General features: G+C 67.7%; 49 protein-coding genes. 14 read left to right on the top strand and 35 right to left on the bottom strand.

Annotation, left to right across the window (positions count from 1 at the left end; translation table 11 throughout):
• Positions 1-64: 64 nt before the first annotated feature.
• The 3 genes from DBY63_RS23485 to fdnG are packed head-to-tail and all read right to left on the bottom strand — an operon-like array spanning position 65 to position 4,774.
• Entirely contained in the window at positions 65-688 is a 624-nt protein-coding gene (locus tag DBY63_RS23485; RefSeq protein WP_007162369.1) for a formate dehydrogenase subunit gamma, read from the bottom strand.
• Between the two features lie 46 nt (positions 689-734).
• A complete protein-coding gene (gene fdxH, locus DBY63_RS23480; RefSeq protein WP_027601448.1) occupies positions 735-1,694 on the bottom strand; it encodes a formate dehydrogenase subunit beta in 960 nt (319 codons plus the stop codon).
• The gene (gene fdnG / locus DBY63_RS23475; RefSeq protein WP_139346960.1) at positions 1,694-4,774 is read right to left on the bottom strand and encodes a formate dehydrogenase-N subunit alpha; all 3,081 of its coding nucleotides are present in this window, start codon (positions 4,772-4,774) and stop codon (positions 1,694-1,696) included. The genes fdxH and fdnG overlap by 1 nt, the downstream gene beginning before the upstream one ends.
• A 459-nt stretch (positions 4,775-5,233) precedes the next feature.
• Between fdnG and DBY63_RS23465 the strand changes: the two genes are divergently transcribed.
• Both DBY63_RS23465 and DBY63_RS23460 read left to right on the top strand, forming a co-directional pair.
• Positions 5,234-6,694, top strand: coding sequence for a SulP family inorganic anion transporter (locus DBY63_RS23465; RefSeq protein WP_108582958.1), 1,461 nt, complete (start codon positions 5,234-5,236; stop codon positions 6,692-6,694).
• 60 nt (positions 6,695-6,754) lie between these two features.
• The gene (locus tag DBY63_RS23460; RefSeq protein WP_027598385.1) at positions 6,755-7,600 is read left to right on the top strand and encodes a universal stress protein; all 846 of its coding nucleotides are present in this window, start codon (positions 6,755-6,757) and stop codon (positions 7,598-7,600) included.
• 18 nt (positions 7,601-7,618) lie between these two features.
• On the opposite strand, the gene arfB is transcribed toward DBY63_RS23460, so the two are convergent.
• The 5 genes from arfB to DBY63_RS23435 form a co-directional block, all read right to left on the bottom strand.
• Complete coding sequence (gene arfB / locus DBY63_RS23455) at positions 7,619-8,029, bottom strand: alternative ribosome rescue aminoacyl-tRNA hydrolase ArfB (protein ID WP_039976309.1); 411 nt, start codon at positions 8,027-8,029, stop codon at positions 7,619-7,621.
• Between the two features lie 2 nt (positions 8,030-8,031).
• A complete protein-coding gene (locus DBY63_RS23450; RefSeq protein WP_044342612.1) occupies positions 8,032-8,667 on the bottom strand; it encodes a DsbA family protein in 636 nt (211 codons plus the stop codon).
• A 1-nt stretch (position 8,668) separates the two neighbouring features.
• Positions 8,669-9,622: a rhodanese-related sulfurtransferase gene (locus DBY63_RS23445; protein ID WP_108582957.1), complete on the bottom strand. Its 954-nt coding sequence runs from the start codon at positions 9,620-9,622 to the stop codon at positions 8,669-8,671.
• Between the two features lie 123 nt (positions 9,623-9,745).
• Positions 9,746-10,057, bottom strand: a complete 312-nt coding sequence (locus tag DBY63_RS23440; RefSeq protein ID WP_007162358.1) for a BolA family protein — start codon at positions 10,055-10,057, stop codon at positions 9,746-9,748.
• A gap of 122 nt (positions 10,058-10,179) precedes the next feature.
• The gene (locus DBY63_RS23435; RefSeq protein ID WP_037006907.1) at positions 10,180-10,716 is read right to left on the bottom strand and encodes a DUF2059 domain-containing protein; all 537 of its coding nucleotides are present in this window, start codon (positions 10,714-10,716) and stop codon (positions 10,180-10,182) included.
• A gap of 171 nt (positions 10,717-10,887) precedes the next feature.
• Between DBY63_RS23435 and DBY63_RS23430 the strand changes: the two genes are divergently transcribed.
• From DBY63_RS23430 to DBY63_RS23420, 3 genes are all read left to right on the top strand, one after another.
• Positions 10,888-12,282 (top strand): class II fumarate hydratase, encoded by a 1,395-nt coding sequence (locus tag DBY63_RS23430; protein WP_007162356.1) that lies wholly within the window; start codon positions 10,888-10,890, stop codon positions 12,280-12,282.
• Entirely contained in the window at positions 12,269-12,889 is a 621-nt protein-coding gene (locus DBY63_RS23425) for an NAD(P)H-dependent oxidoreductase (RefSeq protein WP_007162355.1), read from the top strand. Before DBY63_RS23430 ends, DBY63_RS23425 begins: the two co-directional genes overlap by 14 nt.
• Positions 12,890-13,108: 219 nt before the next feature.
• Entirely contained in the window at positions 13,109-13,669 is a 561-nt protein-coding gene (locus DBY63_RS23420; RefSeq protein WP_108582956.1) for an alpha/beta hydrolase, read from the top strand.
• Positions 13,670-13,686: 17 nt separating this feature from the next.
• On the opposite strand, the gene DBY63_RS23415 is transcribed toward DBY63_RS23420, so the two are convergent.
• The 12 genes from DBY63_RS23415 to DBY63_RS23360 are packed head-to-tail and all read right to left on the bottom strand — an operon-like array spanning position 13,687 to position 24,944.
• On the bottom strand, positions 13,687-14,379 hold the full coding sequence (locus DBY63_RS23415) for a hypothetical protein (RefSeq protein ID WP_108582955.1): 693 nt from the start codon (positions 14,377-14,379) through the stop codon (positions 13,687-13,689).
• Positions 14,376-14,798 (bottom strand): hypothetical protein, encoded by a 423-nt coding sequence (locus DBY63_RS23410; RefSeq protein ID WP_108582954.1) that lies wholly within the window; start codon positions 14,796-14,798, stop codon positions 14,376-14,378. The genes DBY63_RS23415 and DBY63_RS23410 overlap by 4 nt, the downstream gene beginning before the upstream one ends.
• Positions 14,795-15,961, bottom strand: coding sequence for a type II secretion system protein GspL (locus DBY63_RS23405; RefSeq protein ID WP_108582953.1), 1,167 nt, complete (start codon positions 15,959-15,961; stop codon positions 14,795-14,797). The genes DBY63_RS23410 and DBY63_RS23405 overlap by 4 nt, the downstream gene beginning before the upstream one ends.
• Before the next feature lie 4 nt (positions 15,962-15,965).
• Positions 15,966-16,553 (bottom strand): prepilin-type N-terminal cleavage/methylation domain-containing protein, encoded by a 588-nt coding sequence (locus DBY63_RS23400; RefSeq protein ID WP_108582952.1) that lies wholly within the window; start codon positions 16,551-16,553, stop codon positions 15,966-15,968.
• On the bottom strand, positions 16,550-16,891 hold the full coding sequence (locus DBY63_RS23395) for a prepilin-type N-terminal cleavage/methylation domain-containing protein (protein ID WP_007162349.1): 342 nt from the start codon (positions 16,889-16,891) through the stop codon (positions 16,550-16,552). The genes DBY63_RS23400 and DBY63_RS23395 overlap by 4 nt, the downstream gene beginning before the upstream one ends.
• On the bottom strand, positions 16,888-17,346 hold the full coding sequence (locus DBY63_RS23390; protein ID WP_108582951.1) for a GspH/FimT family pseudopilin: 459 nt from the start codon (positions 17,344-17,346) through the stop codon (positions 16,888-16,890). The genes DBY63_RS23395 and DBY63_RS23390 overlap by 4 nt, the downstream gene beginning before the upstream one ends.
• A gap of 6 nt (positions 17,347-17,352) precedes the next feature.
• A complete protein-coding gene (gspG, locus tag DBY63_RS23385) occupies positions 17,353-17,793 on the bottom strand; it encodes a type II secretion system major pseudopilin GspG (protein ID WP_027601436.1) in 441 nt (146 codons plus the stop codon).
• Positions 17,794-17,816: 23 nt separating this feature from the next.
• Positions 17,817-19,022 carry a type II secretion system inner membrane protein GspF gene (gene gspF, locus DBY63_RS23380; protein WP_108582950.1) on the bottom strand — a complete coding sequence of 402 codons (1,206 nt, stop codon included), beginning with the start codon at positions 19,020-19,022 and terminating at the stop codon, positions 17,817-17,819.
• A gap of 24 nt (positions 19,023-19,046) precedes the next feature.
• Entirely contained in the window at positions 19,047-20,504 is a 1,458-nt protein-coding gene (locus DBY63_RS23375; protein ID WP_108582949.1) for an ATPase, T2SS/T4P/T4SS family, read from the bottom strand.
• A complete protein-coding gene (gene gspD, locus DBY63_RS23370; RefSeq protein WP_108582948.1) occupies positions 20,504-22,510 on the bottom strand; it encodes a type II secretion system secretin GspD in 2,007 nt (668 codons plus the stop codon). The genes DBY63_RS23375 and gspD overlap by 1 nt, the downstream gene beginning before the upstream one ends.
• Positions 22,507-23,274: a hypothetical protein gene (locus DBY63_RS25060; protein WP_177411493.1), complete on the bottom strand. Its 768-nt coding sequence runs from the start codon at positions 23,272-23,274 to the stop codon at positions 22,507-22,509. The genes gspD and DBY63_RS25060 overlap by 4 nt, the downstream gene beginning before the upstream one ends.
• A complete protein-coding gene (locus tag DBY63_RS23360) occupies positions 23,274-24,944 on the bottom strand; it encodes a lipoprotein UxpA (RefSeq protein ID WP_108582947.1) in 1,671 nt (556 codons plus the stop codon). Before DBY63_RS23360 ends, DBY63_RS25060 begins: the two co-directional genes overlap by 1 nt.
• A 199-nt stretch (positions 24,945-25,143) precedes the next feature.
• Here DBY63_RS23360 and DBY63_RS23355 point away from each other — a divergent pair, with 199 nt between their 5' ends.
• Positions 25,144-27,180, top strand: coding sequence for a PhoX family phosphatase (locus DBY63_RS23355; RefSeq protein WP_007162340.1), 2,037 nt, complete (start codon positions 25,144-25,146; stop codon positions 27,178-27,180).
• 780 nt (positions 27,181-27,960) lie between these two features.
• Here DBY63_RS23355 and gspK read toward each other — a convergent pair.
• The 8 genes from gspK to DBY63_RS23315 form a co-directional block, all read right to left on the bottom strand.
• The gene (gene gspK, locus DBY63_RS23350) at positions 27,961-28,980 is read right to left on the bottom strand and encodes a type II secretion system minor pseudopilin GspK (protein ID WP_244950581.1); all 1,020 of its coding nucleotides are present in this window, start codon (positions 28,978-28,980) and stop codon (positions 27,961-27,963) included.
• A 134-nt stretch (positions 28,981-29,114) separates the two neighbouring features.
• Entirely contained in the window at positions 29,115-29,330 is a 216-nt protein-coding gene (locus tag DBY63_RS23345) for a TOBE domain-containing protein (protein ID WP_007163030.1), read from the bottom strand.
• Positions 29,331-29,353: 23 nt separating this feature from the next.
• A complete protein-coding gene (gene ssuB / locus DBY63_RS23340) occupies positions 29,354-30,163 on the bottom strand; it encodes an aliphatic sulfonates ABC transporter ATP-binding protein (RefSeq protein WP_058792177.1) in 810 nt (269 codons plus the stop codon).
• Positions 30,160-30,948 carry an aliphatic sulfonate ABC transporter permease SsuC gene (ssuC, locus tag DBY63_RS23335; RefSeq protein ID WP_017639828.1) on the bottom strand — a complete coding sequence of 263 codons (789 nt, stop codon included), beginning with the start codon at positions 30,946-30,948 and terminating at the stop codon, positions 30,160-30,162. Before ssuC ends, ssuB begins: the two co-directional genes overlap by 4 nt.
• Positions 30,949-30,958: 10 nt before the next feature.
• Positions 30,959-32,107 (bottom strand): FMNH2-dependent alkanesulfonate monooxygenase, encoded by a 1,149-nt coding sequence (ssuD, locus tag DBY63_RS23330; RefSeq protein WP_027598406.1) that lies wholly within the window; start codon positions 32,105-32,107, stop codon positions 30,959-30,961.
• Between the two features lie 24 nt (positions 32,108-32,131).
• On the bottom strand, positions 32,132-33,097 hold the full coding sequence (locus DBY63_RS23325) for a sulfonate ABC transporter substrate-binding protein (protein WP_027598407.1): 966 nt from the start codon (positions 33,095-33,097) through the stop codon (positions 32,132-32,134).
• Positions 33,098-33,112: 15 nt separating this feature from the next.
• Complete coding sequence (ssuE, locus tag DBY63_RS23320) at positions 33,113-33,700, bottom strand: NADPH-dependent FMN reductase (RefSeq protein ID WP_027598408.1); 588 nt, start codon at positions 33,698-33,700, stop codon at positions 33,113-33,115.
• Between the two features lie 163 nt (positions 33,701-33,863).
• Positions 33,864-34,502, bottom strand: coding sequence for a peroxiredoxin (locus DBY63_RS23315; RefSeq protein ID WP_027598409.1), 639 nt, complete (start codon positions 34,500-34,502; stop codon positions 33,864-33,866).
• A gap of 297 nt (positions 34,503-34,799) precedes the next feature.
• Between DBY63_RS23315 and DBY63_RS23310 the strand changes: the two genes are divergently transcribed.
• The gene (locus tag DBY63_RS23310; RefSeq protein ID WP_007163023.1) at positions 34,800-35,015 is read left to right on the top strand and encodes a DUF6316 family protein; all 216 of its coding nucleotides are present in this window, start codon (positions 34,800-34,802) and stop codon (positions 35,013-35,015) included.
• A 55-nt stretch (positions 35,016-35,070) separates the two neighbouring features.
• Complete coding sequence (gene mnmC / locus DBY63_RS23305) at positions 35,071-37,008, top strand: bifunctional tRNA (5-methylaminomethyl-2-thiouridine)(34)-methyltransferase MnmD/FAD-dependent 5-carboxymethylaminomethyl-2-thiouridine(34) oxidoreductase MnmC (RefSeq protein WP_108582945.1); 1,938 nt, start codon at positions 35,071-35,073, stop codon at positions 37,006-37,008.
• Here the strand turns inward: mnmC and DBY63_RS23300 are convergent.
• Complete coding sequence (locus DBY63_RS23300; RefSeq protein WP_007163021.1) at positions 37,005-37,838, bottom strand: aldo/keto reductase; 834 nt, start codon at positions 37,836-37,838, stop codon at positions 37,005-37,007. The genes mnmC and DBY63_RS23300 overlap by 4 nt on opposite strands.
• 166 nt (positions 37,839-38,004) lie before the next feature.
• Here DBY63_RS23300 and DBY63_RS23295 point away from each other — a divergent pair, with 166 nt between their 5' ends.
• Positions 38,005-38,988, top strand: a complete 984-nt coding sequence (locus DBY63_RS23295; protein WP_108582944.1) for a DctP family TRAP transporter solute-binding subunit — start codon at positions 38,005-38,007, stop codon at positions 38,986-38,988.
• On the opposite strand, the gene DBY63_RS23290 is transcribed toward DBY63_RS23295, so the two are convergent.
• Positions 38,985-39,188: a hypothetical protein gene (locus DBY63_RS23290; protein WP_256594513.1), complete on the bottom strand. Its 204-nt coding sequence runs from the start codon at positions 39,186-39,188 to the stop codon at positions 38,985-38,987. The two genes, DBY63_RS23295 and DBY63_RS23290, sit on opposite strands and share 4 nt — an antisense overlap.
• Before the next feature lie 106 nt (positions 39,189-39,294).
• Between DBY63_RS23290 and DBY63_RS23285 the strand changes: the two genes are divergently transcribed.
• Positions 39,295-40,401 carry an alpha/beta hydrolase gene (locus tag DBY63_RS23285; protein WP_108582943.1) on the top strand — a complete coding sequence of 369 codons (1,107 nt, stop codon included), beginning with the start codon at positions 39,295-39,297 and terminating at the stop codon, positions 40,399-40,401.
• Positions 40,402-40,452: 51 nt separating this feature from the next.
• Here DBY63_RS23285 and DBY63_RS23280 read toward each other — a convergent pair whose 3' ends face one another.
• The 5 genes from DBY63_RS23280 to DBY63_RS23260 form a co-directional block, all read right to left on the bottom strand.
• Positions 40,453-40,890, bottom strand: a complete 438-nt coding sequence (locus tag DBY63_RS23280) for a DNA methylase (RefSeq protein WP_007163017.1) — start codon at positions 40,888-40,890, stop codon at positions 40,453-40,455.
• A gap of 78 nt (positions 40,891-40,968) precedes the next feature.
• Positions 40,969-41,394, bottom strand: a complete 426-nt coding sequence (locus DBY63_RS23275) for a group 1 truncated hemoglobin (protein WP_108582942.1) — start codon at positions 41,392-41,394, stop codon at positions 40,969-40,971.
• Positions 41,394-42,245: a DUF3034 family protein gene (locus DBY63_RS23270; protein WP_042138083.1), complete on the bottom strand. Its 852-nt coding sequence runs from the start codon at positions 42,243-42,245 to the stop codon at positions 41,394-41,396. The genes DBY63_RS23275 and DBY63_RS23270 overlap by 1 nt, the downstream gene beginning before the upstream one ends.
• Positions 42,242-44,560: an EAL domain-containing protein gene (locus DBY63_RS23265; RefSeq protein ID WP_074584722.1), complete on the bottom strand. Its 2,319-nt coding sequence runs from the start codon at positions 44,558-44,560 to the stop codon at positions 42,242-42,244. The genes DBY63_RS23270 and DBY63_RS23265 overlap by 4 nt, the downstream gene beginning before the upstream one ends.
• Positions 44,544-45,209, bottom strand: coding sequence for a methylamine utilization protein (locus tag DBY63_RS23260; RefSeq protein WP_042138079.1), 666 nt, complete (start codon positions 45,207-45,209; stop codon positions 44,544-44,546). Before DBY63_RS23260 ends, DBY63_RS23265 begins: the two co-directional genes overlap by 17 nt.
• A 228-nt stretch (positions 45,210-45,437) precedes the next feature.
• Here DBY63_RS23260 and lon point away from each other — a divergent pair, with 228 nt between their 5' ends.
• The 4 genes from lon (at position 45,438) to cmoB (ending at position 50,048) form a co-directional block, all read left to right on the top strand.
• Entirely contained in the window at positions 45,438-47,828 is a 2,391-nt protein-coding gene (lon, locus tag DBY63_RS23255; protein WP_027601420.1) for an endopeptidase La, read from the top strand.
• A gap of 61 nt (positions 47,829-47,889) precedes the next feature.
• Positions 47,890-48,282: a protease inhibitor I42 family protein gene (locus tag DBY63_RS23250; RefSeq protein ID WP_108582941.1), complete on the top strand. Its 393-nt coding sequence runs from the start codon at positions 47,890-47,892 to the stop codon at positions 48,280-48,282.
• Between the two features lie 63 nt (positions 48,283-48,345).
• The gene (cmoA, locus tag DBY63_RS23245) at positions 48,346-49,083 is read left to right on the top strand and encodes a carboxy-S-adenosyl-L-methionine synthase CmoA (protein WP_027598420.1); all 738 of its coding nucleotides are present in this window, start codon (positions 48,346-48,348) and stop codon (positions 49,081-49,083) included.
• Entirely contained in the window at positions 49,080-50,048 is a 969-nt protein-coding gene (cmoB, locus tag DBY63_RS23240) for a tRNA 5-methoxyuridine(34)/uridine 5-oxyacetic acid(34) synthase CmoB (RefSeq protein WP_108582940.1), read from the top strand. Before cmoA ends, cmoB begins: the two co-directional genes overlap by 4 nt.
• Positions 50,049-50,490 lie beyond the last annotated feature (442 nt).

Here is a 50,490-nt window from a genome sequence, read left to right as displayed (position 1 = left end):
CAAAATGCCGCGCACCTCATCCGGTAGGTGGGGTTGAGCGCAGCGAAGCCCAACAGCAAAGGGCTCACTTCTTCTCGCGGGTGACCTTCTCGTACCACAGCGAGTGGTGCTTCTTCGCCCAGGCCCGGCTCACCCAGCCGGTCATCATCGCGGTCACCGAACCCTTGATCCAGATCCCGGCATAGATGTGCACGATGATCGACAGTACCAGCACGAAGGCGGCGACGGCATGGGCCAGGGCGCCCAGGCGGATCACCGGGATGGGGAACAGGTGGGCGAAGTACTGCCGCCAGATGACCACGCCGCTGACCAGCAGCACCAGCATGCAGGCCAGCAGCACCCAGAACAGGATCTTCTGCCCGGGGTTGTACTTGTCGATCGGCGGCAGCTTTTCCTCGCGGTTGTTCAGGACGTCGTTGATCTGCTTGAGCCACTGGGCGTCCTCGCGACCGATCTTGTTGTGCCGCCAGAAGCGGATCACCAGAAAGGCGAAGAACACGAACATCGCCACACCCATGAAGGGGTGCAGGATGCGCGTCCAGGTGCCGCCGCCGAACAGGTTCGAAAGCCAGAACAGCGCGGGATGGAACAGCGCCAGTCCCGACAGCCCGGCCATGAAGAACAGGATCGCCACGATCCAGTGGTTGGTCCGCTCGTTGGCGTTGTAACGCTGGATTTCAGGTTTCATCTCGATCTCCCAGGACGCCCCCGGCCAAGCCGGGGGCGTACCCCTGCTAGGGCTGCTTGTCGTGCGGATCGAAGATCTGCACGGACGGACTCAGCTGCTTGACCTCGCCCCTGGGCGCATCGCCCTCGGGACGGGGCGGCGCCTCGACCACCTCGTCGTCGTCGTCGGTCCGGTTGGGGCCGACACGCACGTAGTGGAAGAAGCCGGCCAGCACCGCCGCGCCCATGGCGAACAGCGCCAGGGGCTTGGTGAAGCCCTTCCACAGGCCCACCGTGGGGCTGATGGTCGGGTCCTTGGGCAGGTGGTTGTACAGCTGCGGCTGGTCGGCATGGTGCAGCACGTACATGACGTGGGTGCCCCCTACCCCAGCCGGGTCGTACAGACCGGCGTTCTCGTAGCCGCGGCTCTTTAGATCGACGATGCGCTCGGCGGCGTGCTCCTTCATGGCGTCCTTGGTGCCGAAGGTGATGGCGCCGGTCGGGCAGGTCTTCACGCAGGCCGGCTCCAAGCCGACCCCGACCCGGTCCGAACACAGCGAGCACTTGTAGGCCTTGTTGTCCTTCTTCGAGATCCGCGGGATATCGAAGGGACAACCGGCGATGCAGTAGCCGCAACCGATGCAGTGGTCCTGGTTGAAGTCGACGATGCCGTTGGCGTACTTGACGATGGCCCCCGGACTCGGACAGGCCTTGAGGCAACCCGGCTCGGCGCAGTGCATGCAGCCGTCCTTGCGGATCAGCCACTCCAGTTTGCCGGCCTCGTCCTCGTGCTCAGTGAAGCGCATCAGCGTCCAGGAGTCCGCGGTGAGGTCCGCCGGGTTGTCGTAGGTGCCATGGGTATGGCCCACCTCGTCGCGCAACTCGTTCCATTCCGAGCAGGCGACCTGGCAGGCCTTGCAACCGATGCACTTGGACACGTCGATCAGCTTGGCCACTTCCGCCTGGGTGCGCACCGAGGTGTAGGCCGTGGTGGTCGCGGAGCGGGCATAGATATCCTGACTGGCCATCACGCTTTCTCCACGTTGACGAGGAACGACTTGAACTCGGGTGTCTGGGTGTTCCCGTCACCCACGAAGGGGGTCAGGGTGTTGGCCAGATAGCCCATCCGCGCCACGCCGGAGAAGCCCCAGTGGATGGGGATGCCGACGTGGTGCACCGTCTCGCCGTTGACCTGCAGCGGGCGAATGCGCTTGGTCACCACCGCCTTGCAGACGATGTGGCCGCGCTTGGAGGTGACGCGCACCAGATCGCCGGCGGCGATGCCCTTCTGCTTGGCCAGCACCTCGCCGATCTCGACGAATTGCTCCGGCTGGATGATGGCGTTGAGGCGGCAGTGCTTGCTCCAGTAGTGGAAGTGCTCGGTCAGGCGGTAGGTGGTGGCCGCATAGGGGAAATCCTTGCGATCACCGAAGTCCGCCCAGTCGTCCTTGAGCACCCGCGCCGCCGGGCTGTTGAGGGCCTTGCGGTTGTTGGGGTGCAGCGGGTTGACGCCGATGGGGGTCTCGAACGGCTCGTAGTGCTCCGGGAAGGGCCCTTCAGCCATCTTGTCCAGGGCGAAGAAGCGCGCCACCCCTTCGGGGTTCATGATGAAGGGACTCATGCCATCGGCCGGCTTGGCGTCGATCTTGTAGTCGGGCACGTCGGTACCGCCCCACTTCTGCGCCTTGTCGTTCCACCACACCAGCTTCTTGCTCGGGTCCCAGGGCTTGCCCTGGAGATCCGAGGAAGCGCGGTTGTAGAGGATGCGTCTGTTGTTCGGCCACGACCAGGCCCAGCCCAGGGTCTGCCCCATGTGGAAGGGATCGCTGTTGTCGCGCCGCGCCATCTGGTTGCCCTGCTCGGTCCAGGACCCGCAGAAGATCCAGCAACCCGAGGCCGTGCTGCCATCGTCCATCAACTGGCCGAAACCGGCGAGTTGCTGGCCGGCCTTGGCCGAGACCGCGCCCTTGGCATCCAGCACATCGGTGACGGCGTAGCCGTTGAACTCCTTGGCGAGTTCTTCCGGTGCCGGCTCCTCGGGCTTGGCGTAGGGCCAGGACAGCCCCAGGATGGGATCGGGGAAGGCCCCGCCCTCCCTGGCATAGGCCTCGCGCAGCTTGAGGAACAGCTCGGACATGATGGCGATGTCGCTGCGCCCTTCGCCGGGTGCCTCGGCGCCCTTGTAGTGCCACTGCAGCCAGCGGCTGGAGTTGACCAGGGAGCCGTCTTCCTCGGCGAAGCAGGTGGTGGGCAGGCGGAACACCTCGGTCTGGATCTCCGCGGTGTTCACATCGTTGTGATCGCCGTGGTTGCGCCAGAACTCGGAGGTTTCGGTGGCCAGGGGGTCCATGATCACCAGCCACTTGAGCTTGGACAGCCCGCGCATCACCTTGGCCTTGTTGGGGAAGGCGGCGATGGGGTTGAAGCCCTGGCAGACATAGCCGTTGACCTGGCCCTTGCCCATCATGTCGAAGTAGCGCAGGACGTCGTAGCCGGCGCCGGTGACATCGACCTTGGGCAACCAGTGGTAGCACCAGTCGTTGTCCTTGGTGGCCTTGTCGCCGTACCAGGCCTTCATCAGGCTGACGTGAAACTTGCCGTAGTTCTGCCAGTAGCTCAGTTGCCCCGGGCGCAGCGGCTTGCTGGCGCGCTTGGTGATGAAGGCGTTGTAGTCCTGCTCGCCGTCACCGCCGATGGTCAGGTAGCCGGGCAGTTGGATCGACAGCAGGCCCAGGTCGGTGAGGCCCTGGATATTGGAGTGACCGCGCAGGGCGTTCATGCCGCCACCGGGCATGCCGATGTTGCCCAGCAGCAGTTGCACCATGGCACCGCAGCGGATGATCTGCGCGCCGATGGAGTGCTGGGTCCAGCCCAGGGCATAGAGGATGGTCATGACGCGACCGGGCGCCGAGGTCTCGGCGATTTCCGCCCAGACCTTCTGGATCGCCTCGGGCGGCGTGCCGCAGGTCTGGCTGGCCACCTCCAGGGTGTAACGGCTGTAGTGCTGCTTCATCAGCTGGAAGACGCAGCGCGGATCCTGCAGGGTCGGATCGATCTTGACGAAGCCGTCGTCGCCGATCTGATAGCCCCAGTTCACCTTGTCGGTGTAGGTGCGCTTCTCCGCATCGTAGCCGTTGTACAGGCCGTCCTCGAAGGTGAAGCCTTCCTTCACCAGGAAGCCGGCGTCGGTGTAGTTGCGGACGTACTCCTGCTGGATCTTGTCGTTCGTGATCAGGTAATTGATCAGCCCGCCCAGGAAGGCGATGTCGCTGCCGGTGCGGATCGGCGCGTAGTAATCCGCCACCGAGGCGGAACGGGTGAAACGCGGATCGACCACGATCAGCCGGGCGTTGTTGTGCGCCTTGGCTTCGGTGACCCATTTGAAGCCGCATGGATGGGCTTCAGCGGCATTGCCGCCCATGATGAGGACGAGATTGGCGTTCTTGATGTCGCTCCAATGATTCGTCATCGCACCACGGCCAAACGTCGGGGCAAGACCTGCCACCGTCGGGCCGTGTCAGACGCGCGCCTGATTGTCGAAGGCCAGCAGGCCCAGACTCCGTGCGATCTTGTGCGTCAGATAACCGGTTTCATTGGAGGACGCCGAGGCGGCCAGAAAGCCCGTGGTCAGCCAGCGATTGACCGTCTGGCCCTTGTCGTTGGTGGCGATGAAGTTGGCATCGCGGTCTTCCTTCATCAGGGTGGCGATGCGCCCGAGCGCCTCGTCCCAGCTGATGCGGGTCCACTCGTTGCTGCCGGGCTTGCGGACTTCGGGGTACTTGAGGCGATTGGGGCTGTGGATGAAATCCAGCAGGCCAGCGCCCTTCGGGCAGAGGGTGCCGCGATTGACCGGGTGGTCGGCGTCGCCCTCGATGTGAATGATGTTCTGGGCCACGTTCTTGGCCCGGTCGCCCATGCTGTACATGATCAGGCCGCAGCCGACCGAACAGTAGGGACAGGTGTTACGGGTTTCCACGGTGTGCGCCAGTTTGAAATGGCGCACCTGGTCGGCAAAGGCGGCTGTGGGAGCCATGCCTAACGCCGCCAGGCTGGATCCCGCAAGGCCGACTCCAGCGACCTTGAAGAATTGCCGACGGTTCATATCCACGGTTCTTATCCTCGTTCAGGCTGGGTCCGGTGCGTAGCCGGACCCTGCACAGAGAGTAACTCAACCGTTTGGCTTATCGAGCGCTTCGCTGTTGTCGCCGATCAATGGAAGTCGGCCTTCCGTCTCCTGATCCGCCGCGGTCTGACGAACGGGGTGGCGAGTGGGCAGCGGATCGCGACTGCTTATCCAGCGGATGTGCAAGGTCAGGGCCTGGCGAAAGGCGTCCGGTAGAGCGGTCCGCTGATCCTGTCGATTCGGCAGCGCCGGAAAGTCATGCTAAGCTCGCTAACTTTCCTCGCGATGCCTCGGACCCCTTCACCATGTCCAAGCGCCTGCCGACGCCGCCATAGCACCACCCCTCCCCCGGTAACCGCCCCTGCGGCGGCTGCCCGTGTCTTGCTGCCCTGTCGTCTCTCCGCGATCGCGCCCCGCCGCGCCATCGCCCGTTCTGGATACGCCATGAAAAGTGTCTCTCCCCGCGCCGACATCCTGGCCGGTCTCACCACGTCCTTTGCCCTGGTGCCCGAGTGCATCGCCTTCGCCCTGGTCGCCCATCTCAACCCGCTGATGGGGCTCTATGGCGCCTTCTTCATCTGTACCCTCACCGCCCTCTTCGGTGGCCGCCCCGGCATGGTCTCCGGCGCCGCCGGCTCCATGGCGGTGGTCATCATCGCCCTGGTGGTGCAGCACGGCGTGCAGTACCTGCTGGCCACGGTGGTGCTCGGCGGCCTGCTGATGATCGGCTTCGGTCTCCTGCGCCTGGGCAAGCTGATCCGTATGGTGCCGCACCCGGTCATGCTGGGGTTCGTCAACGGCCTGGCCATCGTCATCGCCCTGGCCCAGCTGGAGCACTTCAAGCAGGGCCAGACCTGGCTCAGCGGTACCCCGCTGTATCTGATGATCGGCCTGACCGCAGCGACCATGGCCATCATCTGGCTCCTGCCGCGCCTGACCCGCGCCGTGCCGCCGGCCCTGGCAGCCATCCTCGGCGTCGGCCTGGCGGTGCACTTCCTCGACCTGCCGACCCGTACCCTGGGCGACATGGCCCATATCGCCGGCGGCCTGCCGCGGCTGGCGCTGCCCGACATCCCCTGGAGTCTGGAAACCCTGCAGATCATCCTGCCCTATGCGGTGCTGATGGCCCTGGTCGGCCTGCTGGAGACCCTGCTGACGCTGAATCTCACCGACGAGATCACCGAGAGCCGCGGCCGCCCCAATCGCGAGTGCGTGGCGCTCGGCGCGGCCAACCTGGCCTCGGGGCTGTTCGGCGGCATGGGCGGTTGCGCCATGATCGGCCAGACCATGATCAATCTGAGTTCGGGTGGCCGTGGCCGGCTGTCAGGGGTGGTCGCCGGCGTGCTGATGCTGCTCTTCGTGCTGTTTCTCTCGCCGCTGATCGAGCGCATTCCCCTGGCGGCGCTGGTCGGCACCATGTTCGTGGTCGCCCAGCAGACCTTTGCCTGGGCCTCGCTGCGGGTGCTGCACCGGGTACCGCGCAGCGACATGCTGATGATCGTCGCCGTCACCGTGATCACCGTCTTCGCCGATCTCGCCACCGCGGTGCTCTGCGGCATCGTCCTGGCCGCGCTCAACTTCGCCTGGCAGCACGCCCGCCGGCTCTATGCCGACAGCCACCTGGAGGCGGACGGCAGCAAGAGGTACCAGGTGCACGGCACCCTGTTCTTCGCCTCCACCGCCACCTTTCTCAACCAGTTCGATCCGGCCGGCGATCCCGCGAAGGTCGTGGTGGACTGCCGCCACCTGAGTTTCGTCGACTACTCCGCGGTGGCGGCGCTGCATACCCTGCACGAACGCTATGCCAAGGCCGGCAAGCGGGTGCGGGTGCTGCACCTGTCGCAACGCTGCAAGCAGCTGCTGCGTCGCGGCGGGGTGACGGACGACCTCGCCCTCGGCGATTGAACCCCGGACGGCGCCGCCGGGTCTTTCCCAGCAATGTCCTGCTCCCGGAGATCCGCGGCCATGTCCAAGATCCTTGCCTGCCTCGACGGCTCGGCCGTCAGCGCCGCCGTCTGCGACTTCGCCGCCTGGGCGGGCCTCGCCCTGGATGCCCCGCTCACCCTGCTGCATGTACTGGATCAGCGCCGCTTCCCGCGGCCGGGCCAGGCCACGCCGCCGCTGCTGGTCAACCGCGAACACCTGCTCACCGAGCTGGCCGCCCTGGACGCCCAGCGCGGCAATCTCGCCGAAGACCAGGGGCGGCTGCTGCTCGATGCCGCCCAGTTGCGGGTAGAGGAGCAGCAGGCCCGCTGCGCCGGCGCCGTGCTGCAGCACGGTGACCTGATAGGTTCGCTGGAGAGTCTGCAGGAGGATTTCGACCTCATCGTGCTGGGCCGCCAGGGCGAGGACAGCCCGCCCAAGCGGCTGATCGGTCGCCATCTGGAGAGCGCCATCCGCCTCCTGCACCGCCCGCTGCTGGTGGCCGGCCACCTGTTCGTCAAACCCGACGGCGTGCTGCTGGCCTATGACGACAGCAGCAGCGCCCGCAAGGCGGTGACCTGGGTGGCCAACTGCCGACTGTTCGACGGCCTGGCCTGCCACCTGGTGACCGTCGGCCGCGACCGCGAAGAACGCCGCGTCGCCCTCGCTCGCGCCGCCGACGAACTCAGAGCCCGGGGCCGCACGGTCACCACCGCCATCACCGACGGCGACGTGGAGCTGGGCCTGGAGCGTTATCGTAAGCAGCACGGTCTCGAGCTGGTGGTGATGGGCGCCTTCGGCCACTCCCGCCTGCGCCACTTCTTCATGGGCAGCAACACCCGCAACATGCTGGAAGCCGCCGGCAGCGCGCTGATCGTGGTGCGCTAGTTAAGGCTCGCGCGCACCCTAGAAATCCACCCGTCCGCGACTGGCCTTGAGGCCGCTGCGACGCGACTTGCCTTCCAGGCGGCGCTGCTTGGAGCCGTAGGTGGGCTTGGTGGGTCGCCGTGGCTTTTCCTGGACGTTGGCGGCGGCGATCAGCGCGGCCAGGCGCTCCAGGGCATCGGCGCGATTCTGCTCCTGGGTGCGGTATTGCTGCGCCTTGATCACCACCACGCCGTCGCGGCTAATGCGCCCATCGCGCAAGGCCAGCAGGCGCGCCTTGAGCGCTTCCGGCAGCGACGAGGCCTGGATGTCGAATCTCAGGTGGACGGCGCTGGAGACCTTGTTGACGTTCTGGCCACCCGCGCCCTGGGCGCGCACCGCGGTGAGCTGGATTTCCTGCTCCGGCAGCGTCAGACGCTCGTCGATGACCAGGGTCACGCCGGCTGCGCGCCGCGGCTGAGCCAGGCGTCCAGCAGCGGCTCCAGTTCGTCCAGCGGCTGGTAGCCGTTGGTGATCAGCGCCAGCTGGCCGTCCCGCTCGGCCAGCAGCGTGGGGAAACCGGCGATGCCCAGATTGAGTGCCCAGTCGAAGTCGGCCTGGGTGGCCAGGTGCGCCGCCTCACCGTCGAACAGCGGGGCGAATTCGATGCGCGGCAGGCCACAGGCCTCGGCCAGTTCCACCAGCAGCGCCGGCTGGGTGACGTCGCGGGCTTCGACATAGAAGGCCCGCTGGATGCGCTTGGCCAGCGGCCAGACGGCCTCCTCGTCGAGTTGGCGCGCGGCGACCAGGGCGCGGCAGGCCGGCTCGGTGTCGTACACCAGGCCCTCCGGCGGGCCCTGGTCGAGGGCGAAGGGCTGGCCGGTGGTCTCCTGTACCGCCTGCCAGTAGGCCAGGGTGCGCACCCGGCTGGCGGTGTCCTGGGCCACCCGCTCGCGGCGCAGGCCGCCGACCACCAGCTGCAGGGGGATGTTCTGGGCAGCCGCCCGCTCGGCCAGGCGCTCGACCACCGGGGCGAAGCCCCAGCACCAGGAGCACATGGGGTCCATCACATAGAGCAGGCGACCGGTCATCCTAGACCTCCTCGAGGCTGGGCGTGGCGTTGAGCCGCGGATCGCGGCCGATGGGGTGGGGTTCGTTGCGCAGACGCGCCAGTTCGATCTGCTTCTGCCGCTCGCGAGCGCCGGCGCGGGTCTTTTCCGACAGCGAATCCCAGCAGTGCGGGCAGCTGATGCCGGGGCGGTAGTGCGGCGACTGCATGTCTTCCGGCGAGACCGGCGTGCGGCAGGCATGGCACTGGTCGTAGACCCCTTCGGCGAGGTCATGGGTCACGGTCACCCGGTTGTCGAAGACGAAGCACTCGCCCTCCCAGCGCGACTCGGCCGCGGGCACCTCTTCGAGGTACTTGAGGATGCCGCCCTTGAGGTGGAAGACCTCGGGAAAGCCCTCCTGCAGCATGAAGCTCGACGCCTTCTCGCAGCGGATGCCGCCGGTGCAGAACATGGCGACCTTCCGGTGCCGGGCCGGATCGAAGTGCTCGCGGATATAGGCCGGGAAATCGCGGAAGCTCTTGGTCTTGGGATCGATGGCGCCCTTGAAGCTGCCGATGCCCACCTCGTAGTCGTTGCGGGTATCGATCACCAGCACCTCGGGATCGTCGACCAGGGCATTCCAGTCCCGAGGCTCGACATAGGTCCCCACGCGGCGGTTGGGATCGACGCCAGGCACGCCCAGGGTGACGATTTCCTTCTTCAGCTTGACCTTGGTGCGATAGAAGGGCTGCTCGGCGCAGTAGGATTCCTTGTGGTCGATGTCGACCAGGCGCGGATCGGCGCGCAGCCAGGCCAGTACCGCATCGATGCCTTCGCGGCTGCCGGAGACGGTACCGTTGATGCCTTCCTCGGCCAGCAGCAGGGTGCCCTTGACGTCGTTCGCCAAGAGGGTCTGCAACAGGGGTTCACGCAATTGGACGTAGTCGTCCAGGGTGACGAACTTGTACAAGGCCGCCACGACAATCTTGTCGGTCATCTTCGGGTTCCCAGGGGTCGCCCTCGCAAAGGGCGGACCGGTTAGACGAAAACGCCGGCAAGGATGCCGGCGCCGATCAAATTTTAACCAATACAGGCTATCGCTGAACAGGGCTGGCGGGACTCAACCCGCCAGGTCGTGCTTGCTGCCGCCGCGGCAGGTGGGCGAATCCGGTGCCTGCCCCTGGGCCGCCCACTCTTCCGGGGTGTAGGTGTGCAGCGCCAGGGCATGGAACTGGCCCATGAGTTCGCCCAGGGTGCCGTAGACCTTCTGGTGGCGCTTCACCGCGTTGAGACCGGCGAAGTGCGGGCTGACCACCACCGCCTTGTAGTGGGTCTCCTGGCCGCGACTGTGCATGTGGCTTTCGTCCAGCACCTCCAGGTGCTCGGGTTGCAACAGGCCCAGGCTGGACTGGATACGTTCGCGCATGCTCATGGGGATACCTCGACTGTAAGAACCCGCATTCTAACGGGCTGGCGGCCCGCCCGGAATCGCTCCGGTCGGCCCACAAACGACAAAGCCCGGAACGGGTCCGGGCTTCGTGGCAACGGCGGGAATCAGCGCTTGGCGGGCGGCGGCGCGTTCTCGGCACCGGCCGGCGGCTTCACGCCCAGCTCCTTGTCCATCTCGGCGAGGATGCCGTTGACCTTGGGTACCGCCTGCTCCAGCTTGGCCTGGGTCAGCTGGGCGGACTGCGCCGACAGGCGCGGCAGGGTGGCGATCATCTTCTTGCCCAGATCGGACTGGTAGAACTTGATCAGGCCTTCCAGCTCGTCTTCGGTGAAGTTGTCGGTATACAGCTTGACCATCTCGGGCTTGATCTTTTCCCAGCCGATGGTGCTGTCCAGCGCCTGGTTGGCGCGGGCGGTGTAGCTTTCCAGCACGGCCTTCTTGGCCGGCGCCTTGGCCTGCTCGAAGTGCTGGGCGAAGAGTTGCTGGACCTGGGCATAGACCGGCGTGGTCAGCTTGTCGGCGTTGGCCAGCTTGAGAAAGCGCTCCGCGTCGGCCGCGTGGCTCTTGGCATCGGCCAGGGCGAAGCTGCTGGCGCTGGCGAGCACAACGACGGCGCCAAGCGTACGGAGGGTCTTCTTCATGGGCATCCTTCAGGAGGCTGAAAATGGACCGCGAGTGTGCCACAGAGCGGCTGAACCTGGCCTGAACTTGGCGAGGATCCGCAGCCATTTGAGAACACTTCCCATTTGGGAACCCTGGCGCTAACCTGCTGCCCAAGTTAGCTGGACCCTACCTCATCAACGGAGACCGCCATGAGCCGCACCGAAACCGATAGCATCGGCCCCATCGAAGTAGCCGACGACGTCTACTGGGGTGCCCAGACCCAGAGGTCGCTGGAAAACTTCGCCATCGGCAACCAGCAGATGCCGCTGGCGGTGGTGCATGCCCTGGCGACGGTGAAGAAGGCGGCCGCGCGGGTCAATCTGCGCCTCGGCGAGTTGCCGGAAGACGTCGCCACCCTGATCGAGAAGGCCAGCAGCGAGATCCTCGACGGTTTCCATGACGACCAGTTTCCCCTGGTGGTCTGGCAGACCGGCAGCGGCACCCAGAGCAACATGAACGTCAACGAGGTCATCGCCGGGCGCAGCAACGAACTGGCCGGCAACGGCATGGGCGGCAAGAAGCCGGTCCACCCCAATGACCACGTCAATCGCGGCCAGAGCTCCAACGACTGCTTCCCCACCGCCATGCACATCGCCACCGCCCTGGCGGTGCAGAACGACCTGCTGCCGGCCATCGCCGAGCTGTCCGGCGGCCTGGCGCTGCAATCGGCGCGCTACCAGAACCTGGTCAAGACCGGCCGCACCCACATGATGGACGCCACCCCGGTGACCTTCGGCCAGGAGCTGTCGGCCTTCGTCGCCCAGCTGGATCTGGCCGAGCGGGCCATCCGCAACGCCCTGCCGGCGGTCCTGGAACTGGCCCAGGGCGGCACCGCCGTGGGCACCGGCCTCAACGCGCCCAAGGGCTTCGACGAAGCCATCGCCAAGGAGATCGCCGAACTCACCGGTCTGCCCTTCGTCACCGCACCGAACAAGTTCGCCGCCCTCGCCGGCCATGAGCCGCTGGTGGCCCTGCACGGCGGCCTCAAGACCCTGGCCGTGGCCCTGATGAAGATCGCCAACGACCTGCGCCTGCTGGGCTCCGGTCCGCGCGCCGGCTTCGCCGAGGTGAAACTGCCGGCCAACGAACCGGGCAGCTCCATCATGCCGGGCAAGGTCAATCCGACCCAGTGCGAGGCCCTGTCGATGCTGGCCTGCCAGGTGATCGGCAACGACGTCACCGTGGGTTTCGCCGCCAGCCAGGGCCATCTGCAGCTCAACGTCTACAAGCCGGTGATCGCCCACAACGTGCTGGAATCCATTCGCCTGCTGGCCGATGGCTGCCGCAACTTCAACACCCATTGCGTCACCGGCATGGAACCAGACGAGCACAAGATGGCCGAGCACCTGGAGCAGGGGCTGATGCTGGTGACCGCGCTCAATCCGCACATCGGCTACGACAAGGCCGCCGAGATCGCCAAGAAGGCCTATGCCGAGAACAAGACCCTGCGCGCCGCCGCGCTGGAGCTCGGCTACCTGACCGATGCGCAGTTCGACGAATGGGTACGTCCGGAGACCATGCTGGAAGCCGGTGGCCGTGGCTGAGGCACGCGGCGCCACGCCGCTGGAAGGGGATGGCCGGCGCCTGCTGGTCATCCAGGGCAATCCCAAGCGCACCAGCTTCTGCCAGTCGCTGGCCGATGCCTATGTCCAGGGCGCCCAGGCCAGTGGCCAGGTGGTACGTCAGCTCAAGCTGGCCGACGCCCAGTTCGATCCTGTGCTGCGCGAGGGCTATGACCTCTCGCAGACGCTGGAGCCGGATCTGCTGGAAGCCCAGCGGCAGATCCATTGGGCCGAGCACCTGGTGTTCATCTACCCGGTGTGGTGGAACGGCCTGCCGGCGGTGCTGGCGGGTTTTCTCGAGCGCGTGCTGCAACCGGGCTTCGCCTTCGCCCAGCGCGATCAGACCTGGGGCGGCGAGCCGCTGCTGACCGGCCGCAGCGCCGAGCTGCTGGTCACCTCCGACACCCCGCCCTCCCCCTGGCAACGCCTGCGCAACCAGGCGCCCCATCGCCAGGGCATCCAGGAAGGTCTCGAAGCCTGCGGCATCCAGGTGCTGCAGGTGCACGAATACTCGCCGGTGCGGGCGGCGGACGAAGAACAGCGACTGCGCTGGCTGCAGGAAGTGGAGCGGTTGGGGCGGAACGAGTAGTTGGTTTTTTTGATCGCGGCCATGGCGGTCCGCCGACGCGGCCGCTCCTACACGAGACGGATATTTCCGTAGGAGCGGTCGCATCGGCGAACCGCCACGATCGCGATTCCGCCACTGCATACCAAGGCGTAAGGCATAACCAAAGCGCCTTTTATTCTTTCTCATGCGGATCGACCGTCGGCACTATCGATGCTCCCCTTCCCCCCGCGGAGCACCGCCATGACCCGCTATCTCATCCTTCCCGGTTGGCAAGGCTCCGGCCCCGAGCATTGGCAGACCCACTGGCAACGCCGCCTGCCGGATGCCCGTCGGGTCGAACAGGACGACTGGCAGCGTCCCGATCCGCAGCGCTGGGTCGCCGCCCTCGACGCGGCCATCGCCCAGGCCAATGCGCCGGTGGTGCTGATCGCCCATAGCCTGGGGTGCGTGACCGTCGCCCGCTGGGCAGCCAGCGCCCCGGTGGCCCGCCGGCAGCGGGTGCTGGCGGCCTTGCTGGTGGCGCCGGCCGATGTCGAACGTCCGGGTTGCCCCGTGGAGCTGGTGGGTTTCGCCCCCTTGCCACGCCAGCCGTTACCCTTCCCCTCGCGGGTGGTGACCTCGGACAACGACCCTGCCATCAGCCTGCCGCGGGCCGAAGCCCTGGCGCAGGCCTGGGGCAGCGAACTGGATGTCCTGCCCGGTGCCGGCCATATCAACACCCGCTCCGGGCATCGGCAGTGGGAGGAAGGCTTGCTCCACCTGGCGAAGCTGGGGTCGAGCCAGGGCCTGCGCGTCGCCTGATCCCTGCTCTTCCAGATTCAGAAGCGCCCCATCACCTGGCTCTGCCCGGGCCTGAGCCAGCCGATGCTCTGCAGCACCGACGCCATGTCGCTGCCGGGCTGTGCCGTGCCCTGCACCTGCCCGCGCCAGTTGGCCAGGCTCAGGCGCAGTTCCAGGCGATGCTGGCCGGTGCGCTCGAAGACCCCCTGCAGCCAGGGCGCCGTCTGGCAATCCACCTGCAGCCGGGACTCGCCCAGGGCGAGACGCCGGGGCGCCAGGAGCTGCAGGCCATCGCCCTGCCATCCGCCACCCGCCGCCTGGCAACGTCGCCAGCTGCCTGCCAGGCGTACCTCGCCCACCAGCCGACCGGCGAGCAGCGCGCTACCCGGCGCCTGCAGCCAGCGCAGGTCACCTCCGGCGAGATCGGCCTGCCACCGCCAGGGCCAGCCGCTGAGGACCATGCCCCAGGGCGCAGCCTCGGGCTCGCCGATCCTGACCTGCAACCGGCCCGGCCAGCGCAGCTGCCATTGCCAGGGGCCGGCACCGCCGCCCGGCCAGTCGAGGCGCTGCATGCCGCCGCCCAGCAGGGAACCCTGCAGCCCCACCGGGGTGACCTGGGGCGGTAGCAGCCGCGGCAGCCAGTCCGCCGCGGGCCAATAGAGCAGGCAGCCCAGGGCGAAGATCAGCAGGACGAACAGGGTAACGACCAGGCGCGCGAGCCAGCGGATCATGGCGTCCGCCCCACCAGCACCGCCAGGACGTCCAGTTCGAAGGCCACGCCCGCTGACTGGCTGCGAATCCTGAGGGTCTGCGGCAACCAGCCGCGTGCCCGCGCCCAGGCCTGCAGCCGTTCCACCGCAGCGATATCCGCCGCTTCGCCACGCAGGTGCCAGACCGGCTCGGCCAGGGTCAGGGCGCTGAAGGTCACCCCGCCTACCGCAGCGCGCCAGTCCGCCTCCTGCAGCGGCTGGGCGACCGGCAGTGCCCGGGCCTCTGCGGCGAGGCGGACCCAGTCCGTCGAGGCCGGTCGGCTACCGGGTGTGGAGCGCAGCCAGAGGATGGCGGCCAGCAGCAGAATGACCAGGCCGCCGAGGGCCAGTCGCTGGCGTTCGGCAGGCAGCCGCTGCCAGTGCTGCAAGAGGGTGCTCATGGTCGTTTCTCCGTCGGGACTGCCAGGCGCAAGGTCAGACGTCCGGCCTGCCGTTGCCACTGCAGGGTAGCGAATTCCTCGCCGAGTCGGCTGCGCAAGGTCTTGTCCAGACTGGCGGGGCCTTCCAGCACCAGCTGGATGCCCTGCTCATCGAGCGACCACTCCACCAGACGCAGCCCTGGTGCGCTGGTCAGGGCGGCACCAAGGGGCTCCCTGAGGCGCTGCCAGAGGCGCCACTGGCCCTCCAGCTGCCGCCGGGTGCGGCTGGCCAACTGGAGTTCGCGTTCGGCGCGGCCGGCCTCAATGCGGTCGCTGGCCAGCCCCAGCCGTTGGGCGACATAGGCCCGGTCGAGCTGGGCCAGTCGCCACTGCTGGACCTGTTGCAGGCCCAGGTGCAGGATCGCCAGCACCGCGGCAGCGGCCATGCCCAGCACCAGCGGACGCGGCAGGCCCAGCGCGGGCCGACTGCGACGCTGGCCCTGGCGCGGCCAGAGATCCAAGGGCGCGAGACCTGCGGCGGGCTGGGGCCAGAGCGGATCGCCGGAGGCCTCGGGCCCGGCTTCGAGCAGCGCGGCCAGAGCGGGCGGCAGACTGGCTTCGAGGGCGTGCGGCCAGGTCAGCCAGACCTCGTGGCCCTCGATCCGGGTCCTGAATCTCAGGCCTTCGCCCAGGCGCATTCCGATCCCGCTCTCGGCGGTGGGCTCGGGCAGCAGCTGGAAGTCGACCCAGCAGGCCGCCACCGTCCAGCCGCAGGCGGCGCAGTGTTCACGCCAGGCCTCCAGCAGCGCCCGATCCAGCGCCAGCAGGCGCAGCCGACCCGGGGTGCGCCCCAGACAGACCAGGTGCTGGTCGCTGGCGTCCGCCAGCAGCTGGTCTTCCAGCAGCAGGCCCCACTCGTGCGGACGCAGCCCCTTGGGCGCGGCGACATCGAACAGGCTGCAGTCTTCGCCATGCAGCAGCAGGGTCACCGGCTGGGCGGACGCGGGCAGCGCTGCCGCGGCGTGCAGCTGGCCGTCCTGGAGGCGCGCGGCCACCAGCGGATTGTCCGGGCCCGGCGGACCGGGTCGCCGCGTACGCAGGAGCAGCCGCGTGGAGCTGTGGGCGGGGCTGAGGTCGCGGCGCAGCAGGGGCAGCAGGCGCCCGAGCGGGAGGGAGGCGAGCATGGGGTCAACCTGTCTGAGGCAGGGCGAAGGTACAGACATAGCCGGCACCCTGCAGGGTAAAGGTCAGCCGTACCCCGTTGGCGGGTTCGGCCGGGGGCGGATAGGCGAGCCAGCGGCCGCCGCCGTGGAATTCCAGTTGCAGGCGCTCGATGCCGGGCTGATCGAACACCGGTTGCCAGACCGGGGCCTCCACCGCATCCAGCTCGGCACTGCGCCAGAGTCGCAGCCGTTCCTGGGCGGCATCCCATTCCAGGCGCTGGCGGCGCAGGCGACCGGCGCCCTGCCCCGCACTCAGCGGCAGGCCGTCCAGGGCGACCCAGTCCAGGCGGTTCTCGGCGGGACGCCAGTCCAGCAGGGCGTTGTGCAGCGGCAACCGGTGCTCCTGTAGCGGGCGCATGACCAGACCACCCAGGCGCCGCTCCAGCAGGCCGCAGAGGTCCAGCACCCGGGCGTTGGTCGATTCCCGCGCGGCCAGGCGACCGCGGGCGTCGAGCCAGAGATTGACCAGACTGCCGAGCAAGACGGCGAGCAGCGCCGTAAGGGCGATGGCCAGCAGCACCTCGATCAGGGTCATGCCCGCCTGGTTTCTCACGGCTGGACTCCGGCCTGGATCGGCCAATCGCCCAGACTTCGACTGAGCGCGGCATCGGCATAGAGCGTCAGCCGCCCGCCGAGGGGGCCGCTTGCGCCCTCCAGGCGCCAGTAGCAGCGTTCGCCACCCTGGTTCAACTCGCCCTGGCCGGTGGCCAGGCCCTCCACCTGCGCCCGGGCAGTGAGTTCACGTGCGCACAGCTGGGCCAGCTCGCGGGACTGGGCGACCCCGGCGATGTCCAGTCGCTGGCCGATCACCTGGCTGACGCCCACCGCCATGAAGGCGACGATGGCCAGGGCCACCAGCACCTCCAGCAGGGTGAAACCGGTCTGCTTCATGGCCGTTCCACCGAGGCGCGGCCGCGCCCGTCGACCACCAGCAGCCACTGCCGCTCGTCTTCGGCAAAGGCCAGGCGCTGGCCCTGGGTATCGCCATTCGACCACCAGATCAGCCGCGGCTGGGCACTCACCGGCTCGGCCAGTTGCAGACCACTCGGCCAGCGCCCGTCCGGCAGATCGGCACTGGCCAGGGGTTGCCAGCGTGGCCCGCGGGTGTCGGCCACCAGTTGCAGATAGCGAAAGCCGGTGGCGTCGGCCTGCCAGCCGAGGATGCGGCCGCTGCGGCGGGCGGTGTCCCGCGCCAGCTGGAAGTCGCCCGCCAGACTTTCCAGGCGCCACTGCCCGGCCGGACTGCCGCCGCTCAGGCGCGCCACGCCTACCGCGGTGAGCAGGCCGACGATCAGCAGCACCACCATCAGCTCCAGCAGGGTGAAACCGCCCTGGCGCCTTGGCATGGTGACTCAGAGGGTCCAGTTGCCGATATCGGCGTCGCTGCCCTCGCCGCCTTCGCGGCCGTCGGCGCCGAGGCTGTAGAGATCCACCCGGCCATGTTCGCCAGGGATGCGATAGCGATAGGCGGCGCCCCAGGGGTCTTCCGGCAGGCGGCGGATATAGCCGTCGGCGCGGTAGTTGCGCGGCTCGGGGGCCTGGGTTGGCTTGCTTACCAGGGCGGCCAGGCCCTGCTCGGCGGTGGGATAGCGCAGGTTGTCCAGGCGGTACATGTCCAGCGCCTGCTCCAGGCTGGCGAGATCGGCGCGAGCCTTCTGCTGCATGGCCTTGTCCTGGTTGTCCAGCACATTGGGCGCGACGATGGCCACCAGCAGGCCGATGATGAAGATCACCACCATGATCTCGATGAGGGTGAAGCCGGCCTGGCGGGCGGGTACGGCATAAGAGCGCATCGCGAAAGTCTCCTTGGGGTGCATCAGAGGTTGAGCGCCTGGTTGAGCTGCATGATGGGCAGCAGGATGGCGAGGACGATGGCCAGCACCACGCCGCCGAGGATGAGGATCAGCACCGGTTCGAACAGCGCCAGGGCCAGGTCCACCTGCTGGTTGAAATCCCGCTCCTGAGCATCCGCAACCCGCTCCAGCATGGCGTCGAGGGTGCCGCTGGCCTCGCCGCTGGCGACCATGTTCACCAGCAGCGGCGGAAACACCGCGGTGCGATCCAGCGCCCGGCCGAGGCCGGTACCGGCGGTGACCTGCTCGATGGCGGCGTCCAGGGCGTCACCCAGGACCTGGTTGCTCAGGGTGGCACGACTGACCTGCAGGCCTTCGAGCACCGGGATGCCGCTGCCGACCAGGATCGCCAGGCTGCGGGTTAGGCGGGCGCTGTCGAGGGTGCGCAGCAACTCGCCCAGGCGCGGCAGGCGCAACAGCTGGCGATGCCAGCGTCGCCGCCACAGGACCTGGCGCAGCAGGCGCTGCAGACCGACACCGGCCAGCACCAGCAGACCCAGCAACCAGGGCCCGAAGACCAGCAGGCCATCGCTGACGGCCACCAGGGCGCGGGTGATCCAGGGCAATTGCAGGCCACTGTGGATGAATTGCTCGGTGAGCTTGGGCACCACGAAGGTCATCAGGCCGGCCACCACGGCGATGGAGACCAGGGCCAGCGCCAGGGGATAGATGAGCGCGGTACGCGCCTTGTGGCGCTGGCGCTGCACCCGTTCGAGATAGTCGGCCAGGCGTTCCAGCACCGGGCCCAGGCGCCCGGCCCGCTCGCCGGCGGCCACCAGGGTCAGGTACAGCGGATCGAAGGTGCCGGGATGGCGACCCAGGCTGTCGGCCAGGGTGTAGCCCTCGCGCACCTGGCCCAGCAGATCCAGCAGCAAGGCCTTGAGCACCGCCTGGCGACTCTGGCGCTCGAGCATCTGCAGGGCCTCGGCCAGGGGAATGGCGGCGCCCACCAGGGTCGCCAGCTGGCGGGTGAAATCGGTGCGGCTGTTGGCGTCCAGCCGTCCGCCGCGACCGCGCGCGCCGCGCACCGGACCGCTCGCCTGCACCTCGCGGGGAAAGAGGCCGCGCTCGCGCAGCAGCTGGCGGGCGTGGCGCTCGCTTTCGGCCTGGATGACATCGCGCTGGCGACGCCCGTCGCCGTCCAGCGCCAGGTAGCGGTAGGCCGGCATCAGCGCAGCGCTCCGCCGAGGGCGTTACTGGTGCACCGCACGCAGCACCTCCGCCAGGCTGGTCTCGCCCGCCGCCAGGCGCGCCAGGGCGCCCTCGGCCAGGGTCGCGCGGCGGCCTTCCAGCAGTCGCGCCATCTCGCCTTCACCGGCGCCTCGATAGATGAGCTCGGCCAGTTCGGCGTCCAGGGCGACGAATTCATAGAGCCCCAGGCGACCGCGATAGCCACTGCCGTTGCACGCCGCGCAGCCCTGGGGCTCGCGCAGCCGTTCGAGGCCGGCCAGCCCCGGCAGGAGCGCCTGCTCGGCCGAGCGCAGCGGACGCCAGGCAGCGCAGCCACAGAGCCGCCGTACCAGCCGCTGGGCCAGCACCCCCTTGAGGCTGGAGGCCAGCAGGAAGGGCTCCACGCCCATGTCGCGCAGCCGGGTAATGGCGCCCAGGGCGCTGTTGGTGTGCAGGGTGGAGAGCACCAGGTGACCGGTGAGACTGGCCTGCACGGCGATGCCGGCAGTCTCCACGTCGCGGATCTCGCCGATCATGATGACGTCCGGATCCTGGCGCAGGATGGCCCTGAGGCCGCTGGCGAAGGTCAGGCCGGCACGGGGGTTGACCGGGGTCTGGCCGATGCCGGGCAAGGCGTATTCCACCGGGTCTTCCACGGTGAGGATGCTGCGGCTGCCCTCGTTGAGCAGGCCCAGGCTGGCATAGAGGGTGGTGGTCTTGCCCGAGCCGGTCGGCCCGGTCACCAGCAGGATGCCGTTGGGCTGGGCCAGGGCACCACGCAGGCCAGTGTCTATGGCCGGCGGCAGGCCGAGGCGCGGCAGCTCCAGCAGGCTGGCCTGCTTGTCGAGGATGCGCATCACCACCCGCTCGCCGTGGACGCCGGGCAGGGTCGAGACGCGGATGTCCACGTCCCGGCCGCTGGCCCTCAGGGTGATGCGGCCGTCCTGGGGCTGGCGCTTCTCGGCGATGTCCAGCCGCGCCATGACCTTGATCCGCGACACCAGCATGGCCGACAGGGCCCGCGGCGGGCGCAGCAATTCGCGCAGCACCCCATCCACCCGCACCCGTACCACCAGCGCCTGCTCGAAGGTCTCCACGTGCAGGTCGGAGGCGTCCAGGCGCAGTGCCTCGGCGAACAGGGCGTTGATCAGGCGGATCACCGGCGCCTCGCCGGCGCTGTCGAGCAGGTCCTCGACCCGCGGCAACTCCTCCATCAGCCCGGCCAGGTCGACGGTCTCGCCCAGGCCTTCCACCAGGGCTTCGCTGGTGGCCTGGCCGGCTTCGTAGAGCGGCCCCAGGCGCTGCTCGAAGACCTCGCGGGGCAGCCAGTCGCAGCCCAGGGGGGGACCATGGCGGCGCTGCACCTCCTGCAGCAGGGGTAGGTCGGCATCCGTACGGCACAGCAGCCGATAGCCGTCGGGCGCGGCGGCCAGGGCGATACCGGCCTGGCGCGCCAGGCGATAAGGCAGCGTCGGTGTCATCAGAGGCCGTCCAGGCGCGCCCGCGCCGAGGGATAGAGACTCTGCAGGGTGGGCGCGCCGCGACTGCCCGGCGGGGTGGCCGGCAAGGCAGCGGCCGGGGCGGCGGCGCGCATGCCGCGATACTTGTCTTCGCTGATCTGCTGCACCAGCGCCGGATCACGCAGGATGCGCGGACGGATGAACACCACCAGATTCTGCTTGGTGCTGGAGCGGGTACGCGACTTGAACAGATTGCCCAGCACCGGCACGTCGCCCAGCAGCGGCACCCGCTGGTCGCTGTCGTTGCCCTCGTTGCTGATCAGGCCGCCGAGGACGATGAGGCCGTTGTCCTCGACCATCACCGTGGTCTTGATCTCGCGCTTGTTGGTGACCACGTCGCTGGCGCGCACGTTGTCGGCCAGCGACGAGACCTCCTGGACGATCTCCATGCGCACGGTGTCGCCTTCGTTGATCTGCGGCTTGAGGCGCAGCTTGACCCCCACCTCGCGGCGCTCGATGGTCTGGTAGGGGTTTGCGTTGTTGCTGGTGACCGAACCGGTGACGAAGGGCACCTCCTGGCCGACCATGATCGAGGCCTCGGCGTTGTCCAGAGTCAGCAGCGTCGGCGTCGACAGCAGGTTGAAACCACTCTCGCTGCGCATGGCCTGCAGCAGGGTGACGAAATTCAAGCCGCTGCCACCGATGCGCCCGACCCCGGCGGAGATGCCCTGCATGCCCGACAGCAGACTGCCCAGGGCGGTGGTGTCCTGGTTGGCCGCGGCGGCGGCGATGCCGTTGATGGGCGTGCCGTTGGTGAAGTTGACGCTGCCCGCCGGCAGGTTGCCGTTGCGGTCGAGAAACAGCCACTGGACACCCAGCTGGTTGGCCTTGGTGTCGGTGATCTCGGCGATGATGGCTTCCACCACGACCTGGGCGCGGCGGATATCCAGCTGGCTGATGATGCGCTTGTAGCCGGCGAGCTCCCGTGGCGGACCGATCAGCACGATGGAGTTGGTCCCCAGGTCCGCTTCCAGACGAATACCGGGCGCCCCCGGCGCCAGCATCCCGCCGCTCTTGGGCAGCGGGGCTTCCCCTTCCGTTCCACCCTCCATAGGGGTGGTATTACCAGCAGCAGGCGTCACGGGAATCTCCACCCGTGCCTCCCGGGTGACCTCGCCGCTCAGGCCGCGCAGCACCTTGACCACCTCGCCGGCCTTGGCGTGGTGCAGATAGACCACCTCGGTGTCGCTGGCGGCATCGCGGGAGACGTCCAGTTCGGCCACCAGCCGGCGCACCTGGCGGCGCACGGCCTCGTCGCCGCGCACCATGAGGGCATTGCTGCGGGCGTCCGCCAGCACCTGGACACCACCACCGGCCTGGCCGCGACTGGCCAGCAGCCGCTCCACCAGCGGCGCGGTGTCGCGCGCCTGGGCATGGCGCAGGGTGATCATCTCCACCGGCTCGTCGCGGCCGCGGTCCAGCCGCGTCAGTAGCTGACCGATGCGACTGAGGTTGCTGCGCCAGTCGGTCACCACCAGCAGATTGCTGGCCGGATACGGCGTGGCCACCCCGACCCGGGCGTCCATCAGCGGACGGACGATGCCCAGCAGCTGTTCGAGATTGCCACCGCGCACGGCGAACACCCGGGTCGCCACGGTATCGCCGGCCCCGGCCTTGGCCGGGGCGCCGTCATCCAGCTCCACCGGCAGCGGTTCGGTGCGCGCCGCCTGATCGGGCAGGATCTTCACGCTGCCGTCGTCCAGCTCCACCGCGGCGTAGCCGTTGGCGCGCAACTGGGCCAGGGCCAGGGCATAGACATCGTCGGCGGCCAGGGGCTGGGCGCTGCGCACCGTCAGGGTGCCGCGCACCCGGGGGTCGATGACGAAGTTGGTGCCGGTGATGCGCCCGACGCTTTCGATGAACATATCGATCTCGGTGTTCTCGAAGTTGACCTCGAAGCGTTGTTCGGCCTGGGCGCCGAGCAGCCAGAAGGCGAGGAGCAGGCCGCAATAGCTGCGTTTCTTCACAGGGACAGTCTCACGGGTAGGGCCAGGGCACGCCCCTGACGTTCCAGTTCCAGGGTCAGGGCGCCGGTGGCGCGCCAGTGCGGCAGGCGTTGCAGGAGCGCCCGGGTATCGGCCACGGGGACGGCGTCCACCCGGCGCAGGACGTCGCCGGGCTCCAGGCCCAGGCCACTGAAGAAGGCCGGTTCGGCGCCGGGTTGCAGGCGGTAGCCGGTCAGCTCGCCATGCTCGCGCACCGGGGTGGCGCGAATGCGCCTGAGCAGGCTGGCCAGGTCACCCTCCTCCGCGCTCGGCAGGGGCGCGGCCTTGACCGGCGCCGGCTTGGCCGTACCGCTGGCGGCGAGCCCGACGAGTTCGCGCGGCGCCGGCCAGGGCAACCGCTCTTCGCGATCGCCGCGGGTAAAGACCAGGCCCTGGGCGTCGATGGCGGTCAGCACCAGACCGGGCGCCAGGCTGTCGCCCAGCACCAGGGACAGCTGGCGATCGCCGTGGCGCAGCACCACCACCGAGCCGTCGATGGGCACCGCCTTGATCGCCCCGACCCACTGGATCGGCAGGCTGCTGGGTGCGGCCTGGCTGGCGGCGCGCCAATGGCCGGCAAGCAGATCGGCCGCCGGTGCCGCCTCGACCTGGGCGCTGGGCGCGGGCGTCGGCAGCCACAGCAGGCGCAGGTCGCAGACCACCCGGGCCGCCAGCCAGGCGGCGATGCCCAGCCACAGCAGGGTCAGCAGCCGCAGCGCCAGGGGATGGATAAGCAAGCGCGCCATCAGGCCAGAGACTCCAGACGGCGGCGCAAGGCAGCCAGCGGATGCCAGCCCGGATGACCTTCGACGAACTCCAGGCGTGGCGGCACCAGGGGTGCCAGGCCCCAGTCGGCGGGCCGGGCGCGCAGATAGGCTTCGAGGCGCTGCCACAGCGCCTCGCCGGTGCCGAGTTCACGCCCCAGGGCAAAGGTGCGACAGGTAAAGGAGGCGCCCAGGGGTGCCTGCAGCGGTCCGATGCGCTGGCCGCGCGGCGCGCCGTAGCGGCAGGTCCACGGGACGCCCAGCAGCCGCGGCAGATCCTGGCTGTTGTCCAGCAGCAGGGGTTCGCCGAAGCGGTTGTCGGCGGCCTCTTCCAGGAGCGTGCGCAGACCGTCCGCCGAGGTGGGCAGATCCAGCACCGTGGCCTCGTGGCCGCCACAGAGGGCGATCAGGTGCTCGCGGGTGATCCAGTCGCCCCGCCGTAGGGGCAGGTCATATCTGAGCCCTGGCAGCAGCACCGGCTGCGCATCGCCACCGCCCAGGGCCGCGGCGATCAGGGCATCCCAGCTGCCGCCGAGCAGGTCGCGGCGCCAGAGGTCCACCGGCGCCCGTGCCAGGTGCTGGTCGAGCCAGCCGGCATGGGGCGCCCGGGCCTGCGCCAGTTGCCGCTGATAATGTTCCAGCAGGGCTCGATCCGAGACGCGCTCGGCCTGCACCGGATGGAAGACGGCGTCCAGGCGCCAGCCGTCGCGACCGCCCCGGCAGCGGATCTCGAAGATACCGACGCCGCGGCAGCCCGGCAGGCACACCGGCAGCGGACGCCCGCTGCCGCGCATCACCGGGATCAGTTCCGGCCAGAGATCCTGGCCGCGGGCGCAGAGCAGCAGGTCCGCTTCCTCCAGCCGCTCGGCCAGCCACAGGCCCGGCCCGCTGCCGACATCGGCCAGCACCACCAGCAGATCGGCCTTGCCCCGGGCTTCGGCCAGCACCGGACGCAGCCGGGCATACCAGTCGGCCAGCGGCGCCTGCTGGTCGCTGGCATAGGGATCGGTCACGCCGACCAGGGCGATGCGCACCCCGTCGCGCTCGATCAGGGTGAAGGGGGCGACGCCCAGGGTGGTGCGCTGTTCTTCGGTAAGGGTGGCGCCCAGCACCGGGCGACCATAACGGCGATAGAGGGCGGCGCTGCGCTCGGGCCAGAGCAGGCGTTCGTCGCTGCTGACGCGGACCTCGCTGCCCAGCAACTGGCTGCCCTCGACCCCGGCCTCGCCGCGGGTCAGCTGGGTCAGGCCGCTGCCGTTCCAGCACTGGCCGTTTTCCAGGGTCAGGCTACGGATCGCGCCCTGGCGGGTGCGCAACTGGGTCAGCTGGCAGGCCAGGGCGGCATAGCCACCATAGCGCTGGCCGTCGCCACGCCCGGCATCCAGCAGCGGTGCCAGCGCGGGAGCGAGACGAGCCGCGTCGGCGCCGGTACGCCAGGGCGCGGCGCCGATCCGCCCGGCCGGCCCGAGCCGCACCCGCGGCACCACCGGCCAGCCGGGTTCGCGGGCATCCAGGGTGTCGGCGACATAGAGCAGCTGCAGATCGGTGTCCGCCGGACTGGCGGAAAAACCCCGGGCACAGCCACCCAGCAGGGGTGCCGTGGCGCCCGCCGCGAGCCAACCCAAGACCTGGCGTCGTGCCCAGTTGCCCATCCGATGTCTGCCTTGCGCGCTTAAATGAGGGCGGCATCCTAGGCGGCGAAAAGCTACAAATTCATGACAAAACAGCAGGTTACAAACTGTTACAGCGCGACTGGCGGGAAATGACCGGCTGTAACCTTTCAGTCACCAGACCATCACAGAGGCTTCCTAAAGTCGCCGGCTCCCGTGATCAACCAAGGAAGCTTTGCGCATGAGCACTTTCACGAGCGACGACCGTAACCGCAACGAAAGCGGCAACGAACCGCTGGATGCCGTCGTCGACCGTTACCTGTCGCGCCGCAGCGTCATGAAGGGCGGTCTGGGTGCCGCCATCGCCATGATCGCCGGCGGTGGCCTGACCGCCTGCTTCGACGGCGGTGGCGGCTCGCACGACGATCCGGCCCCCAGCCAGCCGGCCCCGGCGCCGCAGCTCAAGCTTGGCTTCGAATCCATCCGCGGCGCCCGACTCGACGCCATCGTCCTGGCCTCTGGCTACAGCGCCCGCACCCTGGCGCCCTGGGGCACCCCGCTGAACAACCTGGCCAACGCCTGGCGCAGCGACGGCAGCAACACCTCCACCGACCAGGCCAATGCGGCCGGCATGCACCACGACGGCATGCACTTCTTCCCGCTGAACAATTCCAGCAGCGACGGCCTGCTGGCCATCAACTACGAATACATCGACCAGAAGGTGCTGCACCCCAACGGCCCGACCACCACCAACGGCAAGCGTCCGGCCGAGGAAGTGCGCAAGGAGATCAATGCCCACGGCGCGGCGGTGATCCGCATCCGCAAGGTCAACGGCATCTGGCAGGTGGTCACCAACGACGCGCTGAATCGCCGCTTCACCAGCGCCACGCCCATGGAAATCGCCGGTCCGCTGCGCGGCAACGCCAATCTGGTCACCCCCTACTCCCCCGACGGCACCCGCACCCGCGGCACCAACAACAACTGCGGCAACGGCTTCACCCCCTGGGGCACCTACCTCACCTGCGAAGAGAACTGGCCGGGCATCTTCGTCAACAAGGGCACCCTGCCGGTCGACCAGAAGCGCATCGGCATCACCAACAAGAGCAACTACGGCTGGGAGACGCCGGCGGGTGACGCCAGCGAGGTGGACAACGAATTCCGCCGCTTCGACCTGACCCCCACCGGCGCCAGCGCGACCCAGGACTTCCGCAACGAAGCCAGCGGCTACGGCTACATTGTCGAGATCGACCCCTACAACAGCGCCGCGCCGGCCACCAAGCGCACCGCCATGGGTCGCTTCCGCCACGAGGGCTCGGCCTACGGCATCCCGGTCGCCGGCCAGCCGCTGGCGTTCTACATGGGCGACGACTCGCGCAACGAATACATCTACAAGTTCGTTTCCGCCGCCGCCTGGGATCCGGCCGACGCCAACTCGGCCAATCGCCTGGCCATCGGCGCCAAGTACTTGGACAACGGCACCCTCTACGTCGCCCGCTTCGATGACGGCGGCAACGGCAAGTGGCTGCCGCTGACGGTCAATGCGCCGACCAAGGACGGCCGTACCCTGGGCGCCCTCTACGGCGACCTGGCCGGCATCATCCTCAACACCCGCGGCGCCGCCGACGCCGTGGGCGCGACCCCGATGGACCGCCCGGAGTGGACCACGGTCAACCCCTTCACCGGCGAGGTCTACGTCACCCTCACCAACAACTCGGCACGCACCTCGGCCAATGCCGCCAACCCGCGGGTACCCAACGTCAACGGCCACATCGTACGCTGGAAGGACAACAGCAACCAGACCGACTTCACCTGGGACATCTTCGTCTTCGGCTCGGACGCCGGTGCGGCCCCCGACATCAATCGCTCGGGCCTGACCGAACTCAACCAGTTCGCCAGCCCCGACGGCCTGGCCTTCGACAGCCGCGGCATCCTCTGGATCGAGACCGACAACAGCGACAACGCCGTGGCCGAGTACACCAACGACCAGTTGCTGGCGGTCATCCCGGCCCAGGTGGTGGATGGCAGCGGCAAGCAGGTCGCCATTTCCGCCACCAACCAGACCGCGCTGCGCCGCTTCCTGGTCGGTCCCAATGGCTGCGAAATCACCGGCATCACCTGGACCCCGGACCTGACGACCATGTTCATCAACGTCCAGCACCCGGATAACTGGCCGTTCAGCGAAGTCGCCACCGACGCCACCCCGGCCGGCACCAAGGTGCGTCCCCGCGCCTCCACCGTGGTGATCCAGAAGCTCGACGGCGGCCCCATCGGCGTCTGATCGCGTCGGCGAGAGCCCGGCTCCCCCGGTTGGCGACGACCGCGGGAGCCTTTTGCCTTCCAGCGGATTCGAAATCCGTCCCGTCACATGGAGAGCCGCGCAGCGTTTTCCACGCTACGGCTCCGGCGTTGATGGAGCGGATCGCCTGCTCCGACAACCCCCTCTCCCCCTGGGAGAGGATTGGGGTGAGGGCATGCCCCGCGCTACGGAGCCACCTGTGGAAAAGGCTGCGCTGTTTACCACGCCAAGGCTCTGACGCTGGTGGCGCGGATCGCCTGCTCCGACAGCCCCCTCTCCCCCTGGGAGAGGACTGGGGTGAGGGCATCCCCGCGCTACGGATTCACCTGTGGAAAAGGCTGCGCCGTTTTCCACGCTACGGCTCTGGCTTTGATGGAGCGGATCACCTGCTCTGACAATCCCCTCTCCCCCTGGGAGAGGGTTGGGGTGAGGGCATGCCCCGCGCATCGGAGCCACCTGTGGAAAAGGCTGCGCCGTTTTCTATCCTACGGCTCCGACGCTGGTGGCGCGGATCACCTGCTCTGACAACCCCCTTTCCCAGGGGGAGAGGGCTGGGGTGAGGGCATGCTCCGCGCAACGAATCACCTGTGGAAAAGGCTGCGCCGTTTTCCACGCTACGGTTCAAGCGTTGATGGAGCGGATCACCTGCTCCGACAACCCCCTCTCCCCCTGGGAGAGGGTTGGGGTGAGGGCATGCTCCGCGCTACGAAGTCACCTGTGGAAGGCTGCGCCGTTTTCCACGCTACGGCCCGGACCGCAAGGCTACTGCAACACCTCCGCGCCACCCGGCCCCGGTACCCACAGCGTGGTGTCCCGTGTCGCCAGCCAGCGCACCCGTTGCGCCGGCACTGCGGCAGCCCAGCGACTCACGCCCTGGGCCGCCAGCTGCCGCACCTGGCGAAAGACCTGGCCGTCGCGACTCACCTCGACCCCGAGCAGGAAGTCGCCGCTGTTGAGGATCAGCCGCTGGGTCAGCAGGCTGAAGGTCTCCTCCCCCACCCCCGGCAGCGCCTCGCGCAGGCTCTCGACCGTGGCATAGCCCTGGGCGGGCCGCGCGGTGATCAGCAGTTGCAGCGTCTCGCGCGGCACCTCATCGAGAAACAGCGCCTCCAGCAGCGGCAGCTGACCCAGCCCCAGGGCATTGGCATTGAGGCGCCAGCCGGAGGTCTCCGGCAGGGCACAGAGTTCGCGCAGGTGCAGATGCCGACCGGGGCGCGCCGGCTCCAGCCGATCCAGCTCGCCGATCTCGGCCAGCGGCAGATTGGGCACCAGCAGCGGCGGCGCCAGCCGCAGGGCCTCGGCGCTTTCCAGACCGAATTCACGGGTCTCGCCGTCGGCATCGATCCAGTCGGCGAGGCGCTCGGCAAAGGCCGCAGCCGTCAGTCCGGGCTCGCCCAGGCCGCCCGGACGCTGCGCCAGTAGCTGCTTCAGCTGCCGCAACGCCAGGTCCCGCTCCGGGCCGGCCAGGGCGTTGACGTTGAAGCAGCCGTGCAGATCGCGCAGCTGGGCTCGGACCTGGGCCCCCTCCACCTCATAGGCCAGCACCTCCCCCCTCAGGCTCTGCCAGAACTCGGGACGCTGGCGGGCCCCGGCCTGTATCAGGCCCTGGGTGACCACCTGCTCGGCGCCCGCCGCCAGTGCCCGCGCCAGCGTCTCGTGCTCCAGCAACCGCGCCCGCTGCAGTTCGGCCCGCCCTTCGGCCAGCAGCACCGGCAACAAGGCTGCCACCAAGGCCAGCGCCCAAAGCGCCATCAGCAGGGCCACGCCCCTTTGTCGCCGCACCCGCATTCCTCCAGGCAAAAGCGGCATTGGAACCGACCCAGGTTGCAGAATCGTGGCAGTGACGCGGATACCCAACACCAGGCCAAAACAAAAAACCCGCCACCAGGGCGGGTTTCCTCACCAGCAGGGCCGCCTCACAGCTTGGCGATGGATACCTCGGTGGATTTGACGAAGGCGATCACCTCGCTGCCCACCTGGAGTTCCAGCTCCTTGACCGAGCGGGTGGTGATGACGGAGGTGACGATGCCGGCGGCGGTCTGGACGTCGATCTCGGAAAGCACCGAGCCCTCGATGATTTCCTTGATGGTGCCCTTGAACTGGTTGCGAACGTTGATGGCCTTGATGGTCATGGCAGAACTCCTCGGATGAACGATCAGTAGGCCCAGCGCAGTTGCGTGGGCAGGGGTTGCACGATTTCGGGTAGATCGGGGTTGAGCGGCTGCTGCAGCACCCGGGCCAGTACCTCGGCTTCCAGGCGGGCCAGCTGGGCATCGCCGGCGGCCCGGGGGCGCGCCAGGTTGACGTCGAGATCCAGGCCGACATGGCCGTCTTCGATGAGCACCACGCGGTCGGCCAGGGCAACCGCCTCGCCCACGTCGTGGGTCACCAGCAGCACGGTGAAGCCGTGGCGCTGCCAGAGGCCTTCGATGAGTTGCTGCATCTCGATGCGGGTCAGGGCATCCAGGGCGCCCAGCGGCTCGTCGAGCAGCAGCAGGCGCGGCTGGTGGATCAGGGCGCGGGCCAGGGCTACGCGCTGCTTCTGGCCGCCGGACAGCGCCGAGGGCCATTCCTGGGCGCGATCGGCCAGGCCGACCGCTGCCAGGGCTTCCAGCGCCTTGGGCTTCCAGTCGCCCTTGAGGCCCAGGCCGACGTTGTCGATGATGCGTTTCCAGGGCAGCAGGCGCGCGTCCTGGAACATCAGCCGGGTGTCTTCGCGGTGCGCCGCCAGGGGTTCGTCCTGCCCCAGCAGGGTGCCGCCACTGGCGCGGTCGAGTCCGGCCACCAGGCGCAACAGAGTGCTCTTGCCGCAGCCACTGCGGCCCACCACGGCGACGAACTGACCGGCCGGGATCTCCAGATCGATCCCATGGAGCACGGTGCGCTCGCCAAAGGTCTTGACCACCTGTTGAAGCTTCAGGGCGATGCCCCGTGCCAGCGGCGGAACGGCTTGCAGACTGGTCATGCGTGGGCTCCCTTCTGATAGGCCGGGTGCCAGCGCAGCCAGGCGCGTTCCAGGCCGCGGGCGGCGAGATCCGCCAGCTTGCCGAGGACGGCATAGAGCAGGATGGCCAGCACCACGATGTCGGTTTGCAGGAATTCCCGGGCGTTCATCGCCAGGTAGCCGATGCCGGAGCTGGCGGAAATGGTCTCGGCGACGATCAGCGTCAGCCACATCAGGCCGAGGGCGAAACGCACCCCCACCAGGATGGCCGGCAAGGCGCCCGGCAGTACCACGTGCCAGAACAGACGCGCCCCGGAGAGGCCGTAGCTGCGGGCCATCTCCACCAGCGCCGGATCGACGTTGCGGATGCCGTGGTAGGTGTTGAGGTAGATGGGGAAGAACACCCCCAGAGCCACCAGGAACAACTTGGCCGACTCGTCGATGCCGAACCAGAGGATCACCAGCGGGATCAGCGCCAGGTGCGGCACGTTGCGCACCATCTGCAGGGTGCTGTCGAGCAGGCGCTCGCCCCATTTCGACAGCCCGGTGATGAAGCCCAGCGCCAGGCCGATGCTGCCACCGATGGCGAAGCCGATACCGGCACGCCAGCCGCTGATGGCCAGGTGTTGCCAGAGCTCACCGCTCTTGACCAGGCTCCAGCCCGCTTCCAGCACCGCCGCCGGTGACGGCAGGATGCGGCTGGACAGCAGGCCGCTGCTCACCGACAGCTGCCAGGCGACGATCAGGGCCACCGGCACCACCCAGGGCGCCAGGCGCTGGAGTTGACGTTCGGTCGTACTGCTCATGCCCGCCCCCTCAGCTCTGCGCCGCTTTCTGCGGCAGGATGTCGTTGGCCACCATCTCGCCGAAGGGACTCACGTAGTTGGCGCCCTCCACCTGGGTCGGCCGCTTGACCGGCAGGTGCGGGAACAGCAGTTCGGCCACCCGGTAGGATTCTTCCAGGTGCGGATAGCCGGAGAAGATGAAGGTATCGATGCCCAGAGCGGCGTATTCCTTGACCCGCGCGGCCACGGTGGGACCGTCGCCGACCAGCGCGGTCCCGGCGCCGCCCCGCACCAGGCCGACACCGGCCCAGAGGTTGGGGGCGATCTCCAGGTTGTCGCGGCGGCCCCCGTGCAGCGCGGCCATGCGCTGCTGGCCGACCGAATCGAAGCGGGCGAAGGCGGCCTGGGCCTTTTCGATGGTGGCATCGTCCAGGTTGGCGATGAGCCGGTCTGCGGCCTTCCAGGCCTCTTCGTTGGTCTCGCGGACGATCACGTGCAGGCGGATGCCGAAGCGCACCGTGCGGCCCTGGGCGGCGGCCTTGGCCCTGACCGCCTCGATCTTCTCGCGCACCGCGTCCAGGGGTTCGCCCCAGGTCAGGTACAGCTCCACCTGCTCGGCGGCCAGGTCCTGGGCGGCATCGGAAGAGCCGCCGAAGTACAGCGGCGGGCGCGGTTGCTGCAGCGGCGGATAGAGCAGCTTGGCGCCCTTCACCTGGATGTGCTTGCCGTCGTAGTCCACCGTCTCGCCCTCCAGCACGCGACGCCAGATGCGGGTGAACTCCACCGAGGCTTCGTATCTTTCGCTGTGGGACAGGTGCAGGCCGTCACCGGCCAGCTCGTCGGGATCGCCGCCGGTGACCAGGTTGAACAGCGCCCGGCCGCCGGAGAGGCGATCCAGGGTGGCCGCCTGCCGCGCTGCCACGGTGGGCGAGATGATCCCCGGGCGCAGGGCTACGAGGAACTTGAGTTTCTGGGTGACCGGGATCAGCGAGGCGGCCACCAGCCAGGAATCCTCGCAACTGCGACCGGTTGGGATCAGCACCCCGCCGAAACCCAGGCGATCGGCGGCCTGGGCGACCTGGGTCAGGTAGCCGTGGTCGACGGCGCGGGCGCCTTCGGCGGTACCCAGGTAGTGGCCATCGCCGTGGGTCGGCAGGAACCAGAAGATATCGAGACTCATGGGGACTTTCTCCAGCAGGCGAATTCAGGGTTTGGCGGCAGCGGTCTGCAGACTGGCGGGCGGGGTCCACACCACGTCGCGGATGACCAGCGGCTTGGGAATCAACTTGAGGGCGGTGAAGGCGTCGGCGATCTTCTGCTGCTGCGCCGCCACCTCGGGACTGATGAAGCGGGCGCCATAGCCCTGGCGCTTGACCACCCGTTCGGCGGTGTCCAGCGGCAGGTTCAGCAGCGGCGCCACCTGGGCGGCGACCTGGTCGGGGTGGGCCTTGGCCCACTCGCCCACCGAGCGCACCTCGTCGACGATGGCGCCGACCTGCTCGGGATGGGCCTTGGCGAAGCTGCGGGTGGCCAGATAGAACTGGTGGTTGTCGGCGAGGCCGGTGGCATCGGTCAGGGTGCGCGCCTGCAACTGGGTCTCGGCGGCGGCCTGATAGGGATCCCAGATCACCCAGGCATCCACCGCGCCGCGCTCGAAGGCGGCGCGGGCATCGGCGGGCGGCAGGTAGACCGGCTGGATGTCCTGGTAGGGGATGCCGGCCTTGGCCAGTGCCTGCACCAGCAGGTAGTGGACGTTGGAACCCTTGTTCAGGGCGATCTTCTTGCCCCTGAGATCGGCCAGCGACTGGATGGCCGAATCCTTGGGCACCAGGATGGCTTCGCTGGTGGGCGCCGGCGGTTCGTGGGCCACATAGACCAGATCGGCCCCGGCGGCCTGGGCGAACACCGGCGGGGTCTCCCCGGTCACGCCGAAATCGATGCTGCCGACGTTGAGGCCTTCCAGCAGCTGCGGGCCGCCGGGGAATTCGGTCCACTGCACCTTGACGCCGTCCTTGGCCAGGCGCTGCTCCAGGGTGCCGCGAGCCTTGAGGGTGATCAGGGTGCCGTACTTCTGATAGCCGATGCGCACCGTCTCTTCCGCCTGGGCCAGGCCGGCGGCCAGGGTCAGCAGGGAAACGGCGAGCAGCGAACGGGTGAAGGAGAACTGCATGACTAACGCTCCTGGTCAGATGCCCCAGCGCGCCTGACCGATGCGATCGGCCAGCAGCTCGGGGGTCAGGGGTTGGGGACGCCGCACCAGGGCCGCGTGGAATTGTTCGAGGGATTCGTGCAGGCGCTGCTCCAGCGCCGGGGTCAGGGCGACGCCGGTCTCGGTGTAGCTGACCTGGCTGTCGTCGGCGAAGACGCCATTGAGGATTTCCTGGGCCTTGAGCGCCGAAAGCACCGGCTTCAGCGCGTAGTCGATGGCCAGCAGGTGGCCGCTGGAACCGGCGGTGGCCAGGGGCAGCACCACCTTATGGGTCAGGGCGCGTTCGGGCAGCAGGTCCAGCAGGGTCTTGAGGGCGCCGGCCAGGGAGGCCTTGTACACCGGGGTGGCGATCACCAGGCCATCGGCGGCCTGCAACTGGGCGATCAGTTCCACCACCGGCGGACTGTCGAAACGGGCACCGATGAGGTCGGCGGCGGGAAAGTCCTGGATACGCCAGCGCGACAGTTCCACGCCGCGCGCCTGCAGCCAGTTCGCTGCCAGATCCAGCACGCCGGTGGAGCGCGACCGCGCTCCCGGACTGCCCGCCAAAGTCACCACCTGCATCGCCGCCTCCAGGATAAAAAGGAGCGGTGTCGCGCCGCTCGAAAAGGAATGAGCGGACCTTAGCAAGGGGTGCTTATTCCCTAAAAATATCCTTTAGGCACTTGGTTATAACCAGAAAACAAAAACCCCGGCCGGAGCCGGGGTTTTCTTGTCACCGCAGGTGTCAGCGATTGGGCTGCGGGGTCAGGCGCAGATAGGGCTTCACCGCGGTGTAGCCCTTGGGGAAACGGCGCTTGAGTTCTTCTTCGTCCTTGAGCGACGGCACGATGACCACGTCATCGCCATCCTTCCAGTTGCCCGGGGTCGCCACCTTGTGATTGTCGGTGAGCTGCAGGGAATCGATCACCCGCAGGATCTCGTCGAAATTGCGTCCGGTGCTGGCCGGATAGGTGATCGACAGCCGCACCTTCTTTTGCGGATCGATGACGAACAGCGAGCGCACCGTGAGGGTGTCGTTGGCATTGGGGTGGATCATGTCGTAGAGGGTCGAGACACTGCGATCGGCGTCGGCCAGGATCGGAAAGCCCACGGCGGTCGCCTGGGTTTCTTCGATGTCCTTGATCCAGCCCTGGTGCGATTCCAGGCCGTCCACCGAGAGGGCGATCACCTTGACGTCGCGCTTGGCGAATTCGTCCTTGAGCTTGGCGGTGAGGCCCAGTTCGGTGGTGCAGACCGGGGTGAAGTCGGCCGGATGGGAGAAGAGCACGCCCCAGCTGTCGCCCAGCCACTCGTGGAAGCGGATGCGACCCAGGCTGGAATCCTGTTCGAAATCGGGGGCGATGTCGCCCAGACGGATGGTCATTGGCAGTTCTCCTGATGCAGGTAGGGATAGCGGCACTATGCCGCCCACCAGAGCGGGCGGGAAAGATCGGATCACGCTGTGGTTATAACGCGAAAGACGACCCGTCCAGGGCCATCGTCCGGCGGCTACGCCCTGTGCTGCGTGATGCCCCTCACAATTTCGTCGCGCTTTTTCCACCCAGGCGCAGCGGCCGCTAGGGTGCTACACCTAAGGAAGATCGACGGACCGCCATTTGGCCGAGCGGGGCAACCCGCAGCGCTCGCCATGGTCTGTTGGCAAGACGAGGAGGAGATTCTCATGTTAGGCAAACGTAATGACGACCCCGGTGCCAGCACCCATTTCCGTAGCGAGCGCGTCAGCGTGGTCAACGGTCAGTTTTTCTTCACCACCCGCGAGGGCACCCTGGAAGGCCCCTTCTTCAGCCGCGAAGAAGCCCTCAACCAGATCGATCGCTACGTCGAGCGGCTGCAGACCTCTCAGGGCCTGATGCGCCAATCCGTCAGCAACGTCTGACCGCCTGCGCTCGATCCTTTAGACTGCGCGCCCTGAATCCCAGGCCGCGCCGCTCATGACCGATTTCCAGCACGCCCAGCTCGACTGGGATGCCTCCGGGCAACCCCACTCCCGCACCTATGGCGACGTCTATTTTTCCCGCGCCAGCGGTCTGGAAGAGACGCGCTATGTCTTCCTGCAGCAGAATCGCCTGGCCGAACGCTTCGCCGCGCTGGCGCCGGGCGAAGTCTTCACCATCGGCGAGACGGGTTTCGGCACCGGCCTCAACTTCCTCTGCGCCTGGCAACTTTTCGACGCCCTGGCACCACAGGAAGCGCGCCTGCATTTCGTCAGCGTCGAGCGCTTTCCGCTGACCGCCGCCGATCTCGCCCAGGCGCTGAGTCTCTGGCCGGAACTCGCCCCCTACAGCGCGGCGCTGCAGCGGCAGTACCAGGCGATCCATCCAGGCTTCCAGCGGCTGATCCTGGGCGACGGGCGCATCACCCTGACCCTGCTGGTCGGCGATGTGCTGGAGCGCCTGCCCGAACTGGATGCCCGTTGCGATGCCTGGTTCCTGGACGGCTTCGCCCCGGCCAAGAACCCCGAGATGTGGACGCCCGCGCTGTTCGCCGAGCTGGCTCGGCTGTCCCATGCCGGCACCACCCTGGCGACCTTTACCTGCGCCGGCTTCGTCCGCCGTGGTCTCAACGAGGCCGGCTTCGCCATGGCCAAGGTGCCTGGCTTCGGCCACAAGCGCGAAATGTTGGCCGGCGTGCTGGAACGCCCCGTCGCCCCTGATCCCGTGCCCTGGTATGCCCGCCCACCGCGCCCCCAGGGCCCGCGCACGGCCCTGGTCATAGGCGCCGGCCTGGCCGGTTGCGCCACCGCCGCCAGCCTGGCCCGCCGCGGCTGGCAGGTCCGGGTCGTCGAGCGCCACGGGGCGCCCGCCCAGGAGGCCTCCGGCAATCCCCAGGGCGTGCTCTATCTCAAGCTGTCGGCCCATGACACCCCGCTCAGTCGGCTGATCCTCGATGGCTTCGGCCTGACCCTGCGCCAATTGCAGGCCCTGCCGACGGGCGCGACCTGGTCACCCTGCGGGGTGCTGCAACTGGCGCTGACGGACAAGGACGCCCAGCGGCAGGCGCAACTGGCCGCGCACTTCCCCGCCGATCTGCTGCAGCCCCTGGACAGCGACGCCGCCAGCGACAGGGCCGGAATCGGTCTCACGGCGGGGGGCCTGTTCTTTCCGGAAGGAGGCTGGGTGCATCCGCCGGCGCTGTGCGCGCACTGGCTGGCCCATCCGAATATCGAGCTGGTCACCCATACCGAGGTGACCGCCCTCCAGCAGACCGAGCACGGCTGGCAGGCCAGCACCCAGGGCGAGCCGCTGACGGCGGCGGTGGTCGTGGTGGCCAGCGCCGCCCAGGCCCGAACGCTGCTGCCCGGCCTGCCGCTGAAGGCGATCCGCGGACAGCTGTCCGCGCTGCCGGAAACCCCGGATAGCCAGGCGCTGGCCACCGTGGTCTGCGGCGAAGGCTATCTCGCCCCGGCGCGGGAAGGTCGGCACTGCCTGGGCGCCAGCTTCGTGTTCGACCGGAGCGACACCGAACCCAGCCAGGTGGAACACCAGAGCAACCTGCACCTGCTCGCCGAATTGTCACCCGCGTTAGCGGCAGGCTATGCAGCCGAGAAACTGGAAGGTCGCGTGGCTTTCCGCTGTACCTCGCCGGATTACCTGCCCCTGGTCGGCCCGGTGGTGGACGAAGACCTCTTCGCCCAGCGCTACCAGGCACTGGCCTACGACGCCCGCCAGGTACCCGAGCAGCCTGCGCCCTGGCGCGAGGGACTCTATGTCAATCTGGCGCACGGCTCCCGTGGCCTGGTCACCACCCCGCTGGCCGCCGAACTGCTGGCGGCGTGGCTGGAAGACGAGCCCCTGCCGGTGGCGCGACAGGTGGCCGAGGCCTGCCACCCCAGTCGTTTCCCCCTGCGCCGGTTGATTCGCGGCGGCTAGATGATCGCCAGCGGACTCTTGGCTTGCGGCGGCGGAAAGGCGCCGTCGAGCAGGGCGAAGTCCTCTTCGCTCAGGCGCAGATCCAGGGCCCGCGCATTCTCTTCCAGATGTCCGGCATCGCCGGCCTTGGGAATGGCGATCACACCCGGCTGACGCAGCACCCAGGCCAGGGCGATCTGCGCCGGGGTGGCCTGATGCCGTTCGGCCAGGGTAGCCAGGGCCGGGTGGCGCAGCAGATCCCCGCCCTGCCCCAGCGGACAATAGGCCATCAGGGGCATCTGCTGACGCTGGCACCAGGGCAGCAGGTCATGCTCGATACCGCGCTGTTCCAGGTTGTAGAGCACCTGATTGGCGCTGCAGCGATCATCGTTCAATTCGAGCATGTCGCTGGTGTCGAGGTTGGAAACGCCCCAGTGGCGGATCTTGCCTTCGTCGCGCAGCTTCTCCAGCGCCATGACCGTCTCGATCAGTGGCACCTGGCCGCGCCAGTGCAGCAGATAGAGGTCGATGACATCGGTGCCCAGGCGCTTCAGACTGCGCTCGCAGGCGAGGGGTACGCCGGCTTCGGTGGCGTTCTTCGGATAGAACTTGCTCACCAGGAAGACCTCGTCGCGCCGCCCGGCAATGGCCTCACCCACCAGTTCCTCGGCGCGGCCTTCGCCATACATCTCGGCGGTGTCGATCAGGGTGAGTCCCAGGTCCAGGCCCTGGCGCAGGGCACTGACCTCCTGGCGATGCAGATCCGCGTTCTCGCCCATGCGCCAGGTACCCTGGCCCAGCGCCGGAACGGTAGTGCCATCGGGCAAACGAACGGTTTGAGCGGTATTCATGGGCGCTTCCTTCTCTTGGATGTGGTCGTTAGAACGCCAGCGCGACGCCGATTCTCCCGGTCATCCGCCAAACGGCAGCCAACGCCTTCCCACAGGCCCTGCGACCTGACGTCGCACTGTTAAAGTACGCCTACAAGGATTCCAAGAAAAATCACCAGGACCTGCCATGAAGTCGTCGATCCTGGGCCTTTGCGCCCTGCTCTCCGCCGCCATGCCCATGACATCCAGCTACGCTGACGTCATTACTCTGAGGTTTTCCCATGTGGTAGCGCCGGAGACCCCCAAGGGCAAGGGCGCTCAGCTGTTCCAGCAGCTGGTGGCGCAGCGCCTCGCCGGTCAGGTCCAGGTGGAGGTGTTGCCCAGCGGCACGGCCTTTACCGATGCCAACGAACTCCAGGCACTGCAGGACGGCAAGGTCGACATCCTGGCGCCGGCTATCAGCAAGCTCACCGAACTCAGTCCCAAGCTCAAGCTGTTCGACCTGCCCTTCCTGTTCGAGAGTCGTGCGGCGCTCGATCACTTCCAGGCCCGGCCCAGCGGTCGCCAGCTGCTGCAGAGCCTGGAGCCAGCCGGGGTCATCGGCCTGGCCTACTGGCCCAACGGCCTCAAGCAGCTGTCGGCGCGCAAGCCCCTGCGCGAACCCGGCGACGCCAAGGGACTGGTGTTCCGCATCCAGAACTCCGACGTCCTGCAGAGCCAGTTCGAGGCCCTGGGCGCCACGGCGGTCAGGCTGCCCTTCAACCAGACCCTGCAGGCACTCACCACGGGCACCGTCAATGCCACCGAGAACACCTGGTCCAATTACTGGAGCCAGCGTCTCGACCAGCAGCAGCGCTATTTCACCGAGAGCAACCACGGCGCCCTCGACTACATGCTGATCGTCAAGGCGGATCGCTGGCGCACCCTGCCCTTCGCCGTACGCAGCACCCTGGAAGAGATCATCGACCAGGTGACCTTCGAGGTGAAGAAGCAATCCGAGGCGGAAAACCAGCGTGATCGGGCGCGCATCGCCGCCGCGGGTGGCAGCGAGATCATCACCCTCACTCCCGAGCAACGGGCGCGCTGGCGGGAGGCCATGCGTCCGGTCTGGCAACGCTATGAAGGCGAGCTCGGCGCCTCGCTGCTCAAGGCGGCGGAAACCTCGAACTAGCGGGCCTGTTGCGGCGGCGCGGCCCAGCGGCGCAGGGGCAGACTGCCCGCCTCGCGGCACTGCAGATCGCGAAAGGGTCCCGCGACCCGGACCCAACCCGGCCCTGGCGGCGTCTGGGTACAGAAGTCCTGGGCATCGGTGTTGCTGCGCCAGCGCCAGTAGGCCGCCGGCTCGGCGACGGCCTGGCTACCCAGCAGCACCAGCAGGCCGATCGCCAGGTACCTGCCAGCGGTCCGCCGGAACCTCTCGCGCGATAAGCATGTCGGTTTGCAGGTAGGCCCTCTGAATTCGCACAGGATTTCCGCCATGCCGCTATCCGTCTTGCGTAGCAAACCCACCCTCCTCGCCCTCGCTCTGGTTGGCGCCGGTCTGGCTCTGACCGGCTGCGTCCGCGATCCGGAAAAACGTTCTCTGGGTGCCGAGGCGATCAGCAATGCCAAGAGCATGGCGCGCACCGATGTCGACATGCAGAAGGTGCTGAACAAATACGCCAGCTTCGATCCCAAGGCCGTGGAAAAACTCACCGCTCAGCAGGCCCGCCAACAGCCTACCATCGCCGATGCGGTCAAGGGTGTCCTGCAGGACGAGGGTCGTCCCACCCAGCCTGAGGCCCTGGTACCCGGCGTGACCAGCGTCGACCGTGCTGTGGATGGCGCCGCCGGCGTGCTGCCCGCCCGCATCTACACCCCCGAGGGCCAGGGTCCCTTCCCGGTCATCCTCTACTTCCACGGCGGCGGCTGGGTGTTCGCCGATCGCAACGTTTACGACGGTGGCGCCCGCGGTCTGGCCAAGCAGGCCAATGCCATCGTGGTCTCGGTGGACTATCGCCAGGCGCCCGAATACAAGTTTCCCGCTGCCCATGATGACGCCCTGGCGGCCTATCGCTGGGTGACCACCCACGCCGGCTCGCTCAACGGCGATTCCCAGCGGCTGGCCCTGGCCGGTGAAAGCGCCGGGGGCAACCTGGCGGTGGCGACCGCCGTGGCCGCCCGCAAGGCCGGTCTCACCGCACCCAAGCACGTGCTGTCGGTCTATCCGGTGGCCCAGACCAATACCCATACCCCGTCCTACGAGCAGTATGCGGACGCCAAGCCGCTCAATCGGCCGATGATGCTGTGGTTCGTCGAACAGGTGACCCGTACGCCCGCCGATCTCAAGGATCCGCGCCTGGACCTGACTCGCGCCGACCTCGCCGGCCTGCCGCCGGTGACCATCGTCAATGCCGAGATCGATCCCCTGCGTGACGACGGTGGCTTCCTGGAGACCGCCCTGCGCCAGGCCGGCGTCCAGGTGGAGCGAAAGGTCTATCCGGGCGTCACCCACGAGTTCTTCGGCACCGCTGCGGTGGTGCAGAAGGCCAAGGACGCCCAGGCCTATGCCGGCAGCCGTCTCAAGACGGACCTGGGCAAATAACAGTCTTCCGTCCGTCGTGAACACCGCCGGCCCCATGCCGGCGGTGTGCATTCAGTCGGGAAACAGCAAGGGCCCGGCCTCGCGCATGAAGATCTCGCAGGTCTTGGGGCCCACCCCCTTCAGGGTCTGCAGGCGGCGCTCGAAATCCGCACGATCGGCGCTGGCGTTACGTAGCTTGAGAAAACTGCCGCCATAGTCTTCCTGCAGATGACGACAGACATCCAGCAGGCGCGTGGCGGTGCTCTCGTCATAACGCCGGTAGTGGCCCTCGCCGAGATAGTTGACCAGTTGCTGCCAGCTCAGATTGAGCAGCTTGCGCGGCGTGTCGCGGCCGTATTTGCGATAGAGCACCGTCCAGGCCTGGGCAGCGATGCTCTGGGAGATGCGCTTGCCGAACAGGTAGCTGGCCAGGAACCAGCCGAACAGCGCCGGCTCGTCGCCCGGCGCCAGGGTCAGACCGAGATCGGCCGCAGAAGTCGTCTTGCTCAAGCATCATCCCTCTCGTAGGCATCTTGCCTAGGGAGGATCTGGCGCGGACGAGGTTCGAAACCAGCGACAGCCGGCAGGCTACTGGCGGATCACCTGGCCGCGTTGCGGCGCCAGCCGCGCCAGCAGGGCATTCTGCGCCCGCTCCGGGATGCCCTCGCGCTGCATGGCCAGTTGCAGGTCTTCCACCAGGGCGTTGAAGTCGGCGGGTTGCAGATTCAGACCGCGATGACTTTCCGCCATGCTCGCCCCTTCATAACGACAGGGACCGCCCGCATCGGCACAGAATTTCTGGATGAGCAGCTTGCGCAGCCGCGCGATGTCGACATTGGCGAAGTAGTGCCGGATCCGCCCGTCGCGCGCCACGTTGAGCAGCATCCCCTCGACGATTCGGGTGATGCCGGGCTGGCCACCCAGCTCCTGATAGAGCCGATCACCCGCCGGCGGCTGGGGCGTGCAACCCAGCATCAGCAGCAGCGCCGCCAGCACCAGAGGCTTCGCCTGCATCAGTAGCTCCCCTGCAGCGACAGATAGAGGCCCTGCTGATCGTCCAGGGTGGCGATCTCGCCCAGCCAGGCATAGGCCAGCACCAGCGACAGATGCTTGTTGGGGAAATAGCCGACGAAGGTATCCACCCAGTCACTCTCTCGGGTAAAGGACAGATTCTGCGGCTTCTCGCGATATTCCATGCCTACCGCCCACTGGGGATTGAAGAACACCGCCGCCGAGCCCTCCTTGAGCCACTGACGGCTGTCGTTGCGATCGCCACCGAAGCCCAGCAGCCCCATCTCGTTGGCGCGGCTGTACCTGAGACCGACGTTGAGCAGCAGGTTGTAGCCGAAGGCGCCGCCCAGAAACAGCCGGCTGGCACCCAGGTAGCCCTCGACATCGCTGTCGCGCCGCGCCCCCACGGCCGCGGGAATGCCGAAGTCGCGCTGATGCTTGTACTGCACGCCCAGGGCGATCTGCGGCAGCCGGTCGTAGATCAGGTCACCCGCCAGGCGCACCTTGGCGCCGACGATGTCCTGGCTGAGGCTGTCTTCCTCGAGCTTCATCAACCGCCGCAGGGTCGGCATGTCCAGGCGCTGGCGGGCATAGGAGACTTCCACCCGATTGTCGTAGGCCGCCGCGACGCCGGTGGCATCGAGCCGATAGTCACCGGTCCACACCCGGGTGGCGAAGGCGGTGGCGCCGGGCTGGCCGCTTTCGCCATAGCCGCCGATCACCGCCCAGGGCGTGATACCACCGCCCGCCGCGCCTTCCAGACTGCTGGCGCCGCCGGTGGCCAGCAGCTTGCCGCCGTCGGCCTGCACCCCGGTCGCCAGCAGCAACCCCGCCAGCAGCCAGCCACGCTTCATGACAGCGCCTCCAGCACAGGCTGGCTCTGCCGTTCCATCCAGGCCTCGAATTCCACGGCCGGTACCGGACGGCTGATGTAGTACCCCTGGATCACATCGCAGCCCCAGCTGCGCAACAGCGCCAGGGCTCGGGCTTCCTCGACCCCTTCGGCGACCACCTCCAGACCCAGGTTGTGGCCCATCTCGATGGTCGAGCGGACGATGACGGCGTCATCGTTGCCCGGTGCCAGCTCCTTCACGAAGGACTGGTCGATCTTCAATTCGTCCACCGGCAGCCGCTTCAGGTGCGCCAGGGAAGCCTGGCCGGTGCCGTAGTCGTCCACCGACAACCGGATGCCCAGCACGGAGAGCCGGGTCAGCAGCGCGATGGCCGCTTCCGGATCGGCCATGATGGCGCTCTCGGTGATCTCGAAGGTCAGCTGCCGCGCCGAGACGCCGGCGTCATCCAGCCAGCCCATGACCCGCTCAGGCAGTCGGGCATCGGCCAGGTCGACCGCCGAGACGTTCAGCGACACCTTGACCTCTCGGCCCTGGGTCTGCCAGAGCGCCAGCTGCCGGATCGCCGCCTGGATCACCCAGCGGGTGAGTCCGGCCATGCTGCCACTGCGCTCGGCCAGGGGAATGAATTCACCCGGCGAGACCATGCCCAGTTCGGCGTGGCGCCAGCGCAGCAGCACCTCGGCCTGGTGCGGCCCGCTGCCCTGCAGCGCCACCTTGGGTTGGAACACCAGCATCAATTCACCCCGCTCGCCCGCCAGCGGCAGATCGTGGACCAGTTGCAGACGCCGCTGCTGGGCCGCATCCCGTCCTTCATCATAGACCCGCAGGCGATCCGGCAACTGCCCGGCATCGAGCATGGCGCTGCGCGCGCGCTCGATCAGCTGGGTCGGATCGTCGCCATGGCGCGGATATTCGACGACACCGATGCGGCAACTGAGACGATACAGCTGACCTTCCCACTCGATCGGCTCGGCCAGCGACAGACGCAGCTGCTCGGCGAGCCCCACCGCGCCTTCCAGACCGACGCGGCAGAACTGCACGAGAAACTCGTCGCCCACCGGTCGCGAGACGCAGCCACGGCCGGCCAGCAGCACCTGCGCCCGCTCGGCCACCATCCTGAGCATCCGATCGCCCCCGGCGACCCCGGCGCTTTCATTGATCGCCTGGAAGCCATCCAGCCCCAGGTACAGCAGCGAAACCTGGGATTGGGTGGCGATGAAGACCCGCAGGCGTTCCTCGGCCAGGATGCGATTGGGCAATCCGGTCAGGGCATCATGCAAGGCATTGTGATTTAGCCGCTGCTCGCGTTCAGCGATGCCCTGGCGCATCTCTTCGAGCACCTGTGCCAAGCGGCCGAATTCGTCCCGGCGCTGGACTTCCACCTTGACCCCGTAGTCCCCCTGGCCGATCCGCCAGGACATCACCGACAGCTGCCGCAACGGCTGGGCCAGGTTGCGTGCCAGCCAGAGCGCGCCCAGCAGCGCCGCCAGCAGGGCACCGCCGGCGATCAGCGCCAGTTGCCTGAGCAGGGGTTCGAACTCGACCATGGCCAGATCGAGCGAACGCAGCAGATAGACCTGTACCGGATGGTCGGCGGTGCCGAGGGTCAGCCGCTTGACCTGATAGCGGCGATCACCCAGGATCAGCTGCCAGCTATCGCTGCCCTTGGGCGCGTTCGCCAGCTCAGGCAGCAGCAGCCGTCCCTGCGCCTCCGGCAGGGTACTGGCCATCAGCGCCGCTTCGCCGAGAAACACCACGTCCAGGTTGATCAGCGAGCGAAATTCCTCGGCCATGGCCTGATCCATGGCGAAACTCATCACCACCTGGGCAATGGGCACAGGAGCCCGGACCGGCACCGTGACCCGCAATTGCGGCAGGCCGGTACCCGCCAGCACACAGCTGCCGTCATTGCCCGACGCCACCGCGACGGGCAGCCGCTCGCCTTGGCTGTGCGCCGCCACGGTGCTGGCGATCAGCCGGCCGTCCAGATCCAGCAGATAGGTATCGCCCGCGCCCACCCGGGCGCCATGGTTGGCCAGCGCTGACCTCAGGGTCGGCACATCGCCACTGGCGACGGCATCGCGAAAGCCGAAATCGGCGGCGAGCACCCGCACGGCATCGTTCAGCCGGCGGCAGCGCCCGTCCAGCACCTGGCGAAAGACCCGCGCCCCGGTGTCGAGCTGGTCATAGGACTGGCGCACCGCACTGGCCTCGGTGGCGGCCTTGACCGTCAGATAGACCAGGGTGATGACCACCAGCATCAGCAGGAAAAGACTGCCGGCGATGCGGGTCTGGAAACTATGGATGAGCTTCATCGTGCGTGGCCTTGTGGAAGGCATCCTCGAAAGCCGAGCTCGCCGGCTCCACGGACTGCGGCTTCGGCTGAACCGCCAGCTGGAGTTTCAGGGTCACCGGCTTGCCCGCCACGTCCAGCGCAGGCTGGGCGACCTCCTGCTTGTCGCTGAGGTCGGGGTGCCACAGTGCCAGCTGATAATGACCGTCCGGCGCCTCCAGGCGGGCCTGGCCCTGACTGTCGGTCACCGCAGAGCGCCCGGCGGTGGTCACGTAGACGTATCCCACCATCCAATCGTGGATATTGCAGCCCACCACCACCACGCCCGGTTGGTCGAACACCACCGGCGTGCTGGGAAGCCCGTGGTAGAGCGGCAGCTCGAAGCGCTTCGGGCTGGAAAAGGAATAGACCTGATGGCGGATGTCGTCGGTATTGGGAAAGCTCACCGCCGTCCCGGTGGCCACCGCCAGGACATGGGGGACGAAGCGCCGATTCTGCTGGTCGATGGCCGCGGGCCGCCGCTCGGGCACCAGTCCCGGCGCCGACAGCATAACCACCGCATCGGCCAGGGGTGCTCCCTGGCTGTCCACGACCTGCACGGCGACCGGCGCCGCCTGCGCGCTGCCGAGGCCCAAGACCAGCAATCCCGTTACTAGATGTCGCTTGTTCACCCGCTGTTCTCCACCGCGCGCCCTTGGAAACTCTCGCCGGCTTCGCGGCGTGACTTCAGCTTTAGCGGCAGTCTCGGGGGAATCTTTATCGTCGCGACGGCCAGTCGTTGCCCCGGTCGTCGCACTTCAAGCGGTGCCCGGCGGTCAAGAAGGACAGGTCTCGGCCTGCGTTGAAAAAGCAGCGCCCTCGCCCCATGTTGGCCCTACATCCAAGCCCAAGGTACGCCAATGAGCGATCAGGACAACCAAGCGGACATTCTCAGCGAAGAAGCCGGCCAGACCGGTCTGGTGCTACCCGGCCAGAATCTTCCCGACAAGCTGTACGTCATCCCCATTCACAACCGCCCCTTCTTCCCGGCGCAGGTACTGCCCGTCATTGTCAACGAAGAGCCTTGGGCGGAAACCCTGGAGCTGGTGGCCAAGACCGACCACCATTGCCTGGCGCTGTTCTACATGGAGCAGCAACCCGGCGATGCCGACGGCTTCGATCCCGACCAGTTGCCGCAGCACGGCACCCTGGTGCGCATCCACCATGCCACCCGCCAGGACGGCAAGCTGCAGTTCGTGGCCCAGGGCCTGTCGCGGGTGCGCATCCGCGGCTGGCTGCGCCGTCAGCGTCCGCCCTATCTGGTGGAAGTCGAGCACCTGCGTCCCAGTCCCGATCCCAGCGACGAGGTGAAGGCCTATGGCATGGCGCTGATCAACGCCATCAAGGAGCTCTTGCCCCTCAACCCGCTGTACAGCGAAGAGCTGAAGAACTATCTCAATCGCTTCAGCCCCAACGATCCCTCGCCGCTCACCGACTTCGCCGCCGCCCTCACCACCGCGCCGGGCGATGAACTGCAGCAGGTGCTCGATACCGTGCCCATGCTGCAGCGCATGGAAAAGGTCCTGCCGCTGCTGCGCAAGGAGGTAGAGGTCGCCCGCCTGCAGAAGGAGCTGTCCGCCGAGGTCAATCGCAAGATCAACGAGCGCCAGCGCGAATTCTTCCTCAAGGAGCAACTCAAGCTGATCCAGCAGGAGTTGGGCATCACCAAGGACGATCGCAGCAGCGACATCGAAGGTTTTCGCCAGCGCCTGGACGGCAAGATCCTGCCCGAAGCCGCGCAGAAGCGCATCGACGACGAGCTGAACAAGCTGTCCATCCTCGAGACCGGCTCGCCGGAATACGGCGTCACCCGCAACTACCTGGACTGGGCCACCGATCTGCCGTGGGGTATCCACGGCCAGGACAAGCTCGATCTCAAGCACGCGCGCAAGGTGCTCGACCGGCACCACGCCGGGCTCGACGACATCAAGAATCGCATCCTCGAATTCCTCGCGGTGGGCGCCTTCAAGGGTGAGGTGACCGGCTCCATCGTGCTGCTGGTGGGTCCGCCCGGGGTGGGCAAGACCAGCATCGGCAAGTCCATCGCCGAATCCCTCGGCCGCCCCTTCTATCGCTTCAGTGTCGGCGGCATGAGGGACGAAGCCGAGATCAAGGGCCACCGCCGTACCTACATCGGCGCCATGCCCGGCAAGCTCGTCCAGGCCCTGCGCGACGTCAAGGTGATGAATCCGGTCATCATGCTCGACGAGATCGACAAGATGGGCCAGAGCTACCAGGGCGATCCCGCCTCGGCACTGCTGGAGACCCTGGATCCGGAACAGAACGTCGATTTCCTCGACCACTATCTGGATCTGCGCCTCGACCTGTCCAAGGTGCTGTTCGTCTGTACCGCCAACACCCTGGACTCCATTCCCGGGCCTCTGCTGGACCGCATGGAGGTCATCCGCCTCTCCGGCTATATCGCCGAGGAAAAGCAGGCCATCGCCAAGCGGCACCTCTGGCCCAAGCAGCTGGACAAGGCCGGGGTGCCCAAGGATCGCCTGACGCTCACCGACAGTGCCCTCAAGGCCCTGGTGGAAGGCTATGCCCGGGAAGCCGGCGTACGCCAGCTGGAGAAGCAGCTGGGCAAGCTGGTGCGCAAGGCGGTGGTCAGGCTCATCGAGGACCCCAAGCTCAAGATCAAGATCGGCGCCTCGGATCTCGAGGACTATCTGGGCATGCCGCCCTTCCGCAAGGAGCAGGTGCTGTCCGGGGTCGGCATCATCACCGGGCTGGCCTGGACCAGCATGGGCGGCGCCACCCTGCCGATCGAGGCGACGCGCATCCATACTCTGAATCGCGGCTTCAAGCTCACCGGCAAGCTGGGTGACGTCATGAAGGAATCCGCCGAGATCGCCTACAGCTACGTCACCGCGCATCTCAAGGACTTCAAGGGTGATCCGAACTTCTTCGACCAGGCCCTCGTCCACCTGCACGTACCCGAAGGCGCCACGCCCAAGGACGGTCCCAGCGCCGGCATCACCATGGCCTCCGCCCTGCTGTCGCTGGCGCGCAACCAGGCGCCTAAGAAGAACGTGGCCATGACCGGCGAGCTGACCCTGACCGGCCAGGTGCTGCCCATTGGTGGGGTACGGGAAAAGGTCATCGCGGCGCGGCGGCAGAAGATCAGTGAACTGATCCTGCCGGAGCCCAATCGCGGTGATTTCGAAGAGCTGCCCGCCTATCTCAAGGAGGGGCTGACCGTCCACTTCGCCAAGCGCTTCGCCGACGTGGCCAAGGTGCTCTTCTAGTCTGACCGTCCGACCTCTTGGGGTATGCTCTGCGTTTTGCCGTCATACCCCGGAGGTTTCCATGTCCAACCGTCTTCTGTTCTGCGGCTGTCTGCTCCTGGCCGGCTGCAGCAGCACCCAGCCGAGCGGCAACCTCATCCTGGGTGACGACAGCGACTGCACCCCGCTGGCCATGCACATCGGCCAGGAACTGACCCTGACCCTGCCCAGCGATCCCACCAGCGGCTATCGCTGGACCATCCTTCAGCGCAGCGACAACCTCAGGCAACTCGGCCCGGAAGTCTTTCGCGAACAGCGCCAGGACCAAGGCGGCATCGGCAGCGCCGGTCAGTCCCTCTGGCGCTTCCGCGCCCAGAGCGCCGGCAGCGCCCATCTCGAACTCCAGGCTCGCCAGCCCTGGGATGCCGAAGCCGAGCCCCAGGCCCGCTTCGACTGCCGTATCGAAATCCGCTGAGCCCACGTCCAGCGGTGCCTGCCGGGGGTACAATGCCCCCTTTCGATTTTCCAGGTACCGCCCATGAGCGAAGCCGACCGCCTGTTCGCGTCGCCGCAGCCTCCTGCCGACTTCACCTTCAACGAAGACGTGGTGCGCGTCTTTCCCGACATGATCAAGAGATCCGTGCCGGGCTATCCCACCATCGTCGAGAATCTCGGTGTCATCGCCGCACGGTTCGCCCAGCCTCATAGCCGCCTCTATGACCTCGGCTGCTCCCTGGGCGCCGTGACCCAGGCGCTGCGCCGTCATGTCCGCGCCGAGGGTACCCGGGTGGTGGCCATCGACAACTCCACCGCCATGGTTACCCGCTGCCGCGAATACCTCAGCGCCCAGGACTCCATGCATGAGGAGTTGCTCCCGGTAGAGGTGGTGGAAGCCGATATCCTCGAAGTCCCGCTCGAACCAGCTTCGGTGATCGCCCTCAACTTCACCCTGCAATTCATCGCCCCGGAACAGCGCCTGGGCCTGCTCAGCCGACTGCGCGCCAGCCTGCTGCCCGGCGGCGCCCTGCTGCTGTCGGAAAAGATCCGTTTTCCGGAGACCGAGACCCAGGCCCTGCTCAACGGCCTGCACCTGGACTTCAAGAGAGCCAATGGCTACAGCGAGCTGGAAATCGCCCAGAAACGCACCGCGCTGGAAAACGTCATGCTCACCGACACCCTGGACGAACACCGTGCGCGCCTCCAGGCCGCCGGCTTCACCACCGTCGTGCCCTGGTTCCAATGCCTCAACTTCACCTCCCTGATCGCCCTGCCATGACCCAGCCTTCCTACCTCGCAGCCCTGCAGCGGGCGCTGGCGGATACCCCGCTGGCCACCTGGTCCCAGTCCCTCGAAGCCGTCCTGGCCGCCAAGTACGCCCGCGGCCACGGCGATCTGCAGCGCTGGCAAGCGGGTGTCGATGCGCTCCCCGAAATCGCTGTAGCGGCTGTCGAACTGCGTGAGGCCGTGCGCCTCGTCGGCGTGCCCTCAGCCGAGCAGCACCAGGCCCTGCGCGAGGCACTGCTGCAACTGCGCCCGTGGCGCAAGGGCCCCTTCCAGCTGTTCGATCTCCACCTGGATACCGAATGGCGCTCCGACTGGAAGTGGGACAGGGTCTCCCCTCACCTGGATCTGCAGGGCAAGCGCGTCCTGGATGTCGGCTGCGGCAATGGCTACTACCAGTGGCGCATGCTTGGCGCCGGAGCCAGCCTGGTCCTGGGGGTCGATCCCAACTGGCTGTTCCACTGCCAATTCCAGGCCCTGCGCCGCTATCTGCCCGACCTGCCCACCTGGCACCTGCCATTGACACTGGAAGAGCTGCCCGTCCTGGACGGCGGCTTTGATACCGTCTTTTCCATGGGCGTGTTCTACCATCGTCGTTCGCCCATCGACCACCTGCTGGATCTGAAGAACTGCCTCGACAGCGACGGTGAGCTGGTCCTGGAAACCCTGGTCGTTGAAGGCGATGCCACCACCGTCCTGGTCCCCGAAGACCGCTACGCGCAGATGCGCAACGTCTGGTTCCTGCCCTCGGCGGCCGCCCTGCAACTCTGGCTGCAACGCGCCGGTTACCGCGACGTCCGCCTGGTGGATCTCACCCCTACGACGGTAGACGAACAGCGCTCCACCGAATGGATGGGCTTCCAGTCGCTACCGGACTTCCTGAATCCGGAAGATCCAAGCCTGACTGTCGAAGGCCTCCCCGCTCCCCTGCGCGCCACCCTGATAGCCCGCAAACCCTGAACGCAAAAAGCCCGGCATCTGCCGGGCTTTTTCTTGCTCTTGTAACGCTGCGGTAGGTTGGGTTGAGCGCAGCGAAGCCCAACATCCAGCCATCCGATCGCGGCCATGGGCCGCTCCTACGGCATGCCTCCTTGTAGGAGCGGCGGCATCGGCGGACTGCCATGGCCGCGATAGCCCGGCGCAGCCGGGCGGTTGTGGCTCTTTGGCTCTTTGCAGAATGTCAGCAGCACCGTCTAGCAGGCCCTACTCCAAACTCTTTACCACTCCGCTCCTGGTCCCCTCTCCCCCCCGGGAGAGGGCTAGGGTGAGGGCCACCTCAGCTACGCAGCCCCAGGCCTTCGCTGGCCAATTCTCTGCCCCCAGCGCCTAGGCGCCCCAAGGCCCAGCCAAACTTTTCCCGCCCCAAAGACAACACCCCCGCCAGAGTGAACTGAGCGGGGGT

The sequence above is a fragment of the Pseudomonas sp. RIT411 genome (genome assembly GCF_003057735.2).
Lineage (GTDB): Bacteria > Pseudomonadota > Gammaproteobacteria > Pseudomonadales > Pseudomonadaceae > Chryseomonas > Chryseomonas oryzihabitans.
Note: the sequence above shows the minus strand (reverse complement) of the source record. Positions and strands in the feature narration are given on the sequence as shown.

Bases quoted from the DNA above. Each gene is read 5' to 3' on its own strand.
- DBY63_RS23485 (WP_007162369.1), bottom strand. From the start codon at position 688: ATGAAACCTGAAATCCAGCGTTACAACGCCAACGAGCGGACCAACCAC.
- fdxH (WP_027601448.1), bottom strand. From the start codon at position 1,694: ATGGCCAGTCAGGATATCTATGCCCGCTCCGCGACCACCACGGCCTAC.
- DBY63_RS23465 (WP_108582958.1), top strand. From the start codon at position 5,234: ATGAAAAGTGTCTCTCCCCGCGCCGACATCCTGGCCGGTCTCACCACG.
- DBY63_RS23460 (WP_027598385.1), top strand. From the start codon at position 6,755: ATGTCCAAGATCCTTGCCTGCCTCGACGGCTCGGCCGTCAGCGCCGCC.
- DBY63_RS23450 (WP_044342612.1), bottom strand. From the start codon at position 8,667: ATGACCGGTCGCCTGCTCTATGTGATGGACCCCATGTGCTCCTGGTGC.
- DBY63_RS23445 (WP_108582957.1), bottom strand. From the start codon at position 9,622: ATGACCGACAAGATTGTCGTGGCGGCCTTGTACAAGTTCGTCACCCTG.
- DBY63_RS23440 (WP_007162358.1), bottom strand. From the start codon at position 10,057: ATGAGCATGCGCGAACGTATCCAGTCCAGCCTGGGCCTGTTGCAACCC.
- DBY63_RS23435 (WP_037006907.1), bottom strand. From the start codon at position 10,716: ATGAAGAAGACCCTCCGTACGCTTGGCGCCGTCGTTGTGCTCGCCAGC.
- DBY63_RS23430 (WP_007162356.1), top strand. From the start codon at position 10,888: ATGAGCCGCACCGAAACCGATAGCATCGGCCCCATCGAAGTAGCCGAC.
- DBY63_RS23420 (WP_108582956.1), top strand. From the start codon at position 13,109: ATGACCCGCTATCTCATCCTTCCCGGTTGGCAAGGCTCCGGCCCCGAG.
- DBY63_RS23415 (WP_108582955.1), bottom strand. From the start codon at position 14,379: ATGATCCGCTGGCTCGCGCGCCTGGTCGTTACCCTGTTCGTCCTGCTG.
- DBY63_RS23410 (WP_108582954.1), bottom strand. From the start codon at position 14,798: ATGAGCACCCTCTTGCAGCACTGGCAGCGGCTGCCTGCCGAACGCCAG.
- DBY63_RS23405 (WP_108582953.1), bottom strand. From the start codon at position 15,961: ATGCTCGCCTCCCTCCCGCTCGGGCGCCTGCTGCCCCTGCTGCGCCGC.
- DBY63_RS23395 (WP_007162349.1), bottom strand. From the start codon at position 16,891: ATGAAGCAGACCGGTTTCACCCTGCTGGAGGTGCTGGTGGCCCTGGCC.
- DBY63_RS23390 (WP_108582951.1), bottom strand. From the start codon at position 17,346: ATGCCAAGGCGCCAGGGCGGTTTCACCCTGCTGGAGCTGATGGTGGTG.
- gspG (WP_027601436.1), bottom strand. From the start codon at position 17,793: ATGCGCTCTTATGCCGTACCCGCCCGCCAGGCCGGCTTCACCCTCATC.
- gspF (WP_108582950.1), bottom strand. From the start codon at position 19,022: ATGCCGGCCTACCGCTACCTGGCGCTGGACGGCGACGGGCGTCGCCAG.
- DBY63_RS23375 (WP_108582949.1), bottom strand. From the start codon at position 20,504: ATGACACCGACGCTGCCTTATCGCCTGGCGCGCCAGGCCGGTATCGCC.
- DBY63_RS25060 (WP_177411493.1), bottom strand. From the start codon at position 23,274: ATGGCGCGCTTGCTTATCCATCCCCTGGCGCTGCGGCTGCTGACCCTG.
- DBY63_RS23360 (WP_108582947.1), bottom strand. From the start codon at position 24,944: ATGGGCAACTGGGCACGACGCCAGGTCTTGGGTTGGCTCGCGGCGGGC.
- DBY63_RS23355 (WP_007162340.1), top strand. From the start codon at position 25,144: ATGAGCACTTTCACGAGCGACGACCGTAACCGCAACGAAAGCGGCAAC.
- DBY63_RS23345 (WP_007163030.1), bottom strand. From the start codon at position 29,330: ATGACCATCAAGGCCATCAACGTTCGCAACCAGTTCAAGGGCACCATC.
- ssuB (WP_058792177.1), bottom strand. From the start codon at position 30,163: ATGACCAGTCTGCAAGCCGTTCCGCCGCTGGCACGGGGCATCGCCCTG.
- ssuC (WP_017639828.1), bottom strand. From the start codon at position 30,948: ATGAGCAGTACGACCGAACGTCAACTCCAGCGCCTGGCGCCCTGGGTG.
- ssuD (WP_027598406.1), bottom strand. From the start codon at position 32,107: ATGAGTCTCGATATCTTCTGGTTCCTGCCGACCCACGGCGATGGCCAC.
- DBY63_RS23325 (WP_027598407.1), bottom strand. From the start codon at position 33,097: ATGCAGTTCTCCTTCACCCGTTCGCTGCTCGCCGTTTCCCTGCTGACC.
- ssuE (WP_027598408.1), bottom strand. From the start codon at position 33,700: ATGCAGGTGGTGACTTTGGCGGGCAGTCCGGGAGCGCGGTCGCGCTCC.
- DBY63_RS23315 (WP_027598409.1), bottom strand. From the start codon at position 34,502: ATGACCATCCGTCTGGGCGACATCGCCCCCGATTTCGAACAGGATTCC.
- DBY63_RS23310 (WP_007163023.1), top strand. From the start codon at position 34,800: ATGTTAGGCAAACGTAATGACGACCCCGGTGCCAGCACCCATTTCCGT.
- mnmC (WP_108582945.1), top strand. From the start codon at position 35,071: ATGACCGATTTCCAGCACGCCCAGCTCGACTGGGATGCCTCCGGGCAA.
- DBY63_RS23300 (WP_007163021.1), bottom strand. From the start codon at position 37,838: ATGAATACCGCTCAAACCGTTCGTTTGCCCGATGGCACTACCGTTCCG.
- DBY63_RS23295 (WP_108582944.1), top strand. From the start codon at position 38,005: ATGAAGTCGTCGATCCTGGGCCTTTGCGCCCTGCTCTCCGCCGCCATG.
- DBY63_RS23285 (WP_108582943.1), top strand. From the start codon at position 39,295: ATGCCGCTATCCGTCTTGCGTAGCAAACCCACCCTCCTCGCCCTCGCT.
- DBY63_RS23275 (WP_108582942.1), bottom strand. From the start codon at position 41,394: ATGCAGGCGAAGCCTCTGGTGCTGGCGGCGCTGCTGCTGATGCTGGGT.
- DBY63_RS23270 (WP_042138083.1), bottom strand. From the start codon at position 42,245: ATGAAGCGTGGCTGGCTGCTGGCGGGGTTGCTGCTGGCGACCGGGGTG.
- DBY63_RS23265 (WP_074584722.1), bottom strand. From the start codon at position 44,560: ATGAAGCTCATCCATAGTTTCCAGACCCGCATCGCCGGCAGTCTTTTC.
- lon (WP_027601420.1), top strand. From the start codon at position 45,438: ATGAGCGATCAGGACAACCAAGCGGACATTCTCAGCGAAGAAGCCGGC.
- DBY63_RS23250 (WP_108582941.1), top strand. From the start codon at position 47,890: ATGTCCAACCGTCTTCTGTTCTGCGGCTGTCTGCTCCTGGCCGGCTGC.
- cmoA (WP_027598420.1), top strand. From the start codon at position 48,346: ATGAGCGAAGCCGACCGCCTGTTCGCGTCGCCGCAGCCTCCTGCCGAC.
- cmoB (WP_108582940.1), top strand. From the start codon at position 49,080: ATGACCCAGCCTTCCTACCTCGCAGCCCTGCAGCGGGCGCTGGCGGAT.